Annotated in this window: 57 protein-coding genes and 1 pseudogene (2 of these 58 only partly in view); 30 read left to right on the top strand and 28 right to left on the bottom strand. The window is 56.6% G+C overall.

What is annotated here, in order from left to right; translation table 11 throughout:
- From ADIMK_RS02445 to ADIMK_RS02400, 10 genes are all read left to right on the top strand, one after another.
- Positions 1–895, top strand: the 3' portion of a protein-coding gene (locus ADIMK_RS02445; protein ID WP_036183031.1) for a type II and III secretion system protein family protein. Its footprint begins 731 nt before the window's first position; the window shows 895 of its 1,626 coding nt (coding positions 732–1,626); its start codon lies beyond the left edge, outside the window; its stop codon occupies positions 893–895.
- Between the two features lie 44 nt (positions 896–939).
- Positions 940–1,212, top strand: coding sequence for a hypothetical protein (locus tag ADIMK_RS02440; RefSeq protein ID WP_036183029.1), 273 nt, complete (start codon positions 940–942; stop codon positions 1,210–1,212).
- A 67-nt stretch (positions 1,213–1,279) separates the two neighbouring features.
- Positions 1,280–2,662, top strand: coding sequence for a pilus assembly protein TadG-related protein (locus tag ADIMK_RS02435; protein ID WP_036183027.1), 1,383 nt, complete (start codon positions 1,280–1,282; stop codon positions 2,660–2,662).
- On the top strand, positions 2,662–3,165 hold the full coding sequence (locus ADIMK_RS02430; protein WP_051692346.1) for a TadE/TadG family type IV pilus assembly protein: 504 nt from the start codon (positions 2,662–2,664) through the stop codon (positions 3,163–3,165). The genes ADIMK_RS02435 and ADIMK_RS02430 overlap by 1 nt, the downstream gene beginning before the upstream one ends.
- A gap of 3 nt (positions 3,166–3,168) precedes the next feature.
- Entirely contained in the window at positions 3,169–3,642 is a 474-nt protein-coding gene (locus tag ADIMK_RS02425) for a TadE/TadG family type IV pilus assembly protein (RefSeq protein WP_036183024.1), read from the top strand.
- A gap of 33 nt (positions 3,643–3,675) precedes the next feature.
- Positions 3,676–4,914, top strand: a complete 1,239-nt coding sequence (locus ADIMK_RS02420; RefSeq protein WP_051692344.1) for a CpaE/TadZ family protein — start codon at positions 3,676–3,678, stop codon at positions 4,912–4,914.
- A gap of 3 nt (positions 4,915–4,917) precedes the next feature.
- Entirely contained in the window at positions 4,918–6,291 is a 1,374-nt protein-coding gene (locus ADIMK_RS02415; protein ID WP_051692341.1) for a TadA family conjugal transfer-associated ATPase, read from the top strand.
- A 14-nt stretch (positions 6,292–6,305) separates the two neighbouring features.
- Complete coding sequence (locus tag ADIMK_RS02410; protein ID WP_036183023.1) at positions 6,306–7,295, top strand: type II secretion system F family protein; 990 nt, start codon at positions 6,306–6,308, stop codon at positions 7,293–7,295.
- Positions 7,296–7,298: 3 nt separating this feature from the next.
- Complete coding sequence (locus tag ADIMK_RS02405) at positions 7,299–8,261, top strand: type II secretion system F family protein (protein WP_036183021.1); 963 nt, start codon at positions 7,299–7,301, stop codon at positions 8,259–8,261.
- A 33-nt stretch (positions 8,262–8,294) separates the two neighbouring features.
- Positions 8,295–9,296 (top strand): tetratricopeptide repeat protein, encoded by a 1,002-nt coding sequence (locus ADIMK_RS02400; protein WP_051692339.1) that lies wholly within the window; start codon positions 8,295–8,297, stop codon positions 9,294–9,296.
- Positions 9,297–9,357: 61 nt separating this feature from the next.
- Here the strand turns inward: ADIMK_RS02400 and ppa are convergent, their stop codons facing one another.
- Positions 9,358–9,891 carry an inorganic diphosphatase gene (gene ppa / locus ADIMK_RS02395; RefSeq protein ID WP_036183019.1) on the bottom strand — a complete coding sequence of 178 codons (534 nt, stop codon included), beginning with the start codon at positions 9,889–9,891 and terminating at the stop codon, positions 9,358–9,360.
- 80 nt (positions 9,892–9,971) lie between these two features.
- Positions 9,972–10,961, bottom strand: a complete 990-nt coding sequence (locus tag ADIMK_RS02390; protein WP_036183017.1) for a class 1 fructose-bisphosphatase — start codon at positions 10,959–10,961, stop codon at positions 9,972–9,974.
- A gap of 218 nt (positions 10,962–11,179) precedes the next feature.
- Here ADIMK_RS02390 and mpl point away from each other — a divergent pair, with 218 nt between their 5' ends.
- From mpl to ADIMK_RS02365, 5 genes are all read left to right on the top strand, one after another.
- Positions 11,180–12,547 carry a UDP-N-acetylmuramate:L-alanyl-gamma-D-glutamyl-meso-diaminopimelate ligase gene (gene mpl / locus ADIMK_RS02385; RefSeq protein ID WP_036183016.1) on the top strand — a complete coding sequence of 456 codons (1,368 nt, stop codon included), beginning with the start codon at positions 11,180–11,182 and terminating at the stop codon, positions 12,545–12,547.
- Complete coding sequence (locus ADIMK_RS02380; RefSeq protein WP_036183014.1) at positions 12,544–13,167, top strand: flavin prenyltransferase UbiX; 624 nt, start codon at positions 12,544–12,546, stop codon at positions 13,165–13,167. Before mpl ends, ADIMK_RS02380 begins: the two co-directional genes overlap by 4 nt.
- A gap of 63 nt (positions 13,168–13,230) precedes the next feature.
- The gene (gene tsaB, locus ADIMK_RS02375) at positions 13,231–13,917 is read left to right on the top strand and encodes a tRNA (adenosine(37)-N6)-threonylcarbamoyltransferase complex dimerization subunit type 1 TsaB (RefSeq protein WP_036183013.1); all 687 of its coding nucleotides are present in this window, start codon (positions 13,231–13,233) and stop codon (positions 13,915–13,917) included.
- The gene (locus ADIMK_RS02370; RefSeq protein WP_036183011.1) at positions 13,914–14,723 is read left to right on the top strand and encodes an undecaprenyl-diphosphate phosphatase; all 810 of its coding nucleotides are present in this window, start codon (positions 13,914–13,916) and stop codon (positions 14,721–14,723) included. The genes tsaB and ADIMK_RS02370 overlap by 4 nt, the downstream gene beginning before the upstream one ends.
- On the top strand, positions 14,713–15,507 hold the full coding sequence (locus ADIMK_RS02365) for a class I SAM-dependent methyltransferase (RefSeq protein ID WP_231516981.1): 795 nt from the start codon (positions 14,713–14,715) through the stop codon (positions 15,505–15,507). Before ADIMK_RS02370 ends, ADIMK_RS02365 begins: the two co-directional genes overlap by 11 nt.
- Positions 15,508–15,514: 7 nt before the next feature.
- Here ADIMK_RS02365 and ADIMK_RS02360 read toward each other — a convergent pair whose 3' ends face one another.
- Together ADIMK_RS02360 and ADIMK_RS02355 are read right to left on the bottom strand one after the other, a co-directional pair.
- A complete protein-coding gene (locus ADIMK_RS02360; RefSeq protein WP_036183010.1) occupies positions 15,515–17,281 on the bottom strand; it encodes a 1-acyl-sn-glycerol-3-phosphate acyltransferase in 1,767 nt (588 codons plus the stop codon).
- Positions 17,282–17,293: 12 nt separating this feature from the next.
- Entirely contained in the window at positions 17,294–17,491 is a 198-nt protein-coding gene (locus tag ADIMK_RS02355; protein ID WP_036183008.1) for a SlyX family protein, read from the bottom strand.
- 257 nt (positions 17,492–17,748) lie between these two features.
- On the opposite strand from ADIMK_RS02355, the gene ADIMK_RS22340 reads away from it, so the two are divergent.
- Entirely contained in the window at positions 17,749–18,201 is a 453-nt protein-coding gene (locus tag ADIMK_RS22340) for a cold-shock protein (RefSeq protein ID WP_036183006.1), read from the top strand.
- A 48-nt stretch (positions 18,202–18,249) separates the two neighbouring features.
- On the opposite strand, the gene ADIMK_RS02345 is transcribed toward ADIMK_RS22340, so the two are convergent.
- Positions 18,250–19,185 carry a p-hydroxyphenylacetate 3-hydroxylase reductase component gene (locus ADIMK_RS02345; RefSeq protein ID WP_036183004.1) on the bottom strand — a complete coding sequence of 312 codons (936 nt, stop codon included), beginning with the start codon at positions 19,183–19,185 and terminating at the stop codon, positions 18,250–18,252.
- Positions 19,186–19,329: 144 nt separating this feature from the next.
- On the opposite strand from ADIMK_RS02345, the gene ADIMK_RS02340 reads away from it, so the two are divergent.
- Positions 19,330–20,064: a DUF3108 domain-containing protein gene (locus ADIMK_RS02340; RefSeq protein WP_036183002.1), complete on the top strand. Its 735-nt coding sequence runs from the start codon at positions 19,330–19,332 to the stop codon at positions 20,062–20,064.
- Between the two features lie 8 nt (positions 20,065–20,072).
- Here ADIMK_RS02340 and ADIMK_RS02335 read toward each other — a convergent pair whose 3' ends face one another.
- On the bottom strand, positions 20,073–20,699 hold the full coding sequence (locus ADIMK_RS02335; protein WP_036183000.1) for a LysE/ArgO family amino acid transporter: 627 nt from the start codon (positions 20,697–20,699) through the stop codon (positions 20,073–20,075).
- Positions 20,700–20,827: 128 nt separating this feature from the next.
- Between ADIMK_RS02335 and ADIMK_RS02330 the strand changes: the two genes are divergently transcribed.
- Positions 20,828–21,751 (top strand): LysR family transcriptional regulator ArgP, encoded by a 924-nt coding sequence (locus ADIMK_RS02330; RefSeq protein ID WP_036182998.1) that lies wholly within the window; start codon positions 20,828–20,830, stop codon positions 21,749–21,751.
- Positions 21,752–21,758: 7 nt separating this feature from the next.
- Here the strand turns inward: ADIMK_RS02330 and ADIMK_RS02325 are convergent, their stop codons facing one another.
- The 7 genes from ADIMK_RS02325 to ADIMK_RS02295 all read right to left on the bottom strand — a co-directional run bounded on the left by ADIMK_RS02325 (position 21,759) and on the right by ADIMK_RS02295 (position 28,599).
- Positions 21,759–22,358 (bottom strand): LysE family translocator, encoded by a 600-nt coding sequence (locus tag ADIMK_RS02325; RefSeq protein ID WP_036182996.1) that lies wholly within the window; start codon positions 22,356–22,358, stop codon positions 21,759–21,761.
- A 124-nt stretch (positions 22,359–22,482) separates the two neighbouring features.
- Positions 22,483–23,394: a LysR family transcriptional regulator gene (locus ADIMK_RS02320; protein WP_036182994.1), complete on the bottom strand. Its 912-nt coding sequence runs from the start codon at positions 23,392–23,394 to the stop codon at positions 22,483–22,485.
- Between the two features lie 122 nt (positions 23,395–23,516).
- Positions 23,517–24,308 carry a sulfite exporter TauE/SafE family protein gene (locus tag ADIMK_RS02315; protein ID WP_036183263.1) on the bottom strand — a complete coding sequence of 264 codons (792 nt, stop codon included), beginning with the start codon at positions 24,306–24,308 and terminating at the stop codon, positions 23,517–23,519.
- Positions 24,309–24,415: 107 nt separating this feature from the next.
- Complete coding sequence (gene kynU / locus ADIMK_RS02310) at positions 24,416–25,657, bottom strand: kynureninase (RefSeq protein WP_036182992.1); 1,242 nt, start codon at positions 25,655–25,657, stop codon at positions 24,416–24,418.
- A 2-nt stretch (positions 25,658–25,659) separates the two neighbouring features.
- A complete protein-coding gene (gene kynB, locus ADIMK_RS02305; protein ID WP_036182990.1) occupies positions 25,660–26,286 on the bottom strand; it encodes an arylformamidase in 627 nt (208 codons plus the stop codon).
- A 10-nt stretch (positions 26,287–26,296) separates the two neighbouring features.
- Positions 26,297–27,160, bottom strand: a complete 864-nt coding sequence (gene kynA / locus ADIMK_RS02300; protein WP_036182988.1) for a tryptophan 2,3-dioxygenase — start codon at positions 27,158–27,160, stop codon at positions 26,297–26,299.
- Positions 27,157–28,599, bottom strand: a complete 1,443-nt coding sequence (locus tag ADIMK_RS02295; RefSeq protein ID WP_036182985.1) for a M20 family metallopeptidase — start codon at positions 28,597–28,599, stop codon at positions 27,157–27,159. Before ADIMK_RS02295 ends, kynA begins: the two co-directional genes overlap by 4 nt.
- A gap of 173 nt (positions 28,600–28,772) precedes the next feature.
- On the opposite strand from ADIMK_RS02295, the gene ADIMK_RS02290 reads away from it, so the two are divergent.
- Positions 28,773–29,699 (top strand): LysR family transcriptional regulator, encoded by a 927-nt coding sequence (locus ADIMK_RS02290; RefSeq protein WP_036182984.1) that lies wholly within the window; start codon positions 28,773–28,775, stop codon positions 29,697–29,699.
- A 137-nt stretch (positions 29,700–29,836) separates the two neighbouring features.
- Here the strand turns inward: ADIMK_RS02290 and ADIMK_RS02285 are convergent.
- The 6 genes and pseudogenes from ADIMK_RS02285 to hrpB form a co-directional block, all read right to left on the bottom strand.
- Positions 29,837–30,486, bottom strand: a pseudogene (locus ADIMK_RS02285) (IS5 family transposase); the annotation flags it as partial.
- A 254-nt stretch (positions 30,487–30,740) separates the two neighbouring features.
- Positions 30,741–32,036, bottom strand: coding sequence for an MFS transporter (locus ADIMK_RS02280; RefSeq protein WP_036182982.1), 1,296 nt, complete (start codon positions 32,034–32,036; stop codon positions 30,741–30,743).
- A gap of 232 nt (positions 32,037–32,268) precedes the next feature.
- Positions 32,269–33,174: an aromatic amino acid exporter YddG gene (gene yddG / locus ADIMK_RS02275; RefSeq protein WP_036182980.1), complete on the bottom strand. Its 906-nt coding sequence runs from the start codon at positions 33,172–33,174 to the stop codon at positions 32,269–32,271.
- Between the two features lie 99 nt (positions 33,175–33,273).
- Positions 33,274–34,002 carry an AraC family transcriptional regulator gene (locus ADIMK_RS02270; protein WP_036182978.1) on the bottom strand — a complete coding sequence of 243 codons (729 nt, stop codon included), beginning with the start codon at positions 34,000–34,002 and terminating at the stop codon, positions 33,274–33,276.
- A 5-nt stretch (positions 34,003–34,007) separates the two neighbouring features.
- Positions 34,008–34,160: an oxidoreductase-like domain-containing protein gene (locus ADIMK_RS21625; protein WP_156042752.1), complete on the bottom strand. Its 153-nt coding sequence runs from the start codon at positions 34,158–34,160 to the stop codon at positions 34,008–34,010.
- Between the two features lie 64 nt (positions 34,161–34,224).
- Positions 34,225–36,759: an ATP-dependent helicase HrpB gene (gene hrpB, locus ADIMK_RS02265; RefSeq protein ID WP_036182976.1), complete on the bottom strand. Its 2,535-nt coding sequence runs from the start codon at positions 36,757–36,759 to the stop codon at positions 34,225–34,227.
- Between the two features lie 84 nt (positions 36,760–36,843).
- Here hrpB and ADIMK_RS02260 point away from each other — a divergent pair, with 84 nt between their 5' ends.
- On the top strand, positions 36,844–37,812 hold the full coding sequence (locus ADIMK_RS02260; RefSeq protein ID WP_051692337.1) for a zinc metalloprotease HtpX: 969 nt from the start codon (positions 36,844–36,846) through the stop codon (positions 37,810–37,812).
- A gap of 4 nt (positions 37,813–37,816) precedes the next feature.
- Here ADIMK_RS02260 and ADIMK_RS02255 read toward each other — a convergent pair whose 3' ends face one another.
- The gene (locus tag ADIMK_RS02255; protein ID WP_036182974.1) at positions 37,817–38,419 is read right to left on the bottom strand and encodes a DUF938 domain-containing protein; all 603 of its coding nucleotides are present in this window, start codon (positions 38,417–38,419) and stop codon (positions 37,817–37,819) included.
- Positions 38,420–38,519: 100 nt separating this feature from the next.
- Here ADIMK_RS02255 and ADIMK_RS02250 point away from each other — a divergent pair, with 100 nt between their 5' ends.
- The 9 genes from ADIMK_RS02250 to ADIMK_RS02210 all read left to right on the top strand — a co-directional run bounded on the left by ADIMK_RS02250 (position 38,520) and on the right by ADIMK_RS02210 (position 46,188).
- On the top strand, positions 38,520–40,595 hold the full coding sequence (locus ADIMK_RS02250; protein ID WP_051692334.1) for a molybdopterin-dependent oxidoreductase: 2,076 nt from the start codon (positions 38,520–38,522) through the stop codon (positions 40,593–40,595).
- Between the two features lie 147 nt (positions 40,596–40,742).
- Positions 40,743–41,336, top strand: coding sequence for an anthranilate synthase component II (locus ADIMK_RS02245; RefSeq protein ID WP_036182972.1), 594 nt, complete (start codon positions 40,743–40,745; stop codon positions 41,334–41,336).
- A 13-nt stretch (positions 41,337–41,349) separates the two neighbouring features.
- Positions 41,350–42,378 carry an anthranilate phosphoribosyltransferase gene (trpD, locus tag ADIMK_RS02240; RefSeq protein WP_036182970.1) on the top strand — a complete coding sequence of 343 codons (1,029 nt, stop codon included), beginning with the start codon at positions 41,350–41,352 and terminating at the stop codon, positions 42,376–42,378.
- 11 nt (positions 42,379–42,389) lie between these two features.
- On the top strand, positions 42,390–43,199 hold the full coding sequence (gene trpC, locus ADIMK_RS02235) for an indole-3-glycerol phosphate synthase TrpC (protein WP_036183253.1): 810 nt from the start codon (positions 42,390–42,392) through the stop codon (positions 43,197–43,199).
- 20 nt (positions 43,200–43,219) lie between these two features.
- The gene (locus ADIMK_RS02230; protein WP_036183248.1) at positions 43,220–43,627 is read left to right on the top strand and encodes an OsmC family protein; all 408 of its coding nucleotides are present in this window, start codon (positions 43,220–43,222) and stop codon (positions 43,625–43,627) included.
- Positions 43,628–43,846: 219 nt separating this feature from the next.
- Positions 43,847–44,260, top strand: a complete 414-nt coding sequence (rpsF, locus tag ADIMK_RS02225; protein WP_036182968.1) for a 30S ribosomal protein S6 — start codon at positions 43,847–43,849, stop codon at positions 44,258–44,260.
- 17 nt (positions 44,261–44,277) lie between these two features.
- Positions 44,278–44,508 (top strand): 30S ribosomal protein S18, encoded by a 231-nt coding sequence (gene rpsR / locus ADIMK_RS02220; RefSeq protein ID WP_036182966.1) that lies wholly within the window; start codon positions 44,278–44,280, stop codon positions 44,506–44,508.
- Between the two features lie 156 nt (positions 44,509–44,664).
- Positions 44,665–45,111 (top strand): 50S ribosomal protein L9, encoded by a 447-nt coding sequence (gene rplI, locus ADIMK_RS02215; protein WP_036182964.1) that lies wholly within the window; start codon positions 44,665–44,667, stop codon positions 45,109–45,111.
- A gap of 267 nt (positions 45,112–45,378) precedes the next feature.
- On the top strand, positions 45,379–46,188 hold the full coding sequence (locus ADIMK_RS02210; RefSeq protein ID WP_036182962.1) for a helix-turn-helix domain-containing protein: 810 nt from the start codon (positions 45,379–45,381) through the stop codon (positions 46,186–46,188).
- A gap of 604 nt (positions 46,189–46,792) precedes the next feature.
- On the opposite strand, the gene ADIMK_RS02205 is transcribed toward ADIMK_RS02210, so the two are convergent.
- Positions 46,793–47,350 carry a YbhB/YbcL family Raf kinase inhibitor-like protein gene (locus ADIMK_RS02205; protein ID WP_036182960.1) on the bottom strand — a complete coding sequence of 186 codons (558 nt, stop codon included), beginning with the start codon at positions 47,348–47,350 and terminating at the stop codon, positions 46,793–46,795.
- A 294-nt stretch (positions 47,351–47,644) separates the two neighbouring features.
- Between ADIMK_RS02205 and dnaB the strand changes: the two genes are divergently transcribed.
- Positions 47,645–49,030 (top strand): replicative DNA helicase, encoded by a 1,386-nt coding sequence (gene dnaB, locus ADIMK_RS02200; RefSeq protein WP_051692331.1) that lies wholly within the window; start codon positions 47,645–47,647, stop codon positions 49,028–49,030.
- Positions 49,031–49,054: 24 nt separating this feature from the next.
- Here the strand turns inward: dnaB and ADIMK_RS02195 are convergent, their stop codons facing one another.
- The 7 genes from ADIMK_RS02195 to ADIMK_RS02165 form a co-directional block, all read right to left on the bottom strand.
- Positions 49,055–49,489 carry an acyl-CoA thioesterase gene (locus tag ADIMK_RS02195; protein WP_036182958.1) on the bottom strand — a complete coding sequence of 145 codons (435 nt, stop codon included), beginning with the start codon at positions 49,487–49,489 and terminating at the stop codon, positions 49,055–49,057.
- 59 nt (positions 49,490–49,548) lie between these two features.
- Complete coding sequence (gene bioA, locus ADIMK_RS02190; RefSeq protein WP_036182956.1) at positions 49,549–50,838, bottom strand: adenosylmethionine--8-amino-7-oxononanoate transaminase; 1,290 nt, start codon at positions 50,836–50,838, stop codon at positions 49,549–49,551.
- Between the two features lie 103 nt (positions 50,839–50,941).
- On the bottom strand, positions 50,942–52,495 hold the full coding sequence (locus ADIMK_RS02185) for a cryptochrome/photolyase family protein (protein WP_036182954.1): 1,554 nt from the start codon (positions 52,493–52,495) through the stop codon (positions 50,942–50,944).
- A gap of 57 nt (positions 52,496–52,552) precedes the next feature.
- Complete coding sequence (gene tsaA, locus ADIMK_RS02180) at positions 52,553–53,272, bottom strand: tRNA (N6-threonylcarbamoyladenosine(37)-N6)-methyltransferase TrmO (protein ID WP_036182953.1); 720 nt, start codon at positions 53,270–53,272, stop codon at positions 52,553–52,555.
- Between the two features lie 6 nt (positions 53,273–53,278).
- Positions 53,279–54,025, bottom strand: coding sequence for a sulfite exporter TauE/SafE family protein (locus ADIMK_RS02175; RefSeq protein ID WP_036182951.1), 747 nt, complete (start codon positions 54,023–54,025; stop codon positions 53,279–53,281).
- Complete coding sequence (locus ADIMK_RS02170; RefSeq protein ID WP_036182949.1) at positions 54,022–55,662, bottom strand: Na/Pi cotransporter family protein; 1,641 nt, start codon at positions 55,660–55,662, stop codon at positions 54,022–54,024. Before ADIMK_RS02170 ends, ADIMK_RS02175 begins: the two co-directional genes overlap by 4 nt.
- Before the next feature lie 63 nt (positions 55,663–55,725).
- On the bottom strand, positions 55,726–55,784 hold the 3' portion of the coding sequence (locus ADIMK_RS02165; protein ID WP_156042748.1) for a ComF family protein. It continues 649 nt past the right edge of the window; only the last 59 of its 708 coding nucleotides appear in the window; its start codon lies beyond the right edge, outside the window; its stop codon occupies positions 55,726–55,728.

Raw genomic sequence — 55,784 nt, 5'->3', positions numbered from 1 at the left:
CTACTCCATCGACGATAACCAGCTGACCACCGAGATCGCTAACTCTCCGCTGGGGTTCGCCGCCAAGGGGCTTTTTGCACAGTACCTTGATGGTGGATTGCTGTTCCAGCTCGCCTTTGATGCAGCTAAGGAGAACGGCAGCGCCAAGGTGCTGGCCGAGCCGACACTGACCACGTTGACCGGTCAGGAGGCTGAGTTTCTCTCCGGCGGTGAGTTTCCGATCCCGGTACCCAATGAGGATGGCATCACCATCGAATTCAAGGAGTTTGGTGTGGGCCTGAAATTTATCCCGGTTGTGCTGGACTCCGGGACGATCAATCTCAGCCTTAACGTGGCCGTCACGGAGCTTACATCGTTGAACTCGATCAACAATACGGTCGGCGTTAATAACAACACCTTCTTCGTGCCGGCGCTGACCAAGCGTAGCGCCCGCTCCACCGTTGAGCTAGGCGATGGTCAGACCATCGGTATTGCGGGGCTGATCAATGAAAGCACCCGCGAGGCGGTCAGCAAATTCCCGGGATTGGGTGATGTGCCGGTGCTCGGTCAGCTGTTCCGCAGCCAGGAGTTTGAAAAGGGCGAGTCGGAACTGGTGATTCTGGTGACGCCGACACTGGCAAAACCGTTCAAGAACGAAGGTATCAAGTTACCCGGCGACGGATTCGTGGAGCCCAGTGATGTGGAGTTCTACCTGATGGGACGCACCCGCGGTCAGCTGGCCAGTGCCGATACCACCATGAGCGGCGAAACGCCGGACGCCTCAGCTCCTGATGGGAACGAACAGGCACTTGCTGGCGGCAACGGCCTGGCAGGCGAACCTTCAGGCGATGACGGTGTGCGCGTCTTCCCGGTGGCCGATGGTACCGAGTCTGTTTTCGGACACAGCATCGAGTAGTGCGAGCTGTTTTCAGCACCCTACACAAGATGGAGAGCAACATCATGAACAGCAATCGATGGAAGTACTGGACGGTGGCGGCGGGTCTGCTGCTGGTCCCCGGATGCAGCGGGTTCGGCAATGCGCCTCCCGAGCCGATGGGGTTGGCGGTGGAGGAGATGCGGATGACGCAGACCCACGATGCTTACGCCGCCGACAACCACGGACCGTTGCGCCTCAATGGCGAGAAGGCCGAGCACGTTATGTCGGACTATCGGGGAGAGGCGCAAAGCGGTAGCGGAATCGACGGGGATATCGAAATCAATATCGGTAAATAAACCATCAGAGTTGAATAACACAGATCGGGCCGAATGATCATGATCGCCGGCCTGACGGGAGGCAACGATGAACCGCCAACTTCAGGGGGGGATGCGAAAACAGCAGCAGGGGGTTGTGCTGGTGCTGGTCGCTATCGCCATGCTGGCGTTGCTCGCCATGGCGGGGCTGGCACTGGACGGGGGCCATCTGTTACTGAACAAGACTCGGCTGCAGAACGCGGTCGATGCCGCAGCGCTAAGCGCGGCACGCACGATTGCCGATTTTCCCAAGGACACCGCCGTCGGTACTGTGCACACCGCAGCAGAGGCCTCGGCGTTGGCTGCATTCCTCAGTAATCTCGGCCTTGACGACAGCGCCGAACTGAACGATGCCTACGCCAGCAGTGGCTCCCCCTTACAGGTTCAGTTTTCCACCACGCTTAATCCGTTCGTCGACAGTGCTACTGCGCTGCCTTACGTGCGTGTTATCGCCCAGGATCTCCAGCTCGATGTGTGGTTTTTGCAGGTGGTCGGCATGGCGGACAAACCGGTCAGCGCCAGTGCCGTAGCGGGCCCCATCGGCCTCAATGCCAACACCTGCGACATTCTGCCGATACTGGCTTGTGGCTGTGATACCGACGGCACCTACACGCCGGACAACCCGGACGATGACTGTTCCGACAGCAACACCTATTTCGGTTATCCGGACAACGACAATAACGATGTCGAGAGCCTCGGGGATATCAGCGTGATCAAACTGGCCGGTGGCAGCGGATCGGATGTTGGCCCCGGTAACTTCCGATTGCTGCGCCTTGATGGAACCGGCGGCGATGACCTGCGCGATGCTCTTGCCGGTGTCGGTGATTCCTGCGCCAACTTTGGTGATGACAGTGCAGCCGATACAGAACCCGGTAACAAGTCAGGGCCAGTAGGGCAAGGGCTCAATACGCGTCTGGGCATCTATCAGGGGCCGGTGGACCCGACCACCGCACCGGCTGATGAGGTGACCTACACCTATTACAGTGGCAGCACGCCGGCAGGGCCGACGCCGGTAGGGCCCAACCCGTTGGTGCTTGATGGGCTGGATGATCAGGGCGTGCCGGTCATCAAACGCCAGGATGGGTCCACCAGTATCGACGGGCTCTTTGACTACCAGGACTATCTCGATGAATACACCAGCAACTACCCCGACTGTCAGGGCAGTGGCTGCCGTCGCCGTGAACTTGTGCTGCCGATTGGCGATTGTACAGGGTCCATATCCGGTACCAGTGAGGATGTCCATGTCTATAGCGTGGGCTGTTTCTTCCTGATGCAGAACGTGGATGTGGGGACCGATGCCGAAGTGTTCGGACAGTTCTTCACCGAGTCGGAGGGGTGCGATGCGATCGGCACGTTCACCTCGACACCCACCAGTGACCCGGTGCCGATCAAGATCGTGCTCTACCGTGACTCGGACAGTGGAGACTCATGATGAACAGGCAATCCTATTCGTACCGGCAGCGTCAGCGTGGCATCGCGGCGGTGGAGATGACGTTAGTGCTGCCTGTCTTGCTCCTGTTGATGCTGGCGACAGCGGAGGTTGGGCGCATGCTCTATCAATACAACACCCTGACCAAAGCACAGAGAAGCGGCGTTCGACTTCTGGCAACGCAACTCAATTACGGCCAGCAGGATTCGCTGAGCGAGTGTCCGACGCTGGGCGGTACACTGCCAAACAACCTGATCAACAGAGCCAGCAATCTGATTGTGTATGGCTCAGAGCTGGGCGGTGCAACCCCGGTATTGCCGGGGCTGGCGGTCGCCGATGTCGGCTTTTGCGAAGTGCCGGCACTGAATGAAGTGCAGATCCGTGTGCAATACGACTTCACCCCGATGTTGTTCAACAGCCTGCCGACCTTCGGTATTGGCGATCCCATCCCGATCGACTTTCCGCTTGACAGTGCAATCAGCATGCGTGTGCTGGGAGGGAGTTGAATCATGAACAGGTATGAGAACTTAAAGCGGCAGAGGGGGATTACCACCGTTGAGTTCGCGCTTGTGGGCTCTGTGCTCTTTGTCGTGCTGTTCGGCTTGATTGAGTTTGGTCGGCTGATGTTTACCTGGAATGTGCTGGATGAGGCTACACGGCGAGCAGCGCGTGTGGCCGTGGTCTGTCCGGTGAACGCCGCAGGCGAGGCCTTTGCCAAGTCGACCGGCGCCTTCGGCGGAACGCTGTTACCCAATTTCACCGATGCCAATATCGCCATCACCTACCTGAGAGAGGATGGCACGACCGAGGCAGATGCCACCGAAAACACCTACTACGTGCGTTCGGCGATTACCGGTTATCAGCATCAGATGCTGATTCCGTTCTTTGATATCACCCTGGATGCACTGGATTTTGCCACCACCTTACCGGCCGAAAGTCTCGGTGTTCATCCCGATGCAGCCGGTGCTGCGGCCTGTCCCTAGCGTTAAAGGGATGTGTGAGTTAGGAGAGCTGTCATGAAACAGAACGTGCTCTACGAGGTAAAGAAACCGCCGATTGCCAAGGTGCAGGCAGGTTTTACGGTTCTCATTGCCAGCCGCTCTCCCGACGCGCTGACAGAGATCAAGCAGTCGTTGGCCATGATGCCGGCGAGCGTCGACATCAATTGCCGCCTGATCAGCAACGGCCACTCGGATCCGCTTTACGGCCTTGAGCGCTTGCCCGACCTGTTGATCTTTCGCATCGGTGACAGCTGGCAGGCGGAGCTTGAGTCGCTGTGTGCACGCCCCCACAGTGCGCGCGTGCCGACGGTGATCGTCAGTGCCAACAGCGATTCGCAGGCGATGCGCCTGTCGATGAATGCCGGTGCCCGGGACTTCTTCCCCGAACCTGTGGAGGCGGGCGATCTACAGCGCGCTGTCGAGCAGCTCTACAGGGAGATTCTCGAGCGTCAGGGTGCACTGCATGCGCATCTGACCGTGGTTATGAACGCCAAGGGCGGTTCGGGAGCCAGTTTGATCGCCACTAACCTTGCGCATCAACTCGCGCTGAGCAGCCCGAAACGGGTGGTGCTGGTCGACCTGGATCTGCAGTTCGGCTCACTGTCGCACTACCTGGATCTCAACCCGCAGCGCGGCATCAAACAGGCGCTGGAAAACGTTGAAGACCTGGACAGTGTGGCACTGGCCGGCTATCTCGCCAGCCATGTGAGCGGACTCAAGGTGTTGAGCTCGGAGTCGGATCGATTGCTGCTCAATGAAGAGGTGTCGGCCGACCAGCTGCTGCAGCTGTTCAAACTGCTCGGCAATGACTACCAGCAACTGGTGGTGGATCTGCCGCGACAGATCGATCTGACCACAACAACTGTGCTTGAGCGCGCGGATCAGGTGGTGCTCGTGCTGCAGCAGGGGATTACCCATCTGCGCGACGCGGCCCGGTTGATCGAGGTGATGCGGCGCGATCTGGATATACCGGATCACCGCATTCTGGTGGTGCTGAATCGATACGACAAAGCGGCCCCTATCAGCATCAACGAGGTGGCCAAGGCGCTGAAGCATCATCCGATACTGACCGTCCCCAACGACTTCAAGCATGTCTGCGATTCGTTGAATGACGGTATCCCACTGCAGCAGATGGCCAGGCGGGCGCCCATTACCAAGGCGCTGCACAGCCTGAGTGAACAGGTGTCGGGGGAGGGGCCGGCCCCTCGGTCGGGACTGCTGGGCAAATTGGTCGGTTTGGTAAAAGGGGATTGAACCATGTCTATTTTAGGAAACAGAATCAATAAGTTGCGCGTTGCTGAAACGCCAGCCCCCACGCCGGAGACTGGTGTCGAGCATGAACGCCCAGCGCTGATGATCGAAACCCTGTCGCCCGCGGAGCTCGAGTGCAAGCTGCAGCTGCATCAGGAGCTGCTCAAGCGCATGGACCTGTCGCTGATCGACAGCCTCGAGGAGCACGAGGCACGCCGGCAGATCACCGAGTTGTGCCGACAGTTGATGGAGGAGCAGTCGGTGCCGTTCAGCACCCAGTCCCGTCAGAAAATCATGAAACTGATCGAAGACGAGATCATGGGGCTGGGGCCGCTTGAGCCGCTGCTCGAAGATAAAACCATCTCCGATATTTTGGTCAACGGCTATGACTCCATCTTCGTAGAGCGCTTTGGCAAGCTGGAGCCCTGTCCGGTCAGCTTCAGCAGCAACGGCCACCTGATGAACACCATTGACCGCATCGTCTCCAGCGTAGGCCGCCATATCGATGAATCATCGCCCATGGTGGATGCCCGACTCAAGGATGGTTCGAGGGTCAACGTCATCATTCCACCGCTGGCGCTTGATGGGCCGCAGATATCGATTCGCCGGTTCATGGTCGAGTTGCTGTCGATGCAGAACCTGGTCGAGCTGGGATCGGTGGAAGCACGTGTCGCGCCGATTCTGGAAGGGATCGTCAAAGCGCGGCTCAATATCCTGATCTCCGGTGGTACCGGTTCCGGTAAGACCACCTTGCTCAATATCCTCTCGGCCTATATCCCTCACGACGAGCGGATTGTCACCATTGAGGATTCGGCCGAATTGCAGCTTCAGCAACCCCATGTGGTGCGGCTGGAAACCCGCCCGCCGAATATCGAGGGGCGCGGTGAGGTTACCCAGCGCGATCTGGTGCGCAACAGCTTGAGGATGCGGCCTGACCGTATCGTGCTCGGTGAGGTCCGTGGTGGCGAAACGCTGGATATGCTTCAGGCGATGAACACAGGTCACGATGGCTCGCTGACCACCATCCACGCCAACAGCGCCCGCGATGCGCTGGGGCGTATCGAGAACATGGTGGCGATGACCGGTATCAGCTTTCCGACGAAAGCGTTGCGCGCGCAGATCGCCTCGGCCATAGACGTGGTACTGCAGGTGACCCGACTTGAGGACGGCCGGCGCAAACTGGTCAGCATTCAAGAGATCAACGGCATGGAGGGCGACATCATCACCATGTCGGAACTGTTCACCTTCGAGCGTCAGGGTGTGGATGAAAAGGGCAATGTGCTTGGCAGGTTCAAGGCCACCGGTATTGTGCCGGCATTTCATAAACGTCTGGCTCAGCGCGGTATCGAGATACCCACCTCGATCTTCGAGCCGGAATAAGGTAGGAGGCTGAGATGAACTTTCAACTTGAATCCACCGAATTGCTGGTCATTCTAGCGATGGTGTTTGTGTCGGTGTTTCTGTTGCTGGCCAGCCTGTCGATACCGGTGTTCGGTGAGCAGCGTCGGGTCAAGCGCCGGTTGCAGCAGCGACTTGGCGATATCGCCGCCGAGTCAGATCAACCGGCGATCAGCACCCTGTTGCGGGCGCGCTACCTGAAAAAACTCAATCCTTTTGAGCGTCAGCTCGAGTCGATGCCGGGCATGGCAACGCTGGCGAGGCTGATCGAGCAATCGGGCAGCAAGGTGCTCGCTTATCGCGTGTTTTTGTTGTCCCTGCTGTTGGCCCTGGTTGCCTTTGTGCTGGTACTAATGCTGGTTCAAAACGTCTTTCTCGCGATAGCGGCGGCGCTGGTGGCGTTGGTTGTGCCCTACGTGCGCCTAATGGTGTTGCGCAATAAACGTCTGGGAGAGTTTGAGGCGCAATTGCCGGAGGCGATCGATATCATCAAACGCGCGCTTCTGACAGGGCACCCCTTCAGTGAATCACTGAATCTGGTGGCAGAAGGTCTTGAAGGGCCAGTGGCGGTTGAGTTTGGCATCACCTACTCCGACCTCAACTATGGCTCGGACCTGCGCAGGGCGATGCTGGGGCTGCTTGAACGTGTCCCCAGCGTCACGCTGATGGCGTTTGTAACCGCGGTGCTGGTGCAGAAAGAGACCGGCGGTAATCTTGCAGAGATACTGGAAAACATAGGCACCGTCATCCGCGGCCGGTTCCGTTTTCAGCGTCGCGTCAAAACCCTGTCCGCTGAGGGGCGGTTGTCGGCGTGGATTCTGATGCTGGTGCCCTTCGTGCTCTTTGCCCTGATCTATTTCACCACCCCGGGCTACCTTTCCATTCTGGTCAAATCCGTCGATGGGCATCAGCTCATCGGCATCAGCTTCGTACTGATGCTGGTGGGCGCCCTGTGGATCAGGCGGCTGTTGAGAATCGAGGTATAGGTTATGGAGACGTTAATTGAACTGATCAATCAACAGCTGGGCAACGAGTTGTATGCCCGCTATGTGGTGGTCGCTTTGGTGGCCGCGGCAGCGCTTGCGTTCGGTCTTAGCCTGACGGTGCTGGTTACCGGCCTTGCCACGCCTTTTCGGCAGCGTATTCGGGTATTGACCGGGCGTTATGACAAGGCGCACGGCCATGAGGGGCGCAACAAGGTGATTTCGTCACTGGATCCGCTGACCCGCCATCTGTTGCCGGGCAAGGACTGGGATAAAAGCCAGCTGCACGCGCAACTGGTACATGCGGGGTTTCGCGCACCCAATGCGATGAGCACGCTGTATGCATTGAAAGTGCTGTCGTCGCTGGTGCTGTTCGGCATCGCCTGGTTGGTGACCAGCTTCAGGCCCGAACTGACCGCCGACAAGGTGCTGTTCATCTGCGCAGGTGCTGCTTACTTCGGCTACATCCTGCCCAATATTGTTTTGGACCGGATGGCCAATCGGCGCATACGGGCGATCCGCAACGGTTTTCCGGATGCACTGGATCTGCTGGTGGTCTGTGTGGAGTCGGGGCTTGGGCTGACAGCTGCGCTGCAGCGAGTCGGTCAGGAACTGGAGGTCAGCCATCCTGAGCTGTCGGAAGAGCTTCATCTGGTCAATGTCGAGATTCGGGCAGGAGTTAACCGTATCGAGGCGCTCCGCGGGATGGCGCAGCGCACCGGCGTGGAGGATATCCGCGGTCTGGTAGCACTGCTCGATCAGAGCGTGCGTTTCGGCAGTAGCATCGCCGATACGTTGCGGGTGTATTCGGAGGAGTTCAGGGACAAGCGGATGCAAGCGGCCGAGGAGCAGGCTGCGAAGATCGGTACCAAGATGATATTCCCGCTGACATTTTGTATCTGGCCCGGTTTCTTCGTGGTAGCGGTAGGTCCGGCCATTCTCAAAGTGCTCGAGGTCTTCGGCCATTGATGGCCGCTGGAGCCAAACAATAAGGAGTCCGTTATGGGCCCGAACAGTTTCTACCTCAGGCATCCCCGAAACGTCGGCTGCACGTTGCTGTTGGCGGCTATGCTCACGCTTGGCGGCTGTGCGAGTCAGCAGGAGCAGAATAAGACCTCGGCCAATGATGCCTTTTACGAGGGCAAACCCATGCTGGCGTTTACCGGCCTGCCGATGGCCAAAACCGCGCAGGAGGGTGTGCGCATGGGTGATCAGGCTCTGGTCCGGGGTGATGGCGACGAGGCACTGTATCACTATGTACAGGCGCTGGAGCTGGACCCACGCAGTGCCGATGCCTACTACCGGATCGGCCAGATCCACTACCGGCGCGATAATGAAAAGCTGGCGTCGCTGGCGCTGCGTAGCGCATTGGGCATAGCGCCTGAACATGTCGGCGCATTGACCGCAATGGGGGTGCTCCACCTCAAGCACAACCGGTATCGCGAAGCGGCCAGCTACCTGAACAAGGCGCTGGATAAGGACAGAGCTCGCTTTGCCGAGGACCTTGCCGAACGTTATGACAGCTCATCTCCCATTGATGCCTATAACGGTCTGGGTGTGATGGCTGATCTTGAAGGCGATACCGCCGAGGCACAGCGGCTGTATGCCATAGCGTTGGCGATCCGCCCTGACGCCGCGGATGTGCATAACAATCTGGGGTACTCCTACTATCTGGAATCACGCTGGCAGGATGCAGAGCGGGAGTTCAGGAGAGCACTGGATCTAAGGTCTGATTACGAGCAGGCCTGGCGCAATTTGGGGTTGGTCTACGCCCGGCAGCAGCGTTACCTGTCAGCACTGCATGCGCTGGAGCGGGTGATGGAGAGTGCCAAGGCGCATAACGATATTGGTTATATCTGCATGCTTGATGGGCGCTACCAGATGGCCGAGTACTACTTTGAACAGGCGTTGACGCTCTCGCCGGTGTTTTATCCCAAGGCTAAAGAGAATCTGGTGTATGTGCAGCGTATCAAAGAGGCGATGGCGCAAAGCGCCGGACGATGATGTGGAACAGGAGAGACTGCAGAGGGAACCCGCTCGCCCGGGAGGGGCGAGCGGATAAGCCTTACTTCTGGGCTTCGTAAGCAGCCACAGACTTGCGAACCGCTTCGCGGGCGGCTTCGGCGTTGGACCAGCCTTCCACCTTGACCCACTTGCCTTTTTCGAGCTTCTTGTAGTTCTCGAAGAAGTGGGAGATCTGATCTTTCAGCAACTGCGGCAGGTCGTCGACATCGTTGATGTCGTTGTAGGCCTGGCTCAGTTTCTGGTGCGGAACGGCAACCAGCTTGGCGTCTTCACCGGCTTCGTCGGTCATGTTCAGGATTCCGACCGGACGGCAGCGGATCACGGAACCGGTCATCACCGGGTGCGGGGTCAGTACCAGTACGTCCAGCGGATCGCCATCGTCAGCCAGCGTGTTGTTCACGTAGCCGTAGTTGGCCGGGTAGAACATCGGTGCTGCCATGAAGCGGTCAACGAAGATCGCGTCGGCGTCTTTGTCGATCTCGTACTTGACCGGGGAGCTCTCGGCAGGGATTTCGATGATCACGTAGAGGTCATCCGGCAGTTCTTTGCCGGCAGGCACTTTCGCAAAGCTCATGCGTCTCTTCCTGTTAGTCGGTTTAAAGATCGGAACTGAGCGGCATTATACCCAGTATGCCGCTCAGGTAAGAATAAGACTTACTGCTGAATTACGGAGGGGGTCTCCCGGTGGTAGCGCATCAGCGTCTCCACCTCTTCAGACGAGCCCAGTGCGACCGCAACGCGCTGATGGATGTGCTGAGGATCCACATCCAGAATGTCGCTGTAGCAGGTGGTTGAGCGACCACCGGCCTGTTCGACCAGCATGCTCATCGGGTTGCCTTCGTACATCAGGCGCAGCTTGCCCGGTTTCTGAGGGTCGCGTGAGTCCCAGGGATAGGTGAAAATGCCGCCGCGTGTCAGTACGCGATGCACTTCGGCCACCATGGAGGCGATCCAGCGCATGTTGTAGTTCTTCTCACGGGGGCCTTCGCTACCGGAGAGCAGGTCGCCGACATAGTTGCGCATCGCCGGTTCCCAGAAGCGGTGGTTCGACATGTTGATGGCGAACTCTTTGGTGCTGTTCGGGATCTTCACGTCTTCGCGGGTCAGCAGGAAGTCGCCGGTATGCGCCAGCGTGAACATGTTGACGCCTTCGCCGGTGGTCAGAGACAGAACCGCCGACGGGCCATACAGAACGTATCCGGCAGCCACTTGTCTGCGCCCCGGCTGCAGGAACAGCTCGACGCTGTCAGCCGCGTCGCCCTCGGGCACTTCGAGAATCGAGAAAATGGTGCCGACAGAGACATTGATGTCGATGTTGGATGAACCGTCGAGCGGATCGAAGGTCACCAGAAAACGCCCATTGGGGTTGCCAAAGACCGGATCGTCTTCCTCTTCAGAAGCCACGCCACGTACCAGCGGATTATCCAGCAGCACTTCCTTGAGGATGTCGTTGGAGATGATATCCAGCTTCTTCTGCGTCTCACCCTGGACATTGGTGTTGTCGGTGGTGCCGTGAATACCGGCGAGCGCGCCTTCACGCAGCTGCAGAGCGATCTCTTTGCAGGCAACCATCAGGGTCTCGATAAGTTCGACCAGTTCGGTGTCGGTATTGTGGTGTTTTAGGTAGGCGCTTAGAAGCTGCATCGGGTGTTTTGACCTTTGGGATTAGCGGCTTGAAATTCGGGCCTAAATTATACGTCAATATCCACGGCAATGCATGGGTGTCGGCGATCTTCTTCAGTGAGGCGCAGGCGTTGTACAGCCCATAACGGGTGGGGCTGGAACGCTTACACGGCGGACGATGTAACGGTCGGGCGGTAAAAAACGCTATCATAGCGGCAGCTGATTCAAGAGGGATTGAAGTGCACATACATATACTCGGCATCTGCGGCACCTTTATGGGCTCGCTGGCGATTCTGGCGCGTGAACTCGGGCACACAGTGACGGGCTCCGACGCCAATGTTTATCCGCCGATGAGTACCCAGCTGGAGCAGGCCGGCATCGCCCTGATAGAGGGGTATGATCCGGCACAGCTTGAGCCGGCGCCGGACTGTGTCATCGTCGGTAACGCCATGAGCCGGGGTAACCCCTGTGTTGAAGCGGTGCTCGAGAGAGGTCTGCCCTATACCTCCGGTCCGCAGTGGTTACATGATCATGTATTGAAAGAGCGCTGGGTCATGGCGGTGGCGGGTACCCACGGCAAAACCACCACGGCAACCATGCTGGCGTGGGTGCTTGAGCATGCGGGTATGGCGCCGGGGTTCCTCATCGGTGGGGTGCCCAAAAATTTCGACCGCTCGGCGCGTCTGGGTGGTACCCCGTTCTTCGTTATCGAGGCGGATGAGTATGACACCGCATTTTTCGACAAGCGTTCCAAGTTTGTACACTACAGTCCGCGCACGGTGATTCTGAACAACCTCGAGTACGATCACGCCGACATTTTCCCGGATCTGGCCGCGATCCAGCGTCAGTTTCACCATCTGATGCGGATTGTGCCCGGTTCTGGCCAGGTGGTCGTTCCTGCCGGATCCGAATCGCTACAGGCGGTGTTGCGTATGGGCTGCTGGAGTGAGCAGGTCGCCACCGGCGATCAGGGGCAGTGGCAAGCCCGTCTTCTCGAAGCGGACGGCAGTCGGTTTGCGGTACTGCACGAAGGTCAGGAGGTCGCGCGGGTGAGCTGGTCATTGACCGGTGAACACAATGTCAGTAACGGCTTGCATGCGTTGTTGGCGGCGCGGCATGTGGGTGTGACGCCGGTTCATGCCGCCGAGGCACTCAGCGCCTTTGGTGGCGTCAAGCGGCGAATGGAGTTGATCGGCGAAGTTGACGGTGTGAGCGTGTACGACGACTTTGCCCATCATCCGACCGCCATCGATACAACGCTAGCGGGGATTCGTGCACGTATCGGCGATGCACCTTTGCTTGCGGTGATCGAGCCGCGCTCCAATACCATGCGTCTGGGCGCTCATCGAGATGCGCTTGCGCAGTCGGCTGCGGCTGCCGACAGGGTGTATTGGTATCAGCCACCGGGACTGGAGTGGTCACTGGATCAGGTTGTTTCACAAAGCGGTAATCCGGCCAGCCTGCATTCCGATCTTGATGCGTTGATCGATACCCTGGCACAGGATGCGGTCAGCGGCAGTCATATCGTGATCATGAGTAACGGTGGTTTTGGCGGTATACACCACAAGCTGCTTGAGCGGTTGAAGCGTCGGGGGGTAGTGTCATGAGTAGACAGTTTTCGCGACGGGTGAGCGTGGCGATTACCGGTGCCTCGGGCGTGCAGTACGGCCTGCGGCTGGTGCAGTGCCTGCTTCAAGCCGATACCCAGGTGCTGTTGATGATATCCCGCGCCGCTCAGGTCGTGATCGCCACCGAGACAGATCTGAAACTGCCCGGGCAGTCCGAAGCTCAGGGCGAATATCTCTCGCGTCTGTTTAATGCCGGCGATGACCAGCTAAAGGTGTTTGGCCGTGAGCAGTGGTTTGCGCCGGTGGCATCCGGCTCCGGCGCGCCTGGCTCGATGGTGGTATGTCCATGCAGCACCGGCACGTTGTCCGCTATCGCCTGTGGTGCCAGCAACAATCTCATAGAACGTGCTGCAGACGTGGCACTCAAGGAGCGCCGCCAGCTGTTGTTGGTGCCGCGCGAAGCTCCCTATTCAGAGATACATCTGGAAAACATGCTCAAGCTTACGCGCATGGGCGCTGTTGTGATTCCAGCCAGTCCCGGCTTTTATCAACGCCCCGGGAGCGTGGAGGATATGATCGATTTCATCGTTGCCCGTATCCTCTCGCAGCTCGGTATCGAACAGACGCTTTTGCCCCGCTGGGGTGACGAACTGCTTTGAGTTAATGAAACCATAAGGACGCGCCTATACAATGGCGCCCGGTTTTGTATGACGGAATACCCCATGTCTCGAATCCTGGCACTGGATACTTCGACCGACGCATGTTCGGTCGCTTTGAACATCGATGGCGAGATTTTTCACGAATTCGTGATTGAACCTCGTCGCCATACCCATTTGCTGCTGCCCATGGTCGAGCGTCTTATCGGGCAGGCGGGTGTGGCACTGAACTCTCTGGATGCGATAGCCTTCGGACGTGGTCCCGGATCGTTTGCCGGTATACGTATTGCGACCGGCGCCGCACAGGGCTTGGCACTCGGCGCGGGTATCCCCCTGCTTCCGATCTCGACTCTTGAGGCGATGGCCGTGAGCGCAAAGGCGTTGGGCTCTGGTCATTCCCGCGTACTGACTGCGCTGGATGCTCGTATGGATGAGGTTTACTGGGGCGCGTTTGATATCACTGAAGCACTGCCGCGAGCGTTGATGGAGGAATCCGTGCGTTCACCGGCGGATGCCGAGGCTCCCGAGGCGGGCGACTGGCTTGCCGTGGGCAGCGGATGGCGTTATGCCGAGCAGATGCCGCAGGTGCTGCGTGATCAGGTAGTGGTGATGAATGTGGATATCTGCCCGGATGCGCGCGATATGTTGACGCTGGCAGAGCATCAGTTGGCACAGGGCGGAGCGCTTGCACCAGAGCAGGCATTGCCGGTGTATCTGCGTGAAGGCACGTGGAAAAAGAGGGATCAGCAGTGACGCTTGGCGACTGGATTCATATCGTCCTGCTCGCTCTTATTCAGGGGCTGACCGAATTTCTACCGATCTCCAGTTCTGCTCATCTTATTCTTCCGTCACAGCTGCTGGGATGGCCTGATCAGGGCTTGGCGTTCGACGTGGGCGTGCATGTGGGTACGCTGGTAGCCGTTGTCTACTATTTCCGCGCCGAGGTCTGGCGGATGACCCGGGCATCCTTGGCAGCGCTCGGCGGGCAAAGCAGTCCTGAGGGGCGGCTTGGCTGGCTGGTCATTCTGGCGACCCTGCCGGCACTGGCATTTGGCGGCCTGTGCAACACATTGGTTGAGCACTATGGGCGCTCAATACTCGTGATTGCGGCAACGACGTTGATTTTTGGCGTGTTGCTTGGCTGGGCGGATATCAAAGGCACCCGAGTGCGCAGTAACGAAACACTTGGGGTTCGCGATGCGCTGATGATCGGAGTGGCGCAGGCACTGGCGCTGATTCCCGGCACATCGCGCTCAGGTATTACGATTACGGCATCGTTGATGCTGGGCTTCGATCGCCAGAGTGCGGCACGTTTCTCTTTCCTGTTGTCGATTCCCGTGATCGTGGCTGCCGGGAGCCTGAAAACCCTTGAGTTGATGCGCAGCGGTAGCGAGACACAATGGGAGATGGTCAGCGTCGGAGCGGTGTTGGCGGCGGTGAGTGCGCTGGCGTGTATCTACCTGTTTCTCAAATGGCTTGACCGCGTTGGTATGATCCCGTTTGTGATCTATCGCCTGTTGCTGGGTGCGGTGCTACTGGGAGTCTGGTTTGTCAGCTGAACATCTACTGGCCGTCGCTGCGACAGTGCCGGAGCAGATTGATAGGGCACAGACGCTTGCGCGTACACTTAATCTGACATTTATCGAAGAGCCTGATCTGCAGTCTGACGTGGTTGAACAGTTCCTGCTGTGTACGCCCGATGCATTGGTGTTGCAGCAGACGGGCCGTAAGCGACCGGGAGCTGTGTTGGCCGATTTTGTCTCCGGAGCGGTAGCCCATCGGCGTCAGTTCGGCGGCGGTAAGGGACAGATGATTGCCAAAGCGTGCGGGATCAAGGGGGCTTTGCGTCCGAGTATCGCCGATGTGACCGCCGGGCTTGGTCGCGATGCGTTTGTGTTGGCAACACTTGGTTGTGAAGTCTCACTGGTCGAGCGTTCGCCGGTTGTACACGCTCTATTGGAAGATGGCCTTGCTCGTGCTGCGCACAGTGAAGTGAGCGATATCGTCGCACGCATGCGGCTGTTCTCGGGCGATGCCAAAGTCTGGTTGAGGGGGCTCGATGAAGCCGAGCGTCCTCAGGTGATTCATCTGGATCCGATGTTTCCGCACAGTGACAAATCAGCATTGGTCAAAAAGGAGATGCTGGCGTTTCGCGATCTGGTCGGTGCGGATGACGATCAGGCGGAGCTTTTGGCCGCAGCACTGGACGTGGCGCGCTGCCGGGTTGTCGTCAAACGACCGCGCAAGGCACCGGCAATCGAGGGGCCCGAGCCCTCGTTTCGTCTGGAGGGCAAGTCCGGGCGCTATGATATCTACGCCCTGCGTCGACTCGAAGACGCATAGTCATACCTCAATGCTGTCTCAGCCAGCGCTGAGCCTCCTTCAGCAGTACTGCCGGCAGTAGGCGCTGACCGATTCTGATGATCGGGGTGAGATCTCGTTGGCACCGGACAATCCCATCCTTTCTTTCGAGCAGTTGCTGCCTTTCCAACTGCTCAAGCAGGGGAGCCAGCTGTCGCTTGTCGCCGTAATCGGGTGAGGGGTGGCCGTACCATTGATGAATATGGCCCGAGAGCCTGCTGGTGAGCTCCAGCAGTTGGGATTCGTCAATCACGGACTGCTGTTCAAGCACCTTGATCAGCAGATACTGGCGCAGCAGTACCTGCTCGGCCAGTTGTATAAGCGTATTTGCCAGCGGATGTTCGGCAACGCGCAGATAAGGGTCCTGCACCTTCAGCAGATTCGCTTGAAGCAGTGCCTTTCTTAAAAAGCCCGCCACCGAATCTTCCAGCAAATACTCGGGAAGATGAAACTCGGCGTCCATGTAAGGCCGCAGCGCATGCAATAGACGGGTGACCGTCGACTTGCTTGGAGCGGGCAAACGGGCAGCGAGCAGTAACATCAGTCCCGGCAAGATCAGAGCATGGGTGAGGCCGTTGCGGTAGAAGCAGAGCCCCGCAACCTGTCGGTCGGTGAGAAGCAGTTTATCGCCGCTCAAGCTTATCTGGCCGCGTCGTTTCGCTTCGGTGATGATCCTGTCGGGCTCGGGATCGGTCTGGGGCATTGGAACGCCGAGTTGTTCGAGCAGGCTGGACAGGCTTGTCAGGCGATAGGCCATCTCGTTGCGGCTGATCGGCGTATCGGGCCGACTGGGCATCAGGCTGGCCAGCCTTGCCATCGGCGTGGAGACAGAGGCGGCATTGATGCGCCGCAAAGTGCTCATACCCGCAGCATCGGCCGAAATGTCGTCGCCGGGTGATAGCCTTAAAGGCTCGCCTATCGTCATATAGGCACCGCCACAACGCCGGAACAGGTTGGATGCCGATGCAATGACTCCGGCGAGGCTTTCCTGTTTCTTAGGCGCGCCTGCCAGCTCACGCATGTACTGACTGTTTTCCAGACAGAGGTCGTAGTTGATCGATATCGGCACCAGTGCCAGCGGCTTGCTACCGGTGTCCTGCCAAGCCTGCAACGTCATGCCGAGAAGACCGCGTCGGGCCGGAAGCAGACGTCCTGTGCGGCTGCGTCCGCCTTCAACAAAAAACTCAAACGCCTGACTGTCTTGCAGTAGTTGGCTCAGGTAGCGCTGGAACAGTTGTGTATAAAGCACATCATGCAGGAAGCTCCGACGCATGAACACGGCACCGGCCCGACGCAGGAGAGGGCCGACCAGCGGCAGATTCAGGTTATCGCCAGCGGCGACCTGAGGCAGCGATAGCCGGTCACGATAGAGTGCCCAGGATATGAGCAGGTAGTCGATATGGCTGCGGTGGTTGGGCAGGTAGATCAGCTGGTGAGTCTTACTCAGTGCATGCAGCTGACTCAGTCCGCGGGTTTCGATACGCGGGTAAAGGTGGCGGAGCAGAAGGCTGAATAGTGGGTAGAGGTTCTCGACTACCCGCGGCGACATATCGGCGCAGAGTGTGTTGAGATAGGTAAGTGCTTGCGCCTCGACCTGCAACAACGTTTCGCCACGCTCTGTGGCGCGCTGATGGATCAGTGCCTGAATGCCGGGGTCGGCCATCAGGCTGTGGATAAGGCGTTTTCGTCGAGAACTCTCGCCGCGCGCCTTTGCGCGCAGCATGGATTTAATGTTGCTCAGTAACGCGCCGGGCATAAATGATGGTGCTCAGTAGTGCGGAGGAGGTGCGTTATCATCAGGATCGATTCCCGCCTCCTTTATTTCAGAGTTCAGGATCTGGACCATCCGGGTCAGACGCTCGATATCGCGCTCTTGGCGCGCAACCACGTCGCTGAGCTTGTCGATGGCGTCCTCCTGGAATGCAACGCGGGTTTCCAGCTCCGCGATCTGCTCTTGTATTGACATCAGATCCTCCTGTGCATGTTCGTCGAGTTGGCCGGTTGGCGGCAGCGGCAAGCATAGACTGCTCACACGATACTGAACACCGTCGCTTGCGTTGGATGCTCCGTATAGACCCGTTCCGGCGTTTTTGGCTGTCCGTATAGTATAAGTTGTTGAAAAAATATGGCTAATACGTTATATCTCGTCGGTTAACTGCACACTGTGAAAGTGTAGTCATTTCACCTTTTTAACTTTACAAAAATAGAAGAGAAATCGAATAGATGAGTGGTATTCAGGTTTTTAAAAGTATTGTGCTTAGCGCCATCGCAGCTGTGGCGATCCCCTCGGTATTGTCACAGGTGGCTGGCGTCGACATCGCGCTGAACGCAGTCGTATTGGGTGTGACATTTGTAATTGTTCTGGCGGCTACGCTTATCTCCGCTCTGGGGCAATCATCTTCCAGCCCTTCGCGTTCCTCCTCCCGTCCGTATGCTGAATCTGAAGACGAAGAGTCCGAAAACGACGGCCGTGAAGAGGGTACGGTTAAATGGTTTAACGTATCGAAGGGGTTTGGTTTTATCACCCGCTCCAATGGCGATGACGTATTCGTTCACTTCCGCAATATTCGCGGTCGCGGCCATCGCTCACTGACCGAGGGTCAGCGTGTGCGCTTCAACGTGCATCAGAGCGACAAGGGGCTGCAGGCTGAGGACGTGTCTATCCTGCGCGGATAACATCTTCGGTTGAGAAAAAACGGGAGCGATGGCTCCCGTTTTTTTTGTTCAGGCGTTTTTGATCACCCGGTTCAGGATCTCCTTGAACTGCGCGATCTGTTCGCTGCTGAAATCGGCGAACACCTGACTCTGTTCCTGCTCCGACAGTGCCCAATACTCTCGGGCACGTTTACGGCCCTGCTCGGTTAAGCTGAACCCCGGCCCTACATCGCAGACCAGCCCTGCAGATTTCAGATTGTCCAGCGCTTCGCGAATTTCAGAACCCGGTAATGCCGAGTCCAGTGCCAGGGCGTTGGTGTCGGCACCAGGCCTTGAGCTGAGCAGAATCAGTAGCCGAGATTCACTGACACTGAGTCCGAGGGACTGCTGCTTGGGCAGGTAGGCGCTTTGGTAGGCGTTGACAGCCTGTAGCATCAGATAAAGCAGATTGTTGGCGAGGCGACCCTGAAGCGCTTCGTCCTCCGGTGTGCTCTCGGGACGCTGAGCAACTCTCGGGTGCGGGATGACCAGTGAGTACGCACCCTGATGATAGAGCAAAGGTGCGCGGCCAAAATCGTCGAACGCCAGCACCCGTCCAAGCAGTATCCAGTGATCGCCGGCATCTACTTCCTGGTGCAGTGCGCATTGAAAGCTGGCAGCGCACTGGTCAAGCAGAGGCGAGCCTCCCGCGCCGGTGCTGAACTCGACGCCGGCAAACTTGTCTTTCTGTGGACGGGCAAACTGGTTTGAAAGATCCAGCTGGTCGGCAGCCAGAACATTGATCGCGAAATGGCCGGCATCCCGAATGACATCCAGGCTATCGGCGGATCGTTTATCCAGGCTCCAGAGGATCAGTGGAGGGTCAAGCGAGACCGAATTGAAGCTGTTGACGGTGAGGCCTATGCGTTCGCCTTGAGTGTTTTGTGCCGTAACTACAGTAATGCCGGTCGCGAAGTTACCCAGTGCGCGGCGGAAGGCATGTGGGTCCAGAGATTGTTCACTCATCTACTCACTCCTGTACAGGGGCTGAGATCGAATTGAAATCTGTTGTTATCGACTTCTGTTTGTCTTCGACAGTTCGCCGTGTTTATTGAACAATAGCATCCAGAGTCGGGAAACACAGATGGCAAACGTCATGGAGGAAAGGTTGTGAAGTGTGCTGGCAAGTTTTTAAGTGCGGTGGCGGCAGCGCTGCTGGCGACCTCAGTATCTGCGCAGGCTGAGAGTGCGCGACAGGCCTGTGCCGAGGCGTTGTTACAGGATAGTGCGGGTGTTGATCTGTCCTATCGGGTCGACTGGAAGGGCTTATCGCTTGAGAGTACCCGACGGATTGAGCGATTGGATACGGGCGGCTGGCAAGCGCGTAACCTATCGAGCCTCCTGTTCATGGCGATTGAAGAGAACAGCCAGTTTGAGCTCAGGGATGGACTGATCCAAAGCCGGTCGTACAACTATCAGCGCAAGGGAATGAGCAAAAAGCAGAACCTCAAGCTGGAGTTTGCAGAAGGCTACGGTTATCGCGCGTTTTCACCCAAGGGCGACGGTCGTGTATCGCACCCGGCCCCGCTGTTCGATCTTTTGAATCACCAGGTTCAGCTTCGCATCGATCTCGCCTGTTCGGCTCCCCGAGATGAGTACGTGTATGACATCGCACGGCGCAGCCGCGTCAGTGAGTACCGTTACCGGCGCGTTGGAGAAGAGTCGGTGACGACGCCGGCCGGCACTTTCAATGCGTTACGTCTGGAGCGGGGGGATGTCGGCGATCGACTCGATCAGGTTTGGCTGGCGCCGAAGCTCGGTTACCTGATTGTCAAACTTGTGCATCAGGAAGATGATGAAACGGCGGAACTGGTGCTAACCAAAATGCCCGGTGGATCAGGCTGAGGCGTGCCTCAGCCGGAGATCAACAACGTCACTGCAATCGTCCACATCATGGCGCAGATCATGCCATCGAGAATGCGCCAGGACAGCGGGTTGCGAAACAGCGGTTCAAGCCAGCGGGCACCGACGCATAGGGCGGTAAACCAGATAGCCGAGAAGCTGATCGCACCAACCGCAAACCAGACGCGCAGATCCGGCTCGTATTGCCCGCCAATACTGCCAATTAGCACCACCGTATCAATATAGGCATGAGGATTGAGCAGTGTGACGGCCGCTGTGGTCAGCAGCGCTTTGCGCAGCGTGGCGGCATGCGTATCGCCGCTTTGCAGGCTGTTTTGACCAAAGGCGCGGCGGGCAGCGCCCAGACCGAACCAGAGCAGAAACAGACCGCCTCCCCAGCGCGACAGTGTCATTAGCAGGTCTGACTGACTGATCAATACGCCCAGTCCTGCCACGCCCAGCGTGATCAATATGCTGTCGAACAGGATGCAAAGCAGGGCGATCGGCCAATGGAACTGCCGCCGTAGACTCTGGGTCAGCAGAAAGGCGTTTTGCGCGCCTATGGCCATAATCAGCCCCGCCGAAGTTGCCAGCCCCTTGCCCCATGCAAGCCATTCGAGCGTCAATACCGGAAACATCACGCACTCCCGAGCGAAGTTAAACGCCTGTGCCGAACACAGGCCGTGTTGAAGACAGACGCGATATTGCGGTGAATGAGATTGTAAGTAAAACTAATGTTTTTAATATCTAATTAGTAAAACTTATTATGCTCGATATGCGACAACTGGCGGCCCTAAGTGCGGTCGTTGAAGAGGGGAGTTTCGACCGTGCCGCATCGCGGCTGCATGTGACGCAGTCGGCGGTATCCCAACGTATCAAACAGCTCGAAGAGCGCCTTGGGCAAACACTGGTGGTCCGCACCGTGCCGATACATGCAACCGAGGCCGGTCAGCAGGTGCTCAAGCACTTTCGCCAGATCAGCTTGCTTGAACAGGAGTTGATGGCAGGGTTGTCGCAACAGGATGAGCGTGGTTTCACCAAAGTGGCCATCGGTATCAATGCTGACAGTCTGGAGACCTGGTTTCCCGATGCCTTGTCTGCACTTGTGCAGCGTGAACGCCTGCTGATGGATCTCAAGGTGGACGATCAGGATGCAACGCAGCAGCTGCTGAAAGATGGGGAGGTGATCGGCTGTGTCACGTCAAGCCCAAAGGCGATGCCGGGCTGTATCTGCGTGCCGCTGGGGGTGATCCCCTATCGCTGTTTGGCCAGTCGTGACTATCTGAAACACTATTTCCCCGATGGGGTGACGGCGGAGGCCTTCCGGTGCGCGCCGGTGGCGGAGTTCAGTCACAAAGATCAGCTGCAGAACCGTTATCTGCAACAGTTTTTCGGCATTGGGCCTCATGAGTACCCGCGTCACCGCATACCTTCATCAACCGCGTTTTGCGACCTGATCGTACGCGGACTCGCCTGCGGTATGGTGCCGGAGCAGCAAGGGGCGGCGCTGATGGCAAGCGGGGTGCTTGAAGAGATGACGCCCGGCCGCTATCTGGCGGTACCGCTTTACTGGCATGTGTGGAACCTCGGCTCGACGCTGGTGAGACAATTGACCGATGAATTGGTGTCCGAGGCCGCGCGTCAGCTTGAACCCTTTGAGGCACACCCTCGGCTGACTCACCCGGGCTGATGGGCGCTCAGCCGAGACCCAGCTTGACGCCCAGTGCCACCATGGCGCCGCCGACGCAACGCTCCAGTGCAGTACGGATGCCGGTCAGACGACGCTGCACACCGGGACGGCTTAACAGTGTCAGTACCAGTGTGAACCAGGTCACCTCCGCTAACGCCGGGGTCGCCACGTAGAGCAGTTGTTCGGCCAGACTCTGCTCGGGTTTGATCACCTGGGTGAAGATCGCGATGAAGTAGATCAGTACCTTCGGGTTGAACAGACTGATCAACAAGCCACTGAGGAACGGGGCAGGTCCCGGGGTAAAGGTCGCTTTTTGAGGTGAAGGCGCGCCCCGCTTGAACAGTTGATGCATCCCGATCAGTAGCAGGTAGGCGGCACCGAACCAGCGCATGATCTCAAACAGCGAAGGGTGCTGTTGTATCAACGCGGTGATGCCCAGCAATGACAGCGTGCCGTGTATGAAAAGTGCGCAGGCAAGGCCTAAAACGGTCAGAATGCCATCCCGGCGTGAACCGTTGAGGGTGTTTCGAAGGACGATCGCCAGATTTGCACCGGGTACCATGGCGCCCCCTACCGTAATGCCCAGAAACAGCAACCACTCCAGCATCTGTTAGCCTCACTTGTCTGATCGGTAAATAAAAATATGTGATGGCTGATAGTCTATGTACGCCCTTAGCGGCTGGCTAATCGTCTGTACTAATATGGGTTATCAGTTTTTGTTATGACGTAAGTCAGTGGGAGAAGGGGGAGTCGTATACCGCATCGAAAAGCCGCTGCCGTAAAAAACGGTGGGCTGGGTCGTGCTGCTGGCGGCGGTGCCACAGCAGATAGTAGCGAAGCGGTTCGACCTTAAAGGGCAGGGGGCGGGGTTCGAGGTCAAATCGGGAGGCCAGCGAGTTGGCCATGTGAGCAGGCAGTGTCAGCAGCAGGTCGCTACGCGCGGTAAAGGCCAGTGCCGCTTGAATGAACGGTACGCTGACGCGTATGGAGCGGTGCAGGCCTTGCAGGTGCAGGGCATCATCCACCGCCCTGTTCTTGTCACCGCCGCCGCTGATGCTGATATGGCCTGAATCAATGTAGGCCTGGGTATCCAGTGTGGCTGAGGCGAGGGGGTGGTCGCGACGCATCAGGCACACATAATGATCCTGACCCGCTTCCCGACCATGAATATCGTCGGGAGCCTCATCAAGCACGCAGGCAGCCATGTCGAGTCGGCCTTCGCGAAGGTCGGCCAGCATGCCCGGCTCCCAAAGGCGGAAGTGCAGGCGCAGGCCCGGCACCTCTTCGCTCAGGTTACCGACAATAGGTGGCAGTATATGTTCGGCGATGTAGTCGGTAATGGCGATGTTGAATCGACCGTTGAACTGCTCAGCATTAAAGTGACCGGGGGTGAAGAACGCCTCCAGGTTCTGCAGAACCGGCGGGAGTTGGCGCTGCAACTCCTCTGCTCTTGGTGTCAGATGCATCTGGTTACCGACGCGGACCAGCAATGGGTCGTCAAACTGTTCACGCAGTTGGGCAAGGCTGCGGCTGAGCGCAGGCTGCGTCAAACTGAGCGCCTGCGCGGCTGCGCTGACACTGCGTTTCTCCAGCAGTTGATGCAATACGCAGAGCAGGTTCAGGTTGATGCGTGACAGATCCATCAGGTCAAATCGGCGTGAAGGCTTTTGATGGTCAGAAGTATAACGCGAGATTGAAATGATGTGTCGGAAAGCCTCAGCCCATCGCCGATGCGTGTCATTTCGGCTTTCCATATTGTGGCTTGCTACAGAAGAAAATTCAGGCCTACCGTTAATAGCAGTAACGCGAATAGTCGTTTAAGCAGCCTTGGATCAAGTTTATGAGCCAGCCTAGCGCCCGCTCGGGCCGATAGCATGCTGGTGCAGACTATCCCAATGAGCGCAGGAATATAGACAAAACCGATACTCCATTGCGGAAGGCTCGCATCGCCCAGGCCGACCCAGATGAATGAGGCCGAGGCTGATATTGAGATCGGTAAGCCCGCCGCGGCCGAGGTCGCCACGGCTTCTTTCATGCTGATACCTTTCCAATGAAGGTAAGGGACGGTGAGTGAGCCGCCGCCGATACCGAAGATCGCCGATGCCCATCCGATCACGCCACCCGCTAACGAGAGGGAATATCGGTTTGGGCTCTGCGTCTGGTCTGTGCTGCGGGGCTTGAGTTCAAATGCCATTTGGCAGGCCATCAGTATAGCGAAGATGCCGATTATTTTCTGCAGCAACGGTCCGGTTATCATGGATGCTGTTACAGCCCCGGCGGCGCTGCCGGCGATGATACCTAGCGTCATCCACGTCACCAGTTTCCACCTGACAGCACCATGACGGTGATGGGCCAGAACCGAATTAATAGACGTGAACACGATGGTCGCCAGTGATGTACCGACTGCCAGATGGGTCAAAATATCGGGCGGCAGACCCTGAAGGGTAAAGGTGTATATGAGTACCGGGACGATAACCAGACCGCCGCCAATGCCAAACAAGCCGGACAGAAGACCGGATAACAACCCAAGGGCTGCGAAAGTTACAAATGGTGTCATCGTCATGCGCTTATGTTGCCAATTAAATATAGACGCTCAGGGAAACAGTGCGGCGACTGTAAAAGCCGCCGCCAAAGCAGAGCTGCCTTGGTAATGCCGAGTCGCGCTCAGGTCACCGCTGTGATCTTCTTGAACTCAGGACGGTCCCACTCTGCGATCTCCATGATCTGAGCCAGAGCATCAATACAGTTCCAGATATCGATGTAGCGAACGTACAGCGGGGTAAATCCGAATCGCATGATGTCGGGAGCCCTGAAGTCGCCGACGATATTGCGCTTGATCAGTGCCTGCATGATGGCGAAGCCATGCTCATGTGTCAGCGATACTTGGCTGCCGCGCTCTGCGGGACGTTTTGATGTGGCCAGACCAAAACCGTGGTCAGCCAGGCGCTGTTCAACCAGGGCGATGAACAGTTCGCTCATCTTCAAAGACTTCTCACGAATACGCCCCATATCCGCAGCGGCCATGATATCGACACCCACCTCCAGCAGGCTAGCACCGACAACAGGTGTAGTTCCGCACAGGGTACGCTCGATACCGGGCGCCGGTTCATAGGTATCGCTCATGGCAAAGGCGTTGGCGTGGCCGAACCAACCGGAGAGCGGCTGCTCCAACTCGGCCTGGTGCCGCTGCGCAACAAATAGGAAGCCGGGCGCACCAGGGCCGCCATTGAGGTACTTGTAGCCACAGCCGATAGCAAAGTCAGCCTCGACGTTGTTCAGTGCCACCGGCACCGCCCCCGTGCTATGACTCAGATCCCAAAGTATCAGCGCGCCCTTTTCGTGGGCTTTGCGGGTAATCTCAGCCATGTTGAACATGGCACCACTCTTGTAGTGAACATGGGTCAGTACGACAAGAGCAGTGTCGTCATCGATTGCATCGAGAATTTCCTGACGGGGCTGGGTATGCAGATGTACCTTGCCGTCCATGAATCGCTCTAGACCCTGGAGAATATAGAGGTCTGTCGGAAAGTTGCCAGGCTCGGACAGAATCTTGTGGCGATTTGGACGCAGTCTGAGGGCCGCCGCGGCAAGCTTGAACAGATTGACAGAGGTGGAATCCGCGACGATCACCTCCCCTGGCGCAGCGCCGACGATGCCGGCGATCTTGTCGCCTACACGGCGTGGCAGGTGAATCCAGTCGGCGGTGTTCCAGCTGCGTATCAGCCCCTGCCCCCACTCCTGCTCAACCACTTTCCTGGCTTTTTCCTTGCTGGCTTTGGGCATTACACCCAGCGAATTGCCATTGAGGTAGATATGCTCTTCGGGCAGCTCGAATTCCTCTCGAAACTGCGCAAGCGGATCTTGGCGATCCAGTTCTATAAAATGGTCTTTGTTAAGCAATGTCATTTTCAGATACTCCTGAGCAGGGCGCGCACGGGCGAAGCGTCAAGCTGTTTCAGTTTCAGCGGCGGTGCAATCAGTTCGTAGTTGCCTGGGGGGACTCCATCGAGCACCAATCCTTCGAGGATGGCTAGGCTGCAACGATGAGCCGCATGGTGCGCATCCAAAGTTTTTGAGGTTTGTGGATCTAGCGATGGACTGTCGATACCGATCAGTCTGGCACCGCGGGAGGCGATCAGATCGATTGTAGCCGGGGCTACAGACGTGAATTTCTCGACCCAATGATCGTGAGGAAAGGCTGCATAGGTTCGCAGCAGAACTCGCTCCACCCGGTTGGGCAACTGATCGGCAATGTCCTCAGGCTCTACCTGACCTTTTGCACAGATCGCATCAATGAGCACACAAGGTCCGATATAGATATCGAGATCGACGTCCGCTATTGCTAGACCCATTGGGTCGTAGTGAAGGGGTGCATCGGCGTGGGTGCCCGAATGGGTCGAAAGCTGGAACTGGCCGACATTCACCGGGCAGTCGCTGTCCAGTACCCACTTGGCGTTGGTCTCGAACGTGCTATCGCCTGGCCAGACCGGCAGGCCGGGGCGCAGTAGTTGAGAAATATCCCAGATTTTACTCATGCATGGACCCTCAGATGGAGGTTCTCACCGACCAAAGCTCGGGGAAGAATTGAAGGTCTAGGGCTTTGACCAGGTAGTTGACGCCCGCAGTGCCGCCTGTACCCTGACGGTAGCCGATGATGCGCTCAACGGTTTTCATGTGGCTGAATCGCCAGCGCTGGAAATTGAACTCCATATCAACCAGCTTTTCAGCGAGCTCATACAGATCCCAGTAATCACCCGTATTGCGGTAGATCGCCGACCAGGCTTTTTCGATCTCTGGGCTGGCGCTGTATGGCTGAGCCCAGTCGCGCTGCAGATGACTATCGGGAATCGAGAAGCCACGCTTACTCAGTAACTGCAGGGTGAGGTCATAGAGGCTGGGTGCATTCAAAACCGTTTGCAGATGGTTGTAGTGATGCGGGTGTGCTCTGTGTGCCTCGATCATTTTGGCGTTCTTATTGCCAAGCAGAAACTCAAGCTCACGATATTGGTATGACTGAAAGCCGGAGCTTTGTCCCAATTTATCGCGGAAGCTAGCGTAGTCCGATGGCGTCATGGTGACCAACACTTCCCAGGCTTGAATCAGCTGTTCCTGAATGCGAGCGACGCGGCTCAGCATTTTGAACGCCGGGCGCAGATTGTCCTGCTGAATATGCTTGGCAGCACCATAGGCCTCATGCAGGCAAAGCTTCATCCACAACTCAGATGCCTGATGGATCACGATGAAGAGCATCTCATCGTGCTCACCGGAGACCGGATTTTGGCACTCCAGCAATGGGTCAAGTGTTAGGTACTGGCCATAGCTCATCTCCTGGTCCCAATGCACATTCTCGTTGTCGAGATCGACCTGAGCCGCTTTGATATTCGTTGAACTGTATGGGCAATTCGTCATGGTTTACTGCTCGCTGACTGTGTTGAGTGGGTTAGCTGCGTATGTGCACTAGGCTCGCCGAGATCCCAAAAAATCCCGGTGGCAATTTTCAGCCCTTGAGAAACGACCTCCTCGAGCAGGTGTTCCCCCGGTGCATGTTGGTCGCAGGATGGGTAAGAGTGCGGCAGCCATACCGTGGGCAGGCCCAATACATCGGCAAAACAGTGGTTGGGAATGGTGCCGCCAAGATTAGGTAGGACACTGATCGGCTGTTCGAGGGAGCGTTGTGCTGACTGTTCTACGAATCCGACCCAGGGGTGTGTGGGATCGAGTCGAGTGGCATCGTAACCACCTTCGGATTTGATCTCGATCGCCTCGAACCCGCGGTCGTCCAAGTGCTCGCGCAGTTTGGTCTCGACCGATTTCCAATCGGTACCCCGAACAAAACGCAACTGGCAGATTGCTTCAGCTTTTTCCGGGATGGCTCCGACGGGTTTGTCGGTGCGTCCTGAGCTTAGACCGACGATCTCGAGGGTATTGTTGCCATACAAGCGCTCGGCGATGGTCAAGCCGGGCTGCCCCCAGTTGGGATTCAGCTCGGGGTCAAACGTTTCCCCTCCAACCGGCAGGTCGCGTATCAGCATCGAAACATGCTGGGGCAACGCCGGTGCTTTCAAAAAATCGGCCTGCAACTCACCACTGCTGGAAACAAGCGTTGCCAGAGCATGGCTGAGCACTATCGCAGGATTAGTAATGATGCCACCCCAGTTACCCGAGTGTCGTACCCCGTTGCCTGTATTCAGAATCAGCCGGAACTGGCATACCCCCCTGGAGCCCAGAAAAATGGTTGGCAGGTCGTGACGAATGCGAGGGCCATCCGATGCCAGAAACAGGTCTGCTTTGAGCTCGTCGGCATACAGGCGGCAGGTTTCCTCAAGACCGGGAGAGCCCACTTCCTCGCTCATCTCAAACAGAATCTTGATGTTATAACCGAGTTTGCCGTCCCTCGCTTTCAATACGGCTGCGAGAGCGGTCAGGTTAATACTGTGCTGGCCTTTATTGTCGGCAGTGCCGCGCCCGTACCAACGTCCGTTGCGTGGCGTCAGTTCCCATGGGGATAGATTATCAGGCCACAGTTCTTCCTGGCCCTCAGTCACGTCGCCGTGACCATAGGTGAGTAAAGTGAGTAATGCGGGATCTTCGATTCGTTCCCCGATTAATAGTGGCGGCTTACCGGGTTTAGGATTTTCTAGTATGCGAGTCCTAAAACCCAATGTATGAAGTAATGGGGTGATTTCAATATCTAAATAGCGATCTATATCTGCTCTGCAATTCGGATCTTGGCTAACTGTACGGTACTGTATGCGTTTTGAAAGGGAATCAAAAAAAATGCCTGAAGACAAAGAGCTTGTCGCTAATTGTATTGCCAAATCGCGGCTGGTTTTTGCTTCTGTCGTCATAAAAAGTCCAGCAGGAGAGATAAGTTAAACGTCATAGTGAATATGACTTAAGATTAAGGTTTCTATTGATTTGCAACAATAATTAATATATCAATGATAGTTTCTAAATATTAGAAACCTGAGCGAACGCTCATGGGCGCATGCCCAGACCGGTGACAGATCAGCGAGGGAGTATGAAAGAGCTAAACCTGCGTTTCTTTCAAAGTGTTGCCACGACAGGCACTCTCTCGGCTGCGGCAGAAGAGTTGCATGTGGCGGTTTCAGCGGTAAGTCGCCAGATCAGTAACTTGGAAAGCCAGTTGGGACTTAAGCTGTTCGAGCGGCGCCCGCGGGGGATGTCGTTAACCGAAGCTGGTGAAGTGCTGCTGGCCTATGCTCTGCGCAATCAGTTGGAAGTTAATGAGGTCCTCTCAAAAATGCGGGGGATAGACGCTCTCCAGCAGCACCGTATCCGGGTCGCGTGCCCAGACGGCCTAGGATGGCATTTTTTACCGAGTGTGATCGGGGAGTTTAGAAGTTTTCATCCGGGCGTTAAATTCGATCTGCAGGTTGTGGATTCTGCGCGTGCTTCCGAACTGGTCAAGGAGGGCGCTGCAGATATCGCAATCACATTCAGTTTGGCGCCAATGATTGGTGTGGAGGTTGTTGCCAACCACGCGGGTGCCATTTGTGCACTTATGCCGTCTGCTCATCCTCTTGCAAGTCGCAGTCAGCTCAGCGTCACGGATCTTAAAGGTTATCCCTTGGCGCTGCCGCTAAACGGGACAACCATGCGTTACCTTTTTGATATTGCCTGTAATGTAGCAGGCATCACTGTAGTACCCGACTTTTCATGTGACTCGCTAGGCGCTATCTATGCCATGGTGAGGAAAGATAACGCCATGGTCACGCTGTGTGGAGCGGCATCCGTTCGAGATCAGGCGGATATTGACAGTATGGTGCTGATACCGATGAGCGATGCGCAATTAAGGCAGCGTAGCTTACAGATACAGGTGATGGCTGGACGGAGGCTGCCGCAGATTATTCAGTATTTTGTGCACTTTCTGGAGGAACAGCTGCTAAGGGCAGAGGCGCCAGATGTTCGTGATAACTCTTTTTAGCCAGAGTTTTGCTAGTAATCCTGTGATTAAGTTCGCGATACCGGGCTGATCCTCTATCCTTATCTGAGCAGCCCCTTCAGTAGCGCGGATTTACCTATATTAGATTGGTCAGAACTGCCCTTTAAGGCAGTCCAGACGGAGTAACCCTGTGCTCTCAACATCTGATCCACACGGACAATGTTGGCCAGCGCAAATAGCATAGCCAGCTTGCCGTCGTTTTTCGTCAGGCCGCGATAACGTGCTTTTACAAAGCCAAACTGGCACTTGATGATCCGAAGGGATGCTCCACTTTTGCCCGCACACTGGCCTTCAGATATTCGGTACGGATTCTGACTTTGTTGATGCGGGGATGCTTTTTCAGAGCTCGGAGCGTCCCCGGTCTTTCTGCGATGTGCCAATCAGCTCGAACATGCTTCAACTCATCCCGTTTTTCCGCGCCAGGGTATCCCGTGTCCGCGAAGATGAAGGCCTCATCACCATGCAGTACATAACCGGCCTGATTAAGATCGTGCTCATGAGCCGCTGTCGTCGTGAAACTGTGAGTGACTCCGGTTCGCGCATCAACACCGATATGTGCCTTCATTCCAAAGTGCCATTCATTCCCTTTCTTGGTCTGATGCATCTCCGGATCACGCTCACCGGCTTTGTTTTTGGTCGAACTCGGAGCCTCAATAATGGTGGCATCAATCAGCGAGCCCTCTTTGAGCAGGACGCCGGCTTCCGGCAGCCACTGGTTGACAGCTTCAAAAATCTGGCGAGCTAAACCGTGCTGTCCCAGCAGGTGCTGATCCATCCGAACATCCTCAATGTGTTTGTGCCGGGGATTGTCTCATGCGGAGGACTTGTTCACAGCTTCCCTAGTGGAGAATGAGCTATTTTTGGCTGCTTTAATAGGTGGTTTTATGCGTCGTTTAGCAAATTTATTTTTAATTAAATAGCAGCTTTTAACGAGTAGATAACAGCGTAAATAGAAGCTTTAAAGATTTCTAAAATAATAAAGGAGGGCTTGTTTGTCCCTCCTTTATTATTTTATTGCTTTGCTTAACCGATTGAGCGTTTATGTCGTACGATCAGGAGCGTAATCATGCTGACGGTACTGGTAAAGATGAGATAAAAACTTGGTGCCAGATTATTTCCGCTGCTGCTGATGAGCAAGGCGATGAAGAACGGTGTAGCACTGCCGAATAGCGTTGTCGCGATGTTGTAGCTCAGGGACATTCCTGTTGCCCGTACCCTGGTTGGGAACAGCTCGGAGAGCAGTGCGGGCAATCCTCCGTAGTAGAAGGCCTTCAGCAGGCTCAACCAAGTCAGCATCATGAACAGTGTGGCAAGCGCAGGGTACAGGCTCAGGTAATAGAAAACTGGAACGATCGAGATTACAAAAATGGTGCATGCAGTTAGCATCACTTTGGTGCGGCCGATAAGGTCGGACAAATGGCCGACGAACGGGGTCAGAATCGTCAGAATAATCCCGCTCAGCAGTGTGCCGCCGAAGCCGATGGATGCGCTTAGGCCTAGCTGCTTTACCGCATAGGTTGGCATGTAAATGATGGTATAGCTTACGGAGGTAGATAACATCATCGCCCCGATGGCCATCAAAATGCTGCCCTTGTGATGTTTTAACAGTGTGCTAACAGGCGCGGATTGGGGTTCTGATTGTTTAAATTCGGTCGCTTCTTCAATATGACGGCGTATGTAGAGTCCTACCGGGCCGATCAGCAAACCGAACAGGAAAGGAATTCGCCATCCCCAATCGTGTAACTGATCAGTCGTAAGGGTGGTGGTCAACAGCAGGCCGAAACCCGAGGCAAGTAACCCGCTGACCCCCTGGCTGGCGAACATGAAGCTGGAGATCAGCCCTTTTTTGTGTGGAGCTTTTTCAACCAAGAGAGCTGTCGCGGTTCCGAACTCGCCACCCGCGGAAAAACCCTGGATCAAGCGCGCTGCGAAGATGCCGATGGGTGCCAGAATTCCGATCGTTTCATAGGTCGGCATAACCGAGATTAGAAAGGTGCCGATCATCATGAGCCATATTGTCAGCAGCATGGCGGCTTTTCGGCCAACCCGGTCTGCGTAGGAACCTATGATGACTGCGCCTAATGGACGGATAAGATAGGAAAGGGCAAAACTACCCAAGGCTAGCAGGAGTGAAACGGTTTCGTTGTCTGAAGGAAAGAAGAGTTTTGCTATTGTCGCCGCGAAGAACCCGTAGACGATAAGGTCAAACCACTCCAAGGCGTTGCCAATAGAGGAGGCGATTACGAGTTTGTAGATTTTCTTGTCTGACAGTGTGCTCACCCGGTTAGCATCAAGTGTCAGTGTATCTGACCCAGCCATAGATGTTCCTCATAAAAGATACGTGTTTTTGTTGTCGGAGCATCTTAGTCATGCGTTTAGATTTGACACAATTATCGATTAATTAAGTTTTATTTCTATTTTTGGTAACGATGAGTAGTCCCATTTTGGGGCCTTAGAGGCAACAATCGCGACAAGCCTTGTCAGCTGTATAGCGTCTGAGCGTAATCATGAACCAGAAAGATGCGAATGGAGGGCGCGCTGGCCCATCCATTTAGGCTGATCCGCTATTTTTCGGGATTTTAAGTTTCCATCGCTGACTTAACCGAATGCCCGCCACCATCGACCCGCCGACAATGAGCACACAAGCCAGCAGCAATCGCGACGATGCCTGGGCTTCTCCGGCCAGAATCAGCAGCAGTGTTGAGATCAGTGGCGCTGCATAGGCCAGAGTGCCGAGCAGCTGAATGTTGCCCTTCTTGACGCCGATATCCCAGGTCAGGAAGGCGATGCCGACAGGCCCCAGCCCCAGCCCGATGATGCCGACCCACTGGAGGCTGTGTTCGGGCCATACGGTTTGCTCGAACAGCCAGTGGCACACCAGCCCCAGCAGCGCAGTTCCTGCACAGTACCAGCCCACGGTATCGGTGGGGACGGACGAGAATCGACGGCTCAGTACCGAATAGCTTGACCAGATCAGGGCGCAGGCGCCGGCGGCCAGATAGCCAAGGCTGTGTTCATCGCTAAAGCCGGTGTCATTGTTGATCAGCAACAGAGCGCTGCCGGACGCTGCCAGTACGGCGCCCAGAATGTGTGCGGTTCTGAGGCGCTCACCCGGAAGCAGTGCCGACAAGAGTACGATCAGCAGTGGCCAGAGGTAGGCGATCAGGCCCGCTTCGGCCGCAGGTGCCTTGGCCAGCGCGATAAAGTAGAACAGGTGGTAGCCGAAAAGTCCGCCGATGCCGAGCAGCCAGACGGGCAACGGCTGGCGCAGGAAACGCACGCCGCTTTCGCCGCGCAGCCACCAGCGGGTTTGCATCAGTAACCAGGCCAGCGTGAAGGTCATCGCCAGTAGCTGAAACGGGGGGATGCGGGCGTCGGTCCAGCGTGTCATGAGAGCAAGGGTGCCCCAAAGCAGGATGGATATGCTGCCGATCAACGTGGCGGAGCGGGTGTTCATGATGTTGGCTCAATGCTCAGCAAAGGAATGCGCTGATCTTATCGCGCTCAGACGATCGAGTCTTTGCCGGATGGGCACAGTTGTTTGCCGTAATGGCGGTTAATGGATGATTGATGAGCGGTAATGCCGGGGCGATAGGCCGAAGTGGCGTTTGAAGCGGTCGCTGAATGCAGCCAGATTACTGTAGCCACTACGCTCGGCAACGCGCTGTATGCTGTCCTCGCTACTGATCAGCCAAGAACGTGCGTGCTCCATGCGTACCCGCAGCAGGTAATCAGAGGGCGAACAACCGTACTCGCGTCGGAATAGAGTGTTGAGTTGACGCTGGCTCAGATGAACCAGTGATCCAAGGGTGGATAACGGGATCGGATCGCTGAAGTGTTGATCGATATAGTTCCGAACCGCCAGGATGCGTTGGTCTATGGCGGGGGAGGCAAGGGTGTTGCTGGTCAGCAGCAGGTCGATCAATAGATGACTGCTTGATTGCTGCAGTGGTGCCGTGAGTTTGCCGTTGCTCAGCAGGCGGGCGAGAAATTCGGCGTACTCAAGCGACTCTCCATTCAAGGATAGGAACGCGGGTAGTTGTTCGATCTTATCCTCAGCCATAAGCGGCAGATCGGCGACCAGAAACCGGTTGCCCCCCTTGGCTTGAAAACAGTGCTCCGCGCCAGTGTGGATAACCGCGCAGCGGTGTGCTTCGACCGTTCCCTGATGGCCATCGATTTCGAGCGCCAGTGTGCCGCTTAGAGGCAGAATCAGCTGGTGATAGCCGTGACTGTGCCGGTCGATTTCGTCACGATAGCTGCGCAGCTCAAGACAGGGCTTCATGCGGACTACTCTTCGCTGTCTCGAGCTTCGCGGGCCTTGCGCTCAGCTTCGGCCTGGCGCCATAGGGCCATCTCTTCGTAGTAGGTGTCCCAAACACAGGGTGAGCACTCGCTTTCGCAGCACTCCCCTTCCTGGGGCGGTGTAGGCTGTTCAATCATCGTTCATCCAGTATCGTCGTGTGTACGTGTAGTGTTGCCATTGTAGCGCGCTCAAACGATGAACTCAGCCTCCGGCCTTCTTGGTGCGTGCCGTGGCGACGGCTTCCAGTGGATTGTCCGGCCAGGGGTGCTTCGGATAGCGACCTTTCATCTCCTTTTTGACCTCCGCGTAGCCATTGCGCCAGAACCCTTCCAGATCCTGCGTGACCTGAAGTGGCCGGCGGGCGGGGGAGAGTAGATGCAGTTTTAACCGCACGCCGAACCCGATAACCGGTGTTGCGGTGCAGCCGAACATCTCCTGCAGCTTTACGGCGAGCACCGGCGGTGTTTCGCTATAGTCGATACGTAGGCGCGCACCCGAGGGGACCTGAATGCGCTCAGGTGCCCGCTCGTCCAGCTGTTGCGGCAAAGGCCAGGGTAGTTGGGTTTTCAGAATCGCGAACAGGTCCAGCCGTGAAAAGTGGTTGATATGGCTGACGCCGTCCAGCCAGGGCGAGAGCCACTGCTCTAGGCTGTCGAGCAGTGCTGAATCTGACAGGTCAGGCCAGCCCCCCTGATCATCATGTTGATGACAGAACGCCACGCGTTCCCGCCACAGGTTGATCTCCTCGTTCCAGGGCAGCAGGCTCAGCCCCTTCTTGCGAATCAATCGGCATAGGGCACCGTTGCGTGTATCCGGTGAAGGGGAGGGCAGAGGCGTGCGTTCAAGCACCAGCTCACCGACACGGCGCTGCTGTTCGGCGATGAGGCGTTGCTGCGATTCATCCCACTCGACGCGCTCGTCCTCGAGCACCAGTTCGGCCAGCTCGCGCTGGAACAGTGCAGGGTTCAGTGCGCAGGCGCGTCGTATACGGTCGCGTGCGTCACCCTGACGGCCGCTCAATTCTGCAACGACAAGCCAGGGTTCGCGGCACAGAGGGTCGGTCACTTCCAGTTCGGCGCCGCGTCCCGTGGCCAGACGGTAGTGCGAACCACCGTTTTTGCGGGTCTGGGCGATGCGATCGGGGTAGGCGGCGGCCAGCAGAAACCCGATCCAGCGGGGATCACCTGGGTTGTCCACGTTGCAGGATGCAACCTCTGTATCCTGTGCCAGCCGACGGTATTGCGTGCTCAGCTGTTTAAGACGCTGATGCAGGGCGCGCTGACTACCCGAGTTCTGTTGGCCAGGGCGCTGGTGTAGCCAGTCAAGGCGCAGGTAAAGATCGCTGCCGCCTTCGTGAAGCGGGTCGCGCTCGCTCAGTAGGGCAGCAATATCGGCGGCCAGTGGCAGCAGTCCATGCTTAACGCCGGTCAGCAGAAGGTGGGCCAGGCGCGGGTGGGTGGGCAGCTTGGCCATCTCGTTGCCATAGTCGCTAAGGCGCAGGCGACCGTCACTCTGAATGTGGCAGGCGTCGAGCCTCTCAAGCAGGGTGATCGCCTGTTGCCAGGCCGCTTTCGGTGGCGGATCAAGCCAGCTCAGTTCATCGGGGTTGTCCACTCCCCAGGCCAGTAGTGCTAGAGACAGCGGAGCCAGATCGGCGGTTTGCATCTCCGGCGCCGTAAAGGGGGAGAGTTGTTCCTGCTGGCCTTGGGACCAAAGGCGGTAGCAGGTGCCGGGGCCCAGACGTCCTGCGCGGCCTGCACGCTGCGCTGCGGATGCCGCGGACACCCTACGTGTGTGTAGGCGGTTCATGCCGGTGGCCGGATCGAACGCGGCCTGTCGTGACAGCCCTGAATCGATGACAACGTCGATACCTTCGATTGTAAGGCTGGTTTCGGCAATGGCGGTGGCCAGCACGATCTTTCGTTTACCCGCCGGGGCCGGCGCAATTGCCTGTTGCTGTTGATCCAGTGACAAATCGCCGTACAGGGGGGCGAGGATCAGGTCGGGGCGGTTGCTCAGTTGCTCCTCTAACAACGCCTGTACGCGGCGTATCTCGCCTTGCCCCGGCAGAAAGACCAGCAGGCTTCCGTGCTGTTCAAGCAGGGCCTGATCGATCACCTTGCAGATACGCGGCTCTATCCACTCGCCGGATTCGGCCGCGCCGGTATAGAGTGTGTGCACCGGGTAACTGCGGCCTTGAGAGCGCACGACGGGGGCGTTGCCGAGCAGCCCGGCGATGGCCTCACCATCAAGCGTTGCTGACATGATCAGCAGTTTCAGAGGGGGATCATCTCTGAGCAGCTCGCGCCCCTGCAATGCCAGTGCGAGGCCAAGGTCAGCATCGAGACTGCGTTCGTGAAACTCGTCGAAAATCAGCAAACCCACCCCTTCAAGTGCGGGGTCTGTTTGCAGCATGCGGGTCAGGATACCTTCAGTGACGACCTCTATGCGGGTACGTTCGCTGATGCAGTTGTCCAGTCGGACGCGATAACCGACGGTTTCGCCGGCTTTTTCGCCCAGCTGCCGTGCGAGCTGCTCGGCGGCTGCACGCGCGGCCAGTCGTCGAGGCTCCAGCATCAGAATTTTCTGCCCTTGAAGCCAGCTCTCGTTAAGCAGTGCAAGCGGCACGCGCGTTGTTTTACCGGCTCCCGGCGGGGCTTCAAGAACCGCTTCGTGGTGGCTGGCGAGAGTGCGCTGCAATTCGGGCAGGATGGCGTCGATCGGCAAAGGTTGCATGGCGTAGAACTTTCATGGAAGGCGGGTACTCAACAGGTGATACTACCATAAGAGTGTGGTTGCTTAAGATCATGGGGAAACGTGATGCGGACACCGGCTGGTGAACATCTGAACTTACGCCAGTATGCGTTGCGAAACGGATTGCAGTCTGTGCTGCTGATACTGTTCATGGGTGGTTTTCTCGGTGTGCTGGGTTGGTTGCTGTGGGGCAGTGCGGGCGTCGTGCTGCTGATTTTCATGGGTTTTTCTGCTGTGGCGTTCAATCCGGCGCTGTCACCGCGCTGGGTAATGAAGCTTTACGGTGCGAAACCCCTGGATAGAGGACAGCTTCCTGCGCTGGATCAGGTGCTTGAGTGGTTGTGCGAGCGTGCTGGGCTTGAGACGGTGCCCAGGCTCTACCTGATCCCCAGCCGGGTGATGAACGCGTTTTCGGTGGGAACGCGAGGGCGCTCGGCTATCGCACTGAGCGATGCCATGATCAGGCGTCTGAGCCTGCGTGAACTGGTGGGTGTACTGGCCCATGAAGTCAGCCATATCCGGCACAATGACCTCTGGGTAATGGGGCTGGCTGACCTGTTCAGTCGTCTGACCAGCCTGCTATCCTTCGTCGGTCAGGCGTTGTTGGTACTGAATCTGCCGTTACTGTTGTTGGGGCTTGTGACTATCAACTGGTGGCTGATACTGCTGCTGGTGATCGCGCCAGTGGTCAGTGCCCTGGCGCAATTGGCGCTCTCCCGAACGCGGGAATACGCCGCCGATCTGAATGCAGCGAGGTTGACCGGGGATCCGGAGGGGTTGGCGCATGCGCTGGATGTGATCGAACAGGCACAGGGCGGCTGGCTGGAACACATACTGATGCCGGGACGACGGGTGCCCGAACCGTCACTGTTGCGGACCCATCCGCAGACCCATGAGCGGGTCGAACGATTGAACGCCTTAAAGCAGGAGCTGGACGAGGGCGGCGCGTTGCCGCTGGATGCCCTCTTGCACCGATTCGATCATCCGGAAGTACGGCACACACCCAGACGCCGGTTCTGGGGAACCTGGTGGTAGAGCCTCAAGCGCGCTTGACCCACTGCAGCAGTCGATTGTTGGCAGGCATCTCGTGGTCGGCGACGAGTTCAAGGCCTGCGCGGTGAGCGAGTGCTTCCACCGCTTCGAAATCACGAATGCCGCGCGACGGCTCGAACTGCTTCAGCCACAGGTCGAAACGTGCATTGCTTTCACTGGTGAAGCGCCCGCCATAGTTAAAGGGCCCGTATTGGCAGAATACCCCGCCTGTTGGCAATGCATCACCGATACGGGTCATCATCTCGATCACCGAACTCCACGGCATGATATGGGTTGTGTTGGCGGTGAAGACGCCATCGAAGTCTGATGGCCAGTTGTGTTGGGTCACATCCAGTGCAAGCGGCGGGAGCAGGTTCGGTAGTCTGGCCTCTTCGATCCAGAGCATGATGCCGGGATGAGCATCCTCGAGATCACTGGTCTGCCATACAAGGTGATCAAGTGCCGTGGCAAAGTGAACGGCGTGCTGGCCTGTTCCACTGCCAATTTCGAGTATTGCGTGCCGGTCGGCAAACGCATCGCGCAGCACCTGAAGAATCGGTTCCTTGTTGTTGTCGCAGGCAGGGGAGTAAGGCTTTTCGGGCGCGGTCATTGGTTTGATTCTTCACCTGTGTCTGGCAGAGTCCCGCCGTTAGATGGCAGTATGACAGCCTTTCTTAACAGTCATGGCGCCCGTGAGGCAAGGATGAAAGATGAAAAAGCAGGATAAGCAAATAACCCGCCACTATGCCGTCTGTCCTCATGACTGTCCTTCGACCTGTGCGCTTGAGGTCGAGAAGATCGATCACCGCACGATTGGCCGGGTGCATGGGAGCAAAGACAACACATACACGGATGGTGTCATCTGCGCCAAAGTCGCGCGCTATGCCGAGCGTGTTCATCATCCTCAGCGGTTGCGTACACCCTTAAAAAGGGTGGGTGCAAAAGGTGAGGGGTTGGCGGCGTTCGAGCCGATTGGTTGGGATGAGGCGCTCGATGAAGTCGCGACTCGCTTCCAGTCCATAACCGATACCTACGGTGCCGAAGCGGTATGGCCCTATTTTTATGCCGGGACCATGGGCTGGGCCCAGCGGGGGGCTGCGCACAGGCTTCGCCATGCGCTGGGGTATTCCGGCCAGAAGGAGACGATCTGTGTCGCGATCTCCAATGCCGGTTACCGTGCGGGCGTCGGTGCCATACGGGGCGTTGATGCGCGGGAGATCGCCGATAGCGAGCTGATTGTTGTCTGGGGCGGAAATCCGGTACATACCCAGATTAATGTCATGACCCATATCGCCAAGGCGCGCAGGAAAGGCGCGAAACTGGTGGTGGTCGATCCCTATGAAACACCGACCGCTAAGCAGGCTGACCTGCACCTGATGCTCAAGCCTGGCACCGACGGTGCGCTGGCGTGTGCCGTTATGCATCAGATTTTGGCCGATGGCCTGGAGGATCGTGACTACCTCGAGGCGTACAGCGATTTCGACGATCGGATTAGGGCGCATCTGAGTACCCGTACGCCGCACTGGGCGGCGGGCATCACCGGGCTTAGCGAAGAGCAGATTATAGCGTTCGCCCGCCTGTACGCGGAGACGCCCAGAAGTTATATACGGCTGGGTTATGGCTTCAGCCGGTCGCGAAATGGAGCGTCCAATATGCATGCCGTGACCTGTTTGCCGACTCTGGTTGGCGCATGGAAGTATCAAGGAGGCGGTGCGCTGTACTCCAACAGTGAGCTGTATCGTGACCTGGACCGAACGCCCCTGCATGGATTAGCGCTACGAGACCCGGGCGTCAGAATGCTGGATATGTCGAGGATCGGGCCAGTGCTGACGGGAAATCCTCAGGATCTGGGCGACGGGCCACCGGTCAAAGCGCTGTTCATCCAGAATACAAACCCGGTTGTGGTCGCGCCGGAGTCCGCCCGGGTGCGAGAGGGGTTCATGCGTGACGATCTGTTTGTCGTTGTCCATGAGCAGATGATGACCGAGACGGCGGCGATGGCCGATATTGTGCTTCCGGCAACCACCTTCCTGGAGCACGACGATATATATACCGCCAGCGGTCATACTCATCTGCAGGTCAGCAAGGCGATTATCGAACCCTTTGCCGAGGCGCGCAGCAACCACTGGGTGGTCGGCGAGCTGGCGCGTCGGCTCGGTGTGCAGGACGAACTGTTTGAAGTCGGGGCGCTCGATCTGGTGGACAAGGCGTTGCACCCGGGGGGGCTCCCCAGTGCTGACGAGATTCACCAGATGGGTGGTCTGGATTGTTCATTGGCGTTTGAGACAGCGCATTTTCTGGACGGATTCGGTCATGCCGACAAGCGTTTTCACTTCTACGCCGACTGGCGGTCGCTCGGCGATCATGATGGGCGCCTGCCGGAGATGCCCGATCATGCCGAGATCATCGATGAGGCAGACAATGCGTGTCCATACCGGTTGGTAACGGCGCCGGCGCGGACGTTTCTTAACAGCAGCTTTTCCGAAACGCCAGGGTCCCAAAAGAAAGAGGGGCGGCCGCGGCTGTTGATACACCCCGACGCGGCTCACACCCTTGGTGTTGACGAGGGTGATCTGGTGATCATCGGTAATGGCGCCGGGCAGATACGCATCCATGCAGCGCCCTTCACAGGTTTACAGCCTGGCGTAGTGGTCGTGGAGGGGTTGTGGCCCAATAGCGCCTTTGTCGACGGCGTGGGTGTGAATGCGCTGGTCAGTGCAGAACCTGCGGCCCCTGCCGGTGGCGCGGTGTTTCACGATACCAAAGTATGGCTGCGCAGAGGCTGAAGCTGTTGGGCGCGCGCCTGTTAACGTGCTATAAGCCGGGCTTCACGTTATTATTGAACGCTGTGCCCGATGTCGGGCCGCTTGCCGGGAGCGTGTCACTTTTGACTCCCGTTTCCTGAAGTTACGTGTCATGCAGTTTGGCGACCGATGCTCCTGATCATCGATAATTACGATTCGTTTACCTACAACGTGGTGCAGTATTTCAGTGAGCTGGGGGCTGACGTCGAGGTATACCGCAATGACGAGTTGGATCTGGCCGGTATCGAGGCGAGAAAACCGTCTCAGCTGGTCATCTCTCCCGGCCCCTGCACGCCCAATGAAGCCGGGATTTCGATGAAGGCGATTCGGCATTTCGCCGGACGGTTGCCGATTTTGGGTATCTGTCTGGGTCATCAGGCGATCGGGCAGGTGTTTGGCGCCAATGTCGTGCGCGCCCGTCAGGTGATGCACGGCAAGACGTCGCCGGTGTATCACGACAATACGGGCGTGTTTGAAGGCCTGAACAACCCGCTTGAAGTCACGCGTTATCACTCTCTGGTGATCGAGCCGGAAAGCGTGCCGCCAGAGTTGGAAGTAACCGCCTGGACCCGATCGGCGGATGGGCGGCGAGATGAGATCATGGGGATTCGGCACCGCCAATTGGATGTCGAAGGGGTGCAGTTTCACCCTGAATCAATACTGACCCAGCAGGGGCATGAACTGCTGGCGAATTTCCTCAAGCGTAGCGAAAGCCCAAGCTAAGGTAGGAGCAGCAATGGATATTAAAGAAGCGTTGGCACGTGTCGTCGATCATATCGACCTGAGTCGCGATGAAATGGTTGAAGTGATGCGTCAGGTGATGACAGGACAGTGCAGCGAGTCGCAGATTGCCGGCTTTCTGGTTGGGTTGCGCATGAAAAGCGAATCCATCGACGAGATAACCGGCGCAGCGCAAGTGATGCGCGAACTCGCCACGCCGGTGAAGGCACGCGCTGCGACGCTGGTGGATATTGTCGGCACAGGCGGTGATGGTGCCAACCTGTTCAATGTATCCTCTGCCAGTGCTTTTGTTGCTGCCGCCTGTGGCGTCAACGTGGCCAAGCATGGCAATCGTGGCGTATCGTCCAAGAGCGGAAGCGCTGATCTGCTTGAGCAAGCCGGTATCAATCTGGATCTGGGGGCGGAGCAGGTGGCGCGTTGTATCGATGAGGTCGGTGTCGGCTTCATGTTTGCACCTGGGTATCATGGTGCGATGAAGCATGCGATCGGTGCCCGCCGTGCGCTGGGAATTCGCACCCTGTTCAATATCCTCGGCCCAATGACCAATCCCGCCGGTGCAAAGCGTCTGGTGATCGGCGTATTCACCAAGAAACTCTGTCGACCGATGGCTGAGGTGATGCAGCAACTCGGTGGCGAGCACATCATGGTTGTGCACGCCGACGATGGTCTTGACGAGATCAGCCTGGCAACGCACACGCATGTGGCCGAACTCAAAGATGGCCGCATCACCGAATACACTTTGAAGCCCGAGGATCTGGGAGTAGAAAGCCAGAGCCTGATAGGCCTTGTAGTGGATAGCCCCGCCCAGTCGCTGGAGCTGATCCGCGCAGCGCTGTCAGGCGATGAGGCAACCGCAGCACGTAAAGCGGTGGCGATGGTGGCGTTGAACGCCGGGGCAGCGGTGTACCTGAGCGGTCAGGCAGAGAGTCATAAAGAGGGCGTGGAAAAGGCGTTGGAAGCTATCCGATCCGGCGCGGCGCTGAAGAAAATGGAACAGCTGGCCCAGTTCAGCCAACAGCTTTGAGCGGACAGATCATGAACGACACACCGACAGTGCTTAAAAAGATCATTGCACGTAAACATGAAGAGATCGAAGCGCGGGCCAGCAAGGTCTCCATCTCTGATCTGAGCGATCGCATCCGTGCGCGGCTCGGAACCGACAGTGACCCACGCGGTTTTGTCGCCAGTTTGCAGAAAAGCCTCTCCGAAGGACGTTCGGCGGTGATCGCCGAGGTCAAGAAAGCGAGCCCATCCAAAGGCGTTATCCGCGATCCTTTCCACCCGGCGGAGATCGCACGCTCCTATGAGCAGGGCGGTGCCAGTTGCCTGTCGGTGTTGACCGATGTGGACTTTTTCCAGGGCAGCGACGAATACCTGATGGAGGCGCGTGCAGCCTGTTCGTTGCCGGTCATACGCAAGGACTTTATTGTCGAGCCCTATCAGGTGTATGAAGCCCGTGCTATCGGTGCCGATTGCATCCTGCTGATCGTGGCGGCACTGACCGATGCGAAGATGGCCGAACTGAACAAGCTGGCTCATTCGCTGGGCATGGATGTGCTGATCGAAGTGCATAACGAAGAGGAGCTCAAGCGCTCTTTGCCGTTGGGTAACACCCTCGTCGGGATCAATAATCGCAACCTGCACACCTTTGAGGTGTCGCTTGAACACACCTATTCGTTGCTGTCGATGATCCCCGAAGACCGTATCGTGGTCACTGAAAGCGGCATTCACACACCGGAAGATGTTGCGGCCATGCGTGGCTGTGGCGTCAATGCCTTTCTGGTCGGCGAAGCGTTCATGCGTGCGCCGGAGCCCGGTCAGAAACTGGCTGAACTGTTTAAATAAAGGAAAAGGCTGAGATGACGATGAACGTCAATGTGCACTGGGACGGTGACGAGCGCTTCAAGGCGGTTACCGATTCCGGCTTCGATGTAATGATCGACCGTGATCTGAAGCAGGGGCCACGCCCGATGGAGTTGCTGCTGGCGGGGCTCGGCGGTTGCACCAGTGTTGATGTCATGAGCATCCTGCGCAAGGCGCGTCAGGATGTCACCGAATGCGTGGCGCAGATCGAGGCGGAGCGCGCCGATACGGTGCCCTCGGTGTTCACCAAAATTCACGTAAAATTCGTGGTGACCGGGCACAACCTCAAACCCTCGGCCGTAGAGCGCGCTGTTAAGTTGTCGGCAGAACAGTACTGCTCAGCGTCGCTGATGCTGGAGAAGGGTGGCGTCGAGATCAGCCACAGCTTCGAGATAGTGGAAGCTGAGTGAGTCGATTCGCCACCGCTTTGTGAACACCGCCTTCGGGCGGTGTTCTGCTTTATGGAGGTGGTTGTTTGGCCTTGTATATACACCCCTTTGCAGGTATTATTTCGCGTCCGATAAATTCGGCATACACTTATAGTTGTTTAACTCCTTGCTTTCGGTCGGTCGGCAATACCCTATTAGGTGCTCTCTGATGCGAAGGCTATTAACCCGTAAGGAGCAATAATGCGTCATTACGAAATCGTCTTTCTGGTTCACCCGAACCAGAGCGAGCAGGTTCCGGCTATGATCGAGCGTTACAAAGCCCTCATCGAAGGCGATAACGGCACGATCCACCGTCTGGAAGACTGGGGCCGTCGTCAGTTGGCTTACCCGATCAACAATGTTCACAAAGCACACTACGTGCTGCTGAACGTTGAGTGCTCCCAGAGCGTTCTCGACGAACTGGCTAACCTGTTCCGTTACAACGACGCCGTGCTGCGTAACATGGTTATCCGTTGTAAAGAAGCAATCACCGAAGCCTCTCCGATCAAAGCTGCTGAAGCGCGTGAAGAGCGTAAGCCGCGTCGTGAAGACCGTGGCGAGCAGAAGTCTGAAAGGGCATCTGCTGAAGAAACTGAAACCGCTTCAGAAGAGTAAGATTAAGGAGAGTTCAGATGGCACGTTTTTTCCGTCGTCGCAAGTTCTGCCGTTTCACCGCTGAAGGCGTTAAAGAGATCGATTACAAAGATCTCGACGTTCTGAAAGGCTACATCACTGAAACTGGCAAAATCGTTCCGAGCCGCATCACCGGTACTAAAGCGCGTTACCAGCGTCAGCTGGCCACCGCTATCAAGCGCGCGCGTTACGTGGCTCTGCTGCCGTACACTGACAGCCACGACGTCTAAGGATTAGCGGCGTAAGCCGTGAAACCACTGTGGGGCCTGTCCTTGAACGACAAGCCTTGCAGAGATGAACAGGTTAGAGGTGAGACGGGGCAGTCCCGTCAACCGGATAGGAATTAAACCTGCAGCCCGAGGCTGTAGATAGATGAGGTTTACGAGATGGAAGTAATTCTGCTCGAGAGCATCGGCAAGCTGGGTAAGCTTGGCGATAAGGTATCGGTCAAGGGCGGTTTCGGCCGCAACTACCTGGTCCCGCAGGGTAAAGCTGTACCGGCTACTGGTGATAACGTTGCACGTTTCGAAGAGCGTCGTGCAGAGCTGGAAAAAGCGGCAGCTGATAAGCTGGCTGCTGCCCAGGCTCGCGCTGAACAGCTCAACGATCTGGAGCTGTCCGTTGTTGCCAAAGCGGGTGACGAAGGCAAGCTGTTCGGCTCTATCGGTACTCGTGATATCGCTGATGCGATCTCCGGCGCTGGTATCGCAGTCGAGAAAAGTGAAGTTCGCCTGCCGGCTGGTGTTATCCGCACCATCGGTGAGTTCGACATCACTGTTCAGCTGCACCCGGAAGTTTCTGCACACCTGAAGCTGATTGTTGTCGCTGAATAAGTTGCAGAAGTAGAAAAAAGCACTGTTTCCCGAAAAGGATCAGTGCTTTTTTTGTATCCAAACGCCTGGCGGTGACCTCCGGCCAGTCCTTGCTGACACCTCGCGAATTTATCAATTATCCTTCTCTAAGGCTTGTTCAGGCGCTGCAATACCCCTCAATCAGTGAGCGGTTGAATATACCGTACGTTTACGTTATACAAAATTTATAGCATTTGTCATGCGTAGAACTAGGCTTTAAGTTTCTGACAGGGATGTAGGTTAAGTTCAATGGACGACATTATTGATAGCATTGAAAAATATCTTATAGACAACCGAGAACTACCTTTCTCGGTTTATTCATCTATCTACGAACAGAATATTTTAAACGTGCCAGTGGCGAAACCACTACTGATATTTGTGCTTAGTGGAGAGAAGGAGCTCGGCGGTGCGACGAAAGTAATATGCAAAAGTGGAAGTTTTATTTTCCTATCAGATAATCATGCTGTACATATGCGGAATATTCCTGGAGATAAGCCCTACTACGCATTGTTGATTGAATTCGATTATCAAGACTTTGAGGGGATCCCGATTAATGTTGGTCGAAAAGTCGATTATATTATAGGAGATACGTCATCGAAAGTTGAAAGTTGCTTAAAGCAGTTTGTCGACAGCGTGTCATGGGCTCCGAATAGTATTGTAAACCATCGTAAAAGAGAAATACTCTTGCTTCTATACTATCTTGGTTATACCGACATTGCTTTTATGAAAGGGAAACCAAAAACGAGCCACAAAATTCATGACATAGTTAATAATAATGTGTGTGAAGTATCAGTCGAAGAGATCTGTGATCAACTGGCCATGAGCGAGTCGACTCTGCGGCGTAGGCTGAAGGCAGAAGGTACGAGTATTACAGATATAAAAAATAGAGCCCGGCTGGGTTTGGGTCTGCATTTGTTACAAACAACAGAGGATCCAATCAGCGTCATTTCCGAGCGCTGTGGCTACCAGTCACAATCGCGTTTTACTCAACGCTTTAAAGACCATTTTGGCCTAACGCCGACAGAGCTTAGAAAAACAAGACAAGTTAATGTAGATTAATAATGGTATTGGTTTTTTCTTATTTTTCTATTTATTGGTATTTTGTTTTTAAATTAAGCCGGTTTCTCATAAAAACATGTAATAAACTTATTGTCTTTTATGTGGTAGTGGCCTATGAATGGGTGACTTTTTAATATATATCCATATATTTTATTTAAAAGTGATCTAAATTAATTTGAGTTATGTTTCTATGCCTGTTAGCTGTTCATAAGAGTAGCCTGCTTTTATTTGTCCTTGAATATTGCAACGTTAATAACCTCTCCTTTGCAGAAGATATTAAGGTGAATAATTTCTTTTTCGTGCAGCGCTAGAATTCTCATCTTGGCAGAGTCGTTATCCAATAAGTCTAGATCCATATTTTACTCTTGGAAAAACAAAAGGGATTGTGCGTGCACAGGCACGTGTACCTGTATCCGCAAAATGTAAAAATCCATAGGGAGTTGGGAATTGAAAGCTTTCATATATTTTTCTTATTATGAAGGGCGTTGGGGCGTTTTTTGACGTATGGTCGTACACACTTATAACCAGAATAGACCGAGCATAGTCCGGAAATAAGCAGCATCGAGTATTCGGCATCCGGGCCGAATACTCGATAAGTGAACCATCAGTCGCGCTGATATGTGGCTTCGATAGTGCTTGAAGCGATTGAGTAGGCGTTAATCATATAGCCGGTGAGTGCTGCCGATGCGTTCTCCGGTAGCTCAAGCTCCTGCGACAATGCATGAACTGTAAATTGATATCGATGAACGCCGTGACCGATAGGGGGGCAGGCGCCGCCAAACCCTTTCGAACCGTAGTCGTTGCTCAGTTGAACACTGCCCTGTGGCATCAGATCTTTGCTCGGGTCGCCAGCGCCGGCTGGAAGGGAGGTCGTCTCAGCGGGAATGTTGACCACCTGCCAGTGCCACCAGCCGCTTCCGGTGGGCGCATCGGGGTCATAGGCCAAGATTGCAAATGCCTTGGTCTCTTCCGGTGCGCCGGACCAGGAGAGTTGGGGGGAAAGGTTGCCGCCAGTGCAACCGAAGCCCTGAAACTCCTGGGTTTTGTCCATTGCTTGTCCTTGCGCGATGTCGGCGCTCGATAGCTCCAGTGAGCCAGCCATGGCCGATGCGGAGGTCAGCATAGCGAAGGGAAGGGCTAATTTTATCAGTGACGTTGGCATTACGCTCTCCAAGTTCATCAAATGGAACACGATGTCTATCGTACATAATTGAGTACCCAGAATTTACGCGGGAAACCGTCAGATTTTCGCCCGTTTCGTTCACGCCTTAGGGGGTTGTGGCGGTTATCCACCGGGTATTGAAGGTTGTATGGAAGGGGCAACCCGACAGGATCTTGGCCACATTGGCTTGTTGGTTAAGGACAGTAAGCTCTTTTTCCACCTTGCCTGAACGATTAGACTAGAGCGCTTGGGTCAATATCTGGCCCTTCGTTTTAATGAATCGGAAGAGTTGTTGTGGATATCGCGGAACTGAACGACGAGGTACTCGAACGCGCCAAGGTGCCGCCCTATTCAATGGAGGCGGAGCAGTCGGTGCTCGGCGGTCTGATGCTCGATAACAACGCCTGGGACACTGTGGCCGAGGTGGTGCTTGAGCAGCACTTCTACAGCGGTAACCACCGCTCGATCTTTCGCACCATGCAGAAGCTGGTCGACGATGGCCGTCCTATCGACGTTGTAACGCTCTCAGAAGAGCTGGATCGCACTGCAGAGCTTGAACAGGCCGGCGGGCTGGAATACCTGGTGTCGCTGGCGCGCAACACCCCCAGTGTCTCCAACATCCGTGCTTACTCCGAGATCGTGCGTGACCGTGCGCTTCTGCGGCAGATGATCGAGGTGGCCAACGAGATCGCCGATAACGCCTTTTTCCCTGATGGGCGTGCCTCCGAGGAGATCCTCAACGAGGCGGAGCAGAAGATCTTTAAGATTGCCGAGAACCGTCCCAACCAGGGCGGCCCCGAGCCGATCAACCCGCTGCTGAAGAAAGCGGTGGATCGCATCGACCACCTGTTCAACAACTCCGATGCGATGACCGGTACTACAACCGGCTTTGACGACCTTGATGCCCGTACCGGTGGCCTGCAGCCATCTGACCTGATCATCGTTGCCGCGCGTCCCTCCATGGGTAAGACCACGTTCTCGATGAACCTGGTCGAGAACGCGCTGATGGGCACCAATAAGCCGGTGCTGGTGTTCAGTCTCGAGATGCCGGCGGATCAGCTGGTGTCGCGTATGCTCTCCTCGCTTGGGCGCATCGACCAGACTAAGGTGCGTAGCGGTCAGCTGGAGGAGGATGACTGGCCGCGACTGACCGCAGCGGTCAACATGCTCAAGAACAAGCCGCTGTACATCGATGACCAACCCGGCATCAGCCCCAACGAGATGCGTGCCCGCGCCCGCCGTATTGTGCGTGAGCATGGTGAGCTGGGCCTGATCATGGTCGACTACCTGCAGCTGATGTCGATGAAAAACGGTAAGAGCGAGGGGCGTACCCAGGAAATCTCCGAGATCTCACGCTCGCTGAAGGCGCTGGCCAAGGAGATGGAGTGTCCGGTAGTGGCCCTGTCTCAGCTTAACCGAAGCCTTGAGCAGCGCCCGAACAAGCGGCCCGTTAACTCGGATCTGCGTGAATCGGGCGCTATCGAGCAGGACGCCGACGTGATCATGTTCATCTACCGTGATGAGGTGTACAACGAGGACAGTCCGGATAAGGGCGTGGCCGAAATCATCATCGGTAAGCAGCGTAACGGTCCTATCGGTACCACTCGCTTGGCATTCATTGGTAAGTACACCCGCTTCGAGAACCTGGCGCACAGTTACGATTACGGGCCGGACGAGTAATCCGGCCGCGTTTGAGCGTTTGTCTTACTGGGTGACTTTCAGCATCTGGGTGCGGAAGCCTTCCGGAACGGGTTGTACCTTGCGGGCCTCGTAGTTGAAGAAGACGATGCCCGTCTTGGCGTGTACGATCTCAACCGCTGTTTTCTTGTTGGTCAGCAGATAGAAAATATCGCAACCGTACTTGTTGAACTCGCCCACGGTCACGTCCACCTGAATTGTATCGCCATAGAAGCCTTCGGCTTTGTACACGATGGCGCTGTCCGACATGATCAGGCTCGCGCCTTCGATGTCCATCTCCGTGTAATGGTAATGCTTGAGAAAGCGCAGGCGGGCCTCATGAATGATCGACAGCACGGCGTCGTTACCGAGGTGACCACCGTAGTTGATATCGCTGATGCGGACCGGTAATTCTGTTGTGAACAGATAGTTCTCGGGCATTTCGATACGTATGCGTGCCACTTCTATATATCTCCTGAAAAATGACTCCCACCAAGCCGCAAGCAGGCTCAGTTCACGCGTTATTCGTTAAGCTCTGCAAGCACATTGATAATCGCGTTGCAGAGTTGGGTCAAATCCTCTTCGCCCATGATATAGGGCGGCATTATATACACCAGTTTGCCAAACGGGCGTACCCAAACGCCCTGCTCGACAAACCGTGGCTGAATCTGTGCAAGGGATACAGGCTCGTGCAGCTCGATCACGCCAATTGCACCGAGCGCCCGCACTTCGTTTACACAGGCCAGATTCGCAGCCGGTGCCAACTTTTCCTTCAACCGTCTCTCAAGTGTGTTGACCTCTGATTGCCAGTCGCGCTCCAGCAGCAGGGCAAGACTCTCGTTGGCGACGGCGCAGGCCAGCGGGTTGCCCATAAAGGTGGGGCCATGCATAAAGCATCCAGCGCCGCCGGCTGAGATGGTTTCGCCGATATGGGCTGTTGTCAACGTGGCGGCCAGCGTCATGTACCCACCGGTCAGCGCCTTGCCCAGGCAGAGAATATCGGGGCTTATTCCGGCGTGATCGCAAGCGAACAGTTTGCCGCTGCGACCGAACCCCGTTGCGATCTCGTCGGCGATCAGGAGCACGTCGTACTGGGTGCAGAGCTCGCGGGCACGTTTTAACCACTCGGGCGAGTAAAAGTACATGCCGCCAGCGCCCTGCACAATGGGCTCGACAATCAGGGCCGCGATCTCCTGACCATGTGTCTGCAGGGTGTGTTCCAGTGCGTCACAATCGCCCTCAATGAACGGCTCACCAAACCGGGACTTCGGACGCGGAATGAAATGCTGCTTGGCCAGAACGCCGCTGAACAGTTCATGCATGCCGGTGACAGGGTCACAGACCGACATGGCACCGAAGGTATCGCCGTGATAGCCGTTACGCAGAGAAACAAGGCGGTGCTTGCCCGGCTTGCCTCTGGCATGCCAGTACTGAATCGCCATCTTCATCGCCACTTCAACGGACACAGAGCCCGAATCGGCCAAAAACACGCGATCCAGACCTTGAGGTGTCATCTGTACCAGCTTTCGGCACAACTCAATGGCGGGCTCGTGTGTGATGCCGCCGAACATGACATGGGCGACCTTGTCGATCTGGGCGTGGGCGGCTGCATTCAGTCGAGGGTGGTTGTAGCCGTGGATAACCGACCACCAGGACGCCATGCCATCGATCAGTTCGCGTCCATCGGCCAGGCGGATGCGTACACCAGAGGCCGACTCCACCGGCGCCATGGGCGGCGGATTGATCATCGAGGAGTAGGGGTGCCAGATGTGTTGCTGGTCGAAGGAGAGCTGTTCGGAGGTGATGGACATAAGCTGGATCAATCGCATATTTCAGAGTGTTGCCGACCACTGTATCACATAGCCTGGGTGCCGCCGATGTGGTCAGAGTAGGGCTGTGACGGTGCTGGGTGCGTTAAAGCTGCTCGATATTGGCGATGTATCGGTCTGCCTGCTCGAGTATGGCATCACGCTCGCTGGCGGCGCGCTTGTCCCAGCCACTGTAGATCATGCGCATCCGGGGATTGTGGATAAACCTCTCCCTGTGACGGTCGAGAAATGCCCAGTAGAGGCTATTGAAAGGACAGGCGCGCTCGCCTGTTCTGCGGTCAATACGATAATGGCAGTCTGTGCAGTAGTCGCTCATGCGGTTGATGTATTGGCCGCTGGCTGCATAGGGTTTGCTGGCCAGCAGGCCGCCATCGCCAAACTGGCTCATACCTCGGGTGTTGGGAAGCTCGACCCACTCCAGCGCATCGACATAGACGCCCAAATACCATTGGTCGACCTTATCGGGGTTGGCGCCCACGAGCAGGCAGAAGTTGCCGATCACCATCAGGCGTTGGATGTGGTGTGCATAGGCCACATCCAGCGATTGTCCCAGACAGTGCTTCATGCAGTTCATCCGTGTATCACCGCTCCAGAAATACCTCGGCAGTGGGGCGTCGGCGCCTAGGCTGTTCAGGCACGCATAGTTGGGCATATTGGCCCAGTAAATCCCGCGGACAAACTCTCTCCAGCCCAGAATCTGGCGCACGAACCCTTCTATCTGTGGGAGGGATATGCGTGTCGGGTCGGCTTCCCAAGCCTGTATCGCCCGGTCGATGACCTGGCGGGGCGAGAGTATCTTGGCGTTGAGCGCGAAGGAGAGCCTTGAGTGATAGAGGCTCCAGCCATGGGGGGATTGCGCGGTCATCGCGTCCTGAAATTGACCAAAACGCGGTAGCAGGCGGTGGCAGAAGTCTTCGAGAAGCGCCCGGGCTTGTTTGCGCGACGTGGGCCAGCCCAGCCGTGTCGCTGGTGTGCCGAAGGTATCGACCTTGTGTCGCTGCAGTCGATCGAGAATCGCACTTACATCGTTATCGAACGTCACGGGGGACGGGATTTGCTCAATATCCTCATCCCTTAGCGTGTTGCGATTGTTTTCGTCATAGTTCCACTGACCGCCAATGGGCTGCTTGCCGTCCATGAGAATGCCGGAACGTTTCCTGAGCCGCCGGTAGAAAGCTTCCATGCGGTGCGCCGTGTCGGGTTTGAACTCACTGGGGAGTTCCTCGAAGGGAACCAGGAAATGTTCACTATCCCATTCGCGTACCGGAACGCTTAAGTGAGCGGAGAAATCCCGCAGTTGTTCCAGCAGGCGGTATTCATCCGGGCGCTGAAATTCGAACAGATGAATAGCGTGTTTCTCGATCAGTGCCGAGAGCAGGTCGGGCAGTGTGGGGTAGTCGGCAGTCTCATCCAGCGTCAGGTACAGCACCTGATGGCCGGCCTGTTGCAGTGCGCGTGCGAACTGCTCCATGGCGGCAAAGAATGCACAAACCTTCTGTACGTGGTGGCGGACATAACCGGTTTCCTGAGGCAGCTCAGCGATCAGGTAGAGGCAGTTGTCCTGTACGTTGGTGAACCAGCTGTGCGACGCATTGAGCTGATCGCCCAAAATTAGACGTAATGTACGACCCGACTGCATCGACGCAAGTACTCCTGAAACTGTTTGAGTTGCTTACGTGTTCAGGGGCGAAACGGATTACAGTGTCTGGGCTTGTTCTGTCAGATCCTGAACCTCTATTTCCGTGTCGGTAATGCGAAAGCGGATGTTGAGATTGTGCAGGGCTATGCCGTAGACCCGCGCGGGATCGCGTTGATAGGCCGGGCGGGGGTCGCAGCGCAATACCTCTTCGATCTGCTGCTCCAGCGGTTGATTCAGACGCTGGCTGTAAAGCGCCAGTTTTTCGCGTGCCGTCTCCAGCCAGTGCACGGGAAGATCGAGCGTCTCTATCTTCTCTGCCAACGCAAAATGGGCATCAGGCAGCGCATCCGAGTAAGGCAGGTAGGGTTTGATATCCAGTATTGGGGTGCCATCAAGCAGGTCGGCACCGCGCACATCAAGCAGCACTCTGTTGCCCTCCTGACGTATGGCGATCAGCTCTACCGGTGACAATCCGATCGGGTTGGGACGAAAGGGCGAACGCGACGCGAAGACGCCCAGGCGCTTGTTACCGCCCAGACGAGGCGGTCTGACCATCGGTTTCCAGCCCTGATCGGCGGTGGCGCTGAACAGGAAAATCAGCCATATATGGCTGGCCTCCTCCAACCCTCTGACCGACTCGGGAGAGCCGAACTCGGGGTAGAGTTCGATAGTCGCGCTGAGTGATTCCGCCAGCCCCGGCTGGCGGGGAATGCCGAACTTCTCGCTGAAGGCGCTGTGGATAACACCGATGGGCTGCATAGTGATGGTCTGGCTCATCCTGTTTTATCCCGTAAAAGCGTCGAACAGCAATTTACTGCCGGTGGCGAAAAGAAGCACGAAGCAGATGCGGTAGAACCAGGCTTCGCTGATACGGTGGTGCATCCAGTAGCCCAGTCGAACGCCTACCGGGGCGAGCAGGGCAAGTACGGCGGAGGTTGACAGGTTCGCGGTATCGAACTGACCCAGCATTGAGTAGGGGATCAGCTTCATGTAGTTGATCGCCGCAAACATGATGATGGTGGTGCCGATATAGAGGCCTTTTTCCAGACGCAGGGGCAGCAGGTAGATATTAAGTGGTGGGCCTCCGGCGTGCACACTGAAGCTGGTGAAGCCGGTTATCAGCCCCCAGAACCCGCCTCGGGGTATGCTGGGCTGTTTGGGCTCTTTACTGCCGGGGCGCAGCCAGTAATTAAGCGTAAACAGCACGGCGATAGCGCCGACGATGAATTTGAGGTGCTGATCGCTCAGGTAGCGGAAGGTCAGCGCACCGATAATGATGCCGATCAGTGCAGCAGGAATCAGTGTCTTGAGCAGCGGACTGAAACCCTTGCCGCGAAAACTCCACAACCCCACCAGATCCATAAGACAGAGTATCGGCAGCATGATGGCGGCAGCCTGAGCGGGGCTTATGACCAGTGACATCAGCGGAACCGCGAGCATGCCGAGCCCACCCCCGAATCCGCCCTTGGATATGCCGACAATCAGGATCGCCGGTATTGCGGCGGCGTAAAACAGTGGGTCGGTGATCATCCTTGTATAGGCTCCTCTGCCAGCGCGTTTCTGTGCATGATGGGCAAGGTGCTGCTCCAGTGGCTGGAGGCCTTCTCGGCCTGTTCGGCCAGGCGTTGCAGCTGACTGCAGGCATCAAGCAGCGCCATGCTCTCTTCCGGGGAGATGTGCCCGGTCACGGTATCTTCAAGCATGCTGGCTTTCAATTGTTGATAGAGCTGATGTACATCGCGCATCAGCTGGTGACTCTCGTAACCTTGAGAACTGCTGTTCTCTTTAATCTCTGTCATATCGATCAGCCGTATCACAGCTTGCTGAAACAGGAACAGCTGATTGCGCAGGCCACTGCTTTGCAGCTGTTCGAACAGTGAGTGGTATTCAGGCAAGTGTGCCGAAAGGCGCGCCATCTCGCTGTAGTAGCGTGCGACGCGAATGGAGATCGGCAGCGTTTCGCTGATCTCCACGTTGAGGTTCTGTCGTGCCAGCTCCTGATTGAATTCGCTTATTTTGCCGACCAGGTGATAGATCCCCTGAGCTTGGGCTTCCAGTCGATTCTGGTCGGCCTCTTCGGCGCTGATCGCTTCCTTCGCCATGCGTGAGCAGCGTTGGCTTACACGTGCTAGTTCCCGGTTCATCGCCTCCACCGCCAGAGAGGGGGTGGTGAGAATGTTGTCATCCAGATACCGGGGGCGTGCTTCATCCTCTTCCAGACTGCTAAAGCGCTTGAGCAGAAAGGCTTCCATGCGATCGGTCAGGGGCCAGATCATGACCACGCCGGTGAGATTGAACAGGGTGTGGTAGAGCGCAAGCAGTGATACCAGATCGAAGCGCTGTGCATCCAGTCGGTCGAGCCAGCTGGCCAGCAGTATCAGAAAGATCAGTCCCACGGCTCCGGTGAGCAGGTTGAACAGGACATGGGCGGCCGAGATCCGTTTTGCGCTCGGTGTCGCGCCGATAGAGGCCAGCAAGGCCGTCGTGGTGGTACCGACATTGGCACCGATGACTAAAGCGGCTGCCGCCGACAGGGTGATGGAGCCTGTATGAACCAGTGACAACGCGATGGCCATGACGGCAGCAGAGGCCTGCATCAGAAAGGTGAGAATGAACCCGGCGGTCACGAATAGGGTTAGCGCCAGTGGGCCGTTGCCGATCTCGTTCAGTGGGATCTGCTCTGATATGCCGTCGAAACTGCTGCGCAGGAAATCGAGCCCGATAAAGAACAGGCCGAATCCGGCAATAGCGGTACCAAAATGGCTCAGTCGTCCATTTTTGTTGACGATGCGTGCCAGCATGCCAGCACCGATCATCGGCAGCGCGAAGGCGCTGATCTTGACTTTGAAGCCGATCAACGCGACCAGCCAGCCGGTCATGGTGGTGCCTATGTTGCAGCCGTAAATAACCGCGATCGACTGGCCAAGCGTAAGCAGGCCCGCGTTTACGAAACCCAGAGTGGCAACGGTTACCGCGCTCGATGACTGTACGGCGGCCGTAATCAGCGTACCCGAGAGCAGGCCGCGCAGTTTGGATTGAGTCGCCGCTTCCAGTGCGCGCTTGAGTGAACGCCCGGCCGCCTGCTTAAGGCCGGTCGTCATTAGCTGCATGCCGAGCAGGAAAAGCCCGATACCGCCAATAAATTGGCCTAGCATCTCCAGGGTCATTATCACTCCGATGACAAACAGGGAATACGCGGGGAAGTCTAACCAAGGTTGCGCTTAAGCGCATTAGCCCTTTGTGGGCGTGCGTGCCAGTACCCAAACCTCCACACGTTGCGCACCGGCAC

It is taken from the genome of Marinobacterium lacunae, assembly GCF_000705555.1.
Taxonomy (GTDB): domain Bacteria; phylum Pseudomonadota; class Gammaproteobacteria; order Pseudomonadales; family Balneatricaceae; genus Marinobacterium_D; species Marinobacterium_D lacunae.
This window is presented reverse-complemented; position numbering and strand designations above follow the sequence as displayed.

What these genes read in the sequence shown, in the direction of transcription:
- ADIMK_RS02440 (WP_036183029.1), top strand. Translation starts at nt 940, where the DNA reads ATGAACAGCAATCGATGGAAGTACTGGACGGTGGCGGCGGGTCTGCTG.
- ADIMK_RS02435 (WP_036183027.1), top strand. Translation starts at nt 1,280, where the DNA reads ATGAACCGCCAACTTCAGGGGGGGATGCGAAAACAGCAGCAGGGGGTT.
- ADIMK_RS02430 (WP_051692346.1), top strand. Translation starts at nt 2,662, where the DNA reads ATGAACAGGCAATCCTATTCGTACCGGCAGCGTCAGCGTGGCATCGCG.
- ADIMK_RS02425 (WP_036183024.1), top strand. Translation starts at nt 3,169, where the DNA reads ATGAACAGGTATGAGAACTTAAAGCGGCAGAGGGGGATTACCACCGTT.
- ADIMK_RS02420 (WP_051692344.1), top strand. Translation starts at nt 3,676, where the DNA reads ATGAAACAGAACGTGCTCTACGAGGTAAAGAAACCGCCGATTGCCAAG.
- ADIMK_RS02415 (WP_051692341.1), top strand. Translation starts at nt 4,918, where the DNA reads ATGTCTATTTTAGGAAACAGAATCAATAAGTTGCGCGTTGCTGAAACG.
- ADIMK_RS02410 (WP_036183023.1), top strand. Translation starts at nt 6,306, where the DNA reads ATGAACTTTCAACTTGAATCCACCGAATTGCTGGTCATTCTAGCGATG.
- ADIMK_RS02405 (WP_036183021.1), top strand. Translation starts at nt 7,299, where the DNA reads ATGGAGACGTTAATTGAACTGATCAATCAACAGCTGGGCAACGAGTTG.
- ADIMK_RS02400 (WP_051692339.1), top strand. Translation starts at nt 8,295, where the DNA reads ATGGGCCCGAACAGTTTCTACCTCAGGCATCCCCGAAACGTCGGCTGC.
- ppa (WP_036183019.1), bottom strand. Translation starts at nt 9,891, where the DNA reads ATGAGCTTTGCGAAAGTGCCTGCCGGCAAAGAACTGCCGGATGACCTC.
- ADIMK_RS02390 (WP_036183017.1), bottom strand. Translation starts at nt 10,961, where the DNA reads ATGCAGCTTCTAAGCGCCTACCTAAAACACCACAATACCGACACCGAA.
- ADIMK_RS02380 (WP_036183014.1), top strand. Translation starts at nt 12,544, where the DNA reads ATGAGTAGACAGTTTTCGCGACGGGTGAGCGTGGCGATTACCGGTGCC.
- tsaB (WP_036183013.1), top strand. Translation starts at nt 13,231, where the DNA reads ATGTCTCGAATCCTGGCACTGGATACTTCGACCGACGCATGTTCGGTC.
- ADIMK_RS02360 (WP_036183010.1), bottom strand. Translation starts at nt 17,281, where the DNA reads ATGCCCGGCGCGTTACTGAGCAACATTAAATCCATGCTGCGCGCAAAG.
- ADIMK_RS02355 (WP_036183008.1), bottom strand. Translation starts at nt 17,491, where the DNA reads ATGTCAATACAAGAGCAGATCGCGGAGCTGGAAACCCGCGTTGCATTC.
- ADIMK_RS22340 (WP_036183006.1), top strand. Translation starts at nt 17,749, where the DNA reads ATGAGTGGTATTCAGGTTTTTAAAAGTATTGTGCTTAGCGCCATCGCA.
- ADIMK_RS02345 (WP_036183004.1), bottom strand. Translation starts at nt 19,185, where the DNA reads ATGAGTGAACAATCTCTGGACCCACATGCCTTCCGCCGCGCACTGGGT.
- ADIMK_RS02335 (WP_036183000.1), bottom strand. Translation starts at nt 20,699, where the DNA reads ATGTTTCCGGTATTGACGCTCGAATGGCTTGCATGGGGCAAGGGGCTG.
- ADIMK_RS02330 (WP_036182998.1), top strand. Translation starts at nt 20,828, where the DNA reads ATGCTCGATATGCGACAACTGGCGGCCCTAAGTGCGGTCGTTGAAGAG.
- ADIMK_RS02325 (WP_036182996.1), bottom strand. Translation starts at nt 22,358, where the DNA reads ATGCTGGAGTGGTTGCTGTTTCTGGGCATTACGGTAGGGGGCGCCATG.
- ADIMK_RS02320 (WP_036182994.1), bottom strand. Translation starts at nt 23,394, where the DNA reads ATGGATCTGTCACGCATCAACCTGAACCTGCTCTGCGTATTGCATCAA.
- ADIMK_RS02315 (WP_036183263.1), bottom strand. Translation starts at nt 24,308, where the DNA reads ATGACACCATTTGTAACTTTCGCAGCCCTTGGGTTGTTATCCGGTCTT.
- kynU (WP_036182992.1), bottom strand. Translation starts at nt 25,657, where the DNA reads ATGACATTGCTTAACAAAGACCATTTTATAGAACTGGATCGCCAAGAT.
- kynB (WP_036182990.1), bottom strand. Translation starts at nt 26,286, where the DNA reads ATGAGTAAAATCTGGGATATTTCTCAACTACTGCGCCCCGGCCTGCCG.
- kynA (WP_036182988.1), bottom strand. Translation starts at nt 27,160, where the DNA reads ATGACGAATTGCCCATACAGTTCAACGAATATCAAAGCGGCTCAGGTC.
- ADIMK_RS02295 (WP_036182985.1), bottom strand. Translation starts at nt 28,599, where the DNA reads ATGACGACAGAAGCAAAAACCAGCCGCGATTTGGCAATACAATTAGCG.
- ADIMK_RS02290 (WP_036182984.1), top strand. Translation starts at nt 28,773, where the DNA reads ATGAAAGAGCTAAACCTGCGTTTCTTTCAAAGTGTTGCCACGACAGGC.
- ADIMK_RS02280 (WP_036182982.1), bottom strand. Translation starts at nt 32,036, where the DNA reads ATGGCTGGGTCAGATACACTGACACTTGATGCTAACCGGGTGAGCACA.
- yddG (WP_036182980.1), bottom strand. Translation starts at nt 33,174, where the DNA reads ATGAACACCCGCTCCGCCACGTTGATCGGCAGCATATCCATCCTGCTT.
- ADIMK_RS02270 (WP_036182978.1), bottom strand. Translation starts at nt 34,002, where the DNA reads ATGAAGCCCTGTCTTGAGCTGCGCAGCTATCGTGACGAAATCGACCGG.
- ADIMK_RS21625 (WP_156042752.1), bottom strand. Translation starts at nt 34,160, where the DNA reads ATGATTGAACAGCCTACACCGCCCCAGGAAGGGGAGTGCTGCGAAAGC.
- hrpB (WP_036182976.1), bottom strand. Translation starts at nt 36,759, where the DNA reads ATGCAACCTTTGCCGATCGACGCCATCCTGCCCGAATTGCAGCGCACT.
- ADIMK_RS02260 (WP_051692337.1), top strand. Translation starts at nt 36,844, where the DNA reads ATGCGGACACCGGCTGGTGAACATCTGAACTTACGCCAGTATGCGTTG.
- ADIMK_RS02255 (WP_036182974.1), bottom strand. Translation starts at nt 38,419, where the DNA reads ATGACCGCGCCCGAAAAGCCTTACTCCCCTGCCTGCGACAACAACAAG.
- ADIMK_RS02250 (WP_051692334.1), top strand. Translation starts at nt 38,520, where the DNA reads ATGAAAAAGCAGGATAAGCAAATAACCCGCCACTATGCCGTCTGTCCT.
- ADIMK_RS02245 (WP_036182972.1), top strand. Translation starts at nt 40,743, where the DNA reads ATGCTCCTGATCATCGATAATTACGATTCGTTTACCTACAACGTGGTG.
- trpD (WP_036182970.1), top strand. Translation starts at nt 41,350, where the DNA reads ATGGATATTAAAGAAGCGTTGGCACGTGTCGTCGATCATATCGACCTG.
- trpC (WP_036183253.1), top strand. Translation starts at nt 42,390, where the DNA reads ATGAACGACACACCGACAGTGCTTAAAAAGATCATTGCACGTAAACAT.
- ADIMK_RS02230 (WP_036183248.1), top strand. Translation starts at nt 43,220, where the DNA reads ATGAACGTCAATGTGCACTGGGACGGTGACGAGCGCTTCAAGGCGGTT.
- rpsF (WP_036182968.1), top strand. Translation starts at nt 43,847, where the DNA reads ATGCGTCATTACGAAATCGTCTTTCTGGTTCACCCGAACCAGAGCGAG.
- rpsR (WP_036182966.1), top strand. Translation starts at nt 44,278, where the DNA reads ATGGCACGTTTTTTCCGTCGTCGCAAGTTCTGCCGTTTCACCGCTGAA.
- rplI (WP_036182964.1), top strand. Translation starts at nt 44,665, where the DNA reads ATGGAAGTAATTCTGCTCGAGAGCATCGGCAAGCTGGGTAAGCTTGGC.
- ADIMK_RS02210 (WP_036182962.1), top strand. Translation starts at nt 45,379, where the DNA reads ATGGACGACATTATTGATAGCATTGAAAAATATCTTATAGACAACCGA.
- ADIMK_RS02205 (WP_036182960.1), bottom strand. Translation starts at nt 47,350, where the DNA reads ATGCCAACGTCACTGATAAAATTAGCCCTTCCCTTCGCTATGCTGACC.
- bioA (WP_036182956.1), bottom strand. Translation starts at nt 50,838, where the DNA reads ATGTCCATCACCTCCGAACAGCTCTCCTTCGACCAGCAACACATCTGG.
- ADIMK_RS02185 (WP_036182954.1), bottom strand. Translation starts at nt 52,495, where the DNA reads ATGCAGTCGGGTCGTACATTACGTCTAATTTTGGGCGATCAGCTCAAT.
- tsaA (WP_036182953.1), bottom strand. Translation starts at nt 53,272, where the DNA reads ATGAGCCAGACCATCACTATGCAGCCCATCGGTGTTATCCACAGCGCC.
- ADIMK_RS02175 (WP_036182951.1), bottom strand. Translation starts at nt 54,025, where the DNA reads ATGATCACCGACCCACTGTTTTACGCCGCCGCAATACCGGCGATCCTG.
- ADIMK_RS02170 (WP_036182949.1), bottom strand. Translation starts at nt 55,662, where the DNA reads ATGACCCTGGAGATGCTAGGCCAATTTATTGGCGGTATCGGGCTTTTC.